The sequence below is a fragment of the Leifsonella bigeumensis genome (genome assembly GCF_039537265.1).
Classification (GTDB): Bacteria; Actinomycetota; Actinomycetes; order Actinomycetales; family Microbacteriaceae; genus Terrimesophilobacter; species Terrimesophilobacter bigeumensis.
In genome coordinates this window covers 114,498-170,741 of the sequence record NZ_BAABAE010000001.1, presented here as the reverse complement: position 1 = coordinate 170,741, position 56,244 = coordinate 114,498, and the positions used below count along the sequence as shown (strand labels likewise).

Below are 56,244 nucleotides of genomic sequence, written 5' to 3'. Positions count from 1 at the left end.
TGAGCCCGGACGACCTGATCGTCGCCTGCACGGTGCAGAAGCTGGGAGAACTCGCGGGCGGGCCGCTGCTGCTGGATGCGCCGACCGTGGCGCTGAACCGCAAGTTCGCCGGCATCCGCCGTGTGGTGACCGGATACCGCCAGGAAGCCGCCGTTCGCGTGTCCTAGTCCTGTCGCACCCGCTCGGCGGCGCGCAGGTCCTTGCGGAGGATCTTGCCCGCGCTCGACTTGGGGATGGCATCCGTGAACTGCACGCGCCGCACCTTCTTGTACGGCGCGACATGCTCGGACACGAAGTCCATGACCCCTGCTTCGTCGAGTTCGGCGCCGGCCTGCAGCACGACGAAGGCCTTGGGGACCTCCTGGCCCTCGTCGCCCGGGATGCCGATGACGGCGGCATCCGCGATCGCCGGGTGGGTGAGCAGCAGCGCCTCGAGCTCGGCGGGGGCGATCTGGTATCCCTTGTACTTGATGAGCTCCTTGAGGCGGTCGACGATCGTGACGACACCTTCCGAGCTCACCGTCGCGATGTCGCCCGTGCGCAGGAAGCCGTCCTCGGTCATGATCGCTCGGGTCGCCTCGTCATTGCCGAGGTAACCGAGCATGACGTTCGGGCCGCGGCACAGGAGTTCTCCCGGCGCGCTCACCCCCTCGGTCGGCAGGTCGATCTCTTCGCCCGTCTCCGGGTCGATGAGCCTGCACTCCATGTTCGGGATCGTGAACCCGACCGAGTCGAGGGGAAGGTCGTCGTTCGTCTGCGGGACGGCGTGGCTCACCGGGCTGAGCTCCGTCATGCCGTAGCCCTGCTTCAGCTGGCAGCCGAGGCGATCGATCACGGCCTGAGCGAGCGCGCCGTCGAGCGGGGCGGCGCCGCTGAAGATCATCCGGACTCTCGAGATGTCGTACTGCTCGACGAGCGGATGCTTGGCGAGCCCGACCGCGACCGGCGGCGCGATGAAGACGTAGGTGCAGCGATGGTCCTGCATGATGCGCAGGAACTCGACGAAGTCGAACTTCGGCATGGTCACGAGGGTCGCGTGCTCCTTGATCGCGAGGTTGAGGAGCACCGTCATCCCGTAGATGTGGAAGAACGGAAGGAAGGCGAGCACCCGGTCTGCCGACTCGATGGTGATCAGCTGGCGCGACTGCTCGACGTTCGCGACGAGGTTGCGGTGGCTGAGCATGACGCCCTTGGGCACGCCGGTCGTCCCGGAGGAGTAGGGGAGCACGGCGAGGTGGGTCGCCGGATCGAAGGTCACGGAGGGCGGCGGTGCGGCCTCGGCGAGCAGGTCGCGCAGCGAGGGGTGCCCATCCGCGCCGTCGAGCACGATGAGGTGGTCGTCGGCCAGCCCGATCGCCGCGGCCGCAGCCTTCGCGCCGGTCAGGAGCGGCGAGACGGTCATGAACCAGGTGGCCTTCGAGTCCTTCAGCTGCTTCTCGATGTCCTCGGCGGTCGCGAGGGAGTTGATCGTCGTGACCGTGGCGCCGGCTCGCAGGATGCCGTGGAACACGGCCGCGAAGGCGGGCGAATTGGGGCACAGCAGGGCGACGACCGTGTCGGTATCGACGTCCCGTGCGGCCAGGGCACCGGCTACTCCCTCGACCTGCGAGATGAGCGCGCGATACGTCGTCTCGGCTCCGGACGTGCCATCGATGAGGGCGATGCCATCCAGCTCATGGTCGCTGAGGCCGGCGAAGAGGTAGTCGTAAATGCTGACGTTCGGGATGTCGACGTCGGGGTAGGGACTCGTGAACACGCTCTATCTCCTTCGATAGTGAGTGTTTCGGACTTTACCCCTGCGCGGGCGTTCAGGCGAGGGCGAGCGTTCGCAGCACGCTGGTGAAGAAGGTGAGGCCGTCGGTGCCGTTGCGCATGGCGGCGGCGGTGTCCGGACCGAAGCCCTCCTCCGTGGCGTGCTCCGGATGCGGCATGAGCCCGACGACGTTGCCCCGCTCGTTCGCGATCCCGGCGATGTCGTTGAGTGAGCCGTTCGGATTCACCTCGAGGTAGCGGAAGGCGACCCGGCCCTCGCCCTCGAGGCGCGCGATCGTCTCCGCATCCGCGAGGTAGCCGCCCTCGCCGTTCTTGAGCGGGATGGTGATCTCGGCGCCGGTCTCGAAGCCGTTGGTCCAGGCCGTCGCGGTGTTCTCGACGCGCAGGCGCTGGTCGCGGCAGACGAAGGAGCCGTGGTCGTTGCGCACGAGGCCGCCCGGCAGCAGGTGCGCCTCGACGAGCATCTGGAAGCCGTTGCAGATGCCGAGCACCGGCATCCCCTTGTTCGCCGCGTCGACGACCTCGCTCATGATGGGCGACAGGCTCGCGATCGCACCGCACCGCAGGTAGTCGCCGTAGCTGAAACCGCCCGGGAGCACGAGCGCGTCGACGCCGCCGAGGTCGTGGTCGCCGTGCCAGAGCGCGACCGGCTCGGCGCCGGCCGTGCGGATGGCGCGCTGCGCGTCGCGGTCGTCGAGCGAGCCGGGGAAGGTGATGACGCCGATGCGCATCAATGCGTCTCCCCTGCGACGCCGGCCGAACTGCTCGCGACCTCGACGTCGAGGAATCTCACGCCGACGACATCCTCGATCACCGAGTTGGAGAGGAGGGATTCCGCGAGCGCGCGTGCGGCCTGGAGCGCCGCATCATCCGCCGGCCCGTCGACGGTGAGCTCGAAACGCTTGCCGATGCGCACGGCCGAGAACGGCGAGTCTCCGAGCCGCGCGAGCGCTCCGGCGACGGCCTTGCCCGCCGGGTCCAGAAGCTCGGCCTTCGGCATGACCTCGACGACGATGACCGGCACGGGCGACTCCTGCGGATGCGAAGCGGATGGATGCACCCAGTCTATCCGGCGCCCAGCCGACACTGGTTTGGCGAAGTCGTCCGGTGCGCGTAGATTCACGAGGCGATGAACAAAACCTACCGGCCGTGGCCCGCCCTCTGGGCTCTCGTCGTCGGCTTCTTCATGATCCTCATCGACACGACGATCGTGTCGGTCGCGAACCCCAGGATCATGGAGGGGCTGCAGACCGACATCAACGCGGTCATCTGGGTCACGAGCGCGTACCTGCTCGCCTACGCGGTGCCGCTGCTCATCACCGGACGGCTCGGGGACCGCTTCGGTCCGAAGAACCTGTACCTCATGGGACTCGTCGTGTTCACCGTCGCCTCCGCCTGGTGCGGGTTCTCCGGAGACATCGGACAGCTCATCCTCGCGCGCGTGTTCCAGGGTCTCGGTGCGGCGATGATGACGCCCCAGACGATGGCCGTCATCACCCGGATCTTCCCTCCGGATCGCCGCGGCCAGGCGATGGGCCTGTGGGGTGCGACGGCCGGTGTCGCGACACTCGTCGGTCCGGTGCTCGGCGGGGTGCTCGTCGACACCCTCGGCTGGGAGTGGATCTTCTTCGTCAACGTTCCGGTCGGAATCGTGGCCTTCGTTCTGGCCTGGCGGCTCGTGCCGCGACTCGAGACGCACCCGCACCGTTTCGACATCCCCGGCGTCGTGCTGAGCACCCTCGGCATGTTCCTTCTCGTCTTCGGACTGCAGGAAGGGGAGAGCTACGACTGGGGGACGATCGCCGGCCCGATCTCGGTGTGGGGACTCATCATCGCGGGCATCGTCGTGCTCGGGGTCTTCGTGGTGTGGCAGGCGGTCAATAGGTCCGGCGAGCCGCTCCTGCCCCTCGGCCTCTTCCGTGACCGCAACTTCTCGCTCGCCAACGGCGCGATCTCGACCGTCGGGTTCACCGTGACGAGCATGTCCCTTCCCCTCGTGTTCTATTTCCAGCTCGTGCTCGGCCTCACTCCGACAGAATCGGCGCTCATGCTCGTTCCGATGGCCGTCATCAGTGCCGGCCTCGCTCAGCCGGTCGGCCGCCTCGTCGACCGGGTGAACCCGCGCTACATCGCGATCGTCGGCGCCCTCTGCCTCGCCGGCTCGCTCACCTGGTACTCGGCTCTCCTGACCCCGGATGCCCAGATCGTCTGGCTCCTCCTGCCGAGCGCCCTCATGGGCGTGGCGAACGCCTGCGTCTGGTCGCCGATCTCCACGACCGCGACCCGCAATCTCCCGCAGGCCAAGGCCGGTGCGGGCTCCGGCGTCTACAACACGACGCGGCAGGTCGGCTCTGTGCTCGGCAGTGCTTCGGTGGCGGCGCTCATCCAGGTGCGGCTCACGGTGGAACTGCCCGGTGCGGCATCCGGCGACCAGGGGTTCTCCGGGGTGCTTCCCGGGTTCCTGCAAGCGGGTTTCAGCAACGCGATGGCGCAGTCGCTGCTGCTGCCGGCCGCGGTCGCACTGTTGTGCGCCGTCGTGGTGGCGTTCTTCGCCAAGCCGAAGCAGACGGTCGCCTGGGCGCAGCAGGGCGGGTCGGCGCCAGGCCGGGAGCCTGCTGAAGCACCGATCGCCTGACGGAGTCGGAGCCGATTGCGAGGCCGGCTAAGCGAGGAACCGAGCCAGTAGGTCGTCCGGGACCTCCCGTAACGCGAAGTCGACCCACTGCCGGTAGCCTTCCGCGCTCGGGTGGAAGTCGTCGCCCGCCCAGAACTCGGGCGTATAGGGGTCGGGCTTCGGGATGGCGAACACCCCCGGCCTGCCGTCGACCGCTCGCCGGGCGCCCTCGTCGAGACTCGCCGCATGCAGGGCGAGGTTCCACCTAACCGGGTTGCGCAGGCTCGCGAACCGGTCGAACCGCGGCATGAGCGAGACGAGGATGAGCGCGCTCGGACTCGCCTCCCGCATCCGCTCGACGATCTCGGCGACATCGTGGGAGAACGCACGGCGGGACCGCAGCCCGAGAGCGTCGTTGGCGCCGATCGTCACGAACACGAGGTCGTAGTCGTTTCGCGTGGCCTCCTCGAGGTAGTCGGTGAGCAGGTCGCGGGCTGTCGCACCGTTGCGCCCCGCCGCCTCCCACACGCTTCCCCGGTCGAACCGGCTCCGGATGGCCTGGGCCAGGTTGCCGGGGAGAGCCTCGGCCTGGGTGCTGGCGCCGACCCCGGCAGCCGTCGAGTCGCCGAGCACGAGCAGCCGCACCGGCCGTGGGCCGGCGAGCTCACCCGACCAGGGGAGGGCGGCATCCGGGAGGCGGGGAATCGTGCGGCGCAGGTCGCGTGCCTGGGCGATCAGGACGGGGGCGAGCGGGATCGCGACCACCCGGCTGAGACGCTTCACTCCAGAAGGCTAGTGCGAAGTCGCGAGGCCCGCGGTCGATACGGCTCGGGCTCCGCGCGGCTCAGGCTCCGCGCAGCTCGGGCTCTGCGCGGCTCAGGCCCCGTGCGGTTCCGGTCGCCGCGGTGTGAGATGGATGCCGGCGATCATGCAGCGCACCGACCCGCCGGAGAGCTCGATCGTCGGCACGTCGACGGCGACGATGCGGCAGCTGCGCTCGATGACGGCCCGCTGCTCGGGGCGGAGGCTGTCGGCTGCCCGGCGGGACATCGCGAGGATGCGACCATCGGAGCCGGTCAACTCCATGGCGTTGCCGGCGAAGTCGGTGAGCTGCCCGAAGTCGAGGTCGATGACCTCCCGGCCGCCCGCGCTCAGCCGCTCGACGATCTCGGCGCGACGCGCATCCGGCTGCATCATCGAGACGCCGGCGAGCACGAAGTCGGTGGCGACGCACATGAGCACATTGGTGTGGTAGATCGGGGTGCCGCTCGGGTCGGCCGCGTCGAAGACCATGGGCTCATAGCCGAAGTTGGTGCAGAAGCGCTCGAGCGCGATCGGGTCGGCGCGGTTCGATCGCGCGACATAGGCGACGCGCTCGTCGTTGTCGAGCACCATCGCGCCGGTGCCCTCGAGATAGAGACCGTCGACCTCGAGACCCGAGTAGTCGATCACATCCTGCACGCGGTACTCGGTCTTGAGCAGGTCGAGGATGTCCTGGCGGCGCTCGAGCCGGCGATTGGGCGCGAACATCGGGTAGACGGCGACGTGGCCGCCGATGTGCGTCGAGAGCCAGTTGTTCGGAAAGACACTGTCGGGGCGGTCGGTGCGCTCGTCCTCGAACAGGTGCACGCGAACGCCCGCCGCCTCGAGCGCCTCGGCGAGGGCGGTCGTCTCCCGGTAGGCGGATGCCGCGCGCTCGGCCGAGTGGTTCGGCTCAGCGGACTGGAACAGGTTGTCGGCCGCGGTGACCGGGTTCACGTCGAAGTGATGCGGGCGCACCAGCACGACCGCGGACGGGGCCTGCGCGCTCACGCTCAGCCGCCGACGGGGGCGAACGCGCCCACGAAGCCGAAGAGGTCCTTGGGGTCGTCCGGGTTCGCGACGAGGTCGATGTCCTCGTAGAAGTCGGTCGCGTCCACCGAGTCCCGCACGTACCGCAGCGCCGAGAAGTCCTCGATCGCGAAGCCCACCGAGTCGAAGACGGTGACCTGGTCGTCCGAGGTGCGACCCGGTGCCTCGCCGGTCAACACCTTCCAGAACTCGGTGACCGGGAAGTCTTCCGGCCGGTTCTGGATCTCGCCCTCGATGCGCGTCTGCGGCGGGTACTCGACGAAGACCGTCGAGGCGTCGAGGATGGCGGGGTCGAGCTCGGTCTTGCCGGGGCAGTCGCCGCCGATCGCGTTGAGGTGCATGCCGGGCGAGACCATGTCACGGGTGAGCACGGTCGCGTTCGTCTTGTCCGCCGTGCAGGTCGTGACGATGTCGGCGCCGGCCACGGCATCCTTGCCCGACATCGCGACGGTGATGTCGAAGCCGAGCGGTTCGAGGTTGCGTACGAGCTTGGCCGTGGCATCCGGGTCGGTGTCCCAGACGCGCAGACGATCGACTCCGAGCACCTCACGCATCGCGCAGGACTGGAACTCGGCCTGGCTGCCGGCGCCGATGAGGGCCATCGTGCGGCTGTCGGGGCGGGCCAGCGCCTTCGCGACCATGGCGGAGGTCGCTGCGGTGCGCAGCGCGGTGAGCACGGTCATCTCGGAGAGGAAGGTGGGGTAGCCGTTGTGCACATCGGCGAGCACGCCGAACGCGGTCACCGTCTGGAAGCCCCGCGCCGGGTTGGACGGGTGCCCGTTGACATACTTGAAGCCGTAGGTCTCCATGTCGCTCGTGGGCATGAGCTCGATGACGCCGTAAGGCGTGTGGCTCGCAACGCGCGGCGACTTCTCGAAGCTCGACCAGCGGCGGAAGTCGTCCTCGAGGTAGCCGACGAGGCCGGCCATGATCGCGGTCGGGCCATGGTGGCCGACCCATCGCACCATGTTGTGGACGTCGACGAACCGGGTCATTCTGTGCTCCTCACACCGTGCTGCTTACTCTGCCTTCACGGTACGACTTGCCGATATGCAACGACAAGGCTGAGACTGTACACAATCTGCCTATGAGTTGCGCTGACTGATCAGTATCATTGCGCAATATGGCTAACATTTCCCTCGACGAGATCGACCGACGGCTGCTCTCCGCCCTCCGCGAGGACGGCCGGATGCCGGTGGCCGAGCTCGCGCGTCGGCTCGGCGTGGCGCGCGCGACCGTCACGGCCAGGATCGAGCGGCTCACCGCATCCGGGACAATCATCGGGTTCACCGTGCGGGTGCGCGACGAGCTCGACCCGCTCGCGGTGCGCGCCATGACGCTCATCGAGGTGGAGGGCCGCACGACCGACAACGTCATCCGGGAGCTGCGCGGGTTCCCGGAGATCCGGTCGCTGCACACCACTAATGGCGGATGGGATCTCGTCGCCGAGCTGGGTGCCGAGACGCTCGCGCACTTCGACGGCGTGCTCGGGCGCATCCGGGCCATCGAGGGCGTCGTCAACAGCGAGACGAGCCTGCTGCTCAGCTCGGTGCTGCGCTGAGCCCGGTCGTGCCGGCGCGGGCTGCGGTCAGGCGGAGGCGCGAACCCTGACGAGGTTGGCCCAGGGGTCGTCGAACACGACCTCGGCGCCGTCATCGGCGACCTGGATGCCTGCGGCGGCGAGCCGTTCGCGGAGGCTGCCGAGGTCGTCCTTCGACGGGACCTCGATCGAGACCTGGCCGAGGCCGAGCGCCGGGGTGCGGGTGCCGGCGCCGGAGCTGTGCCAGGTGTTCATGCCGACGTGGTGGTGGTAGCCGCCCGCGCTCACGAAGAGCGCCTGGCTGCCGTACTCGAACGTCGTCTCGAAGCCGAGGGTGTCGACGTAGAACTTCCTGGCGGTCGGTATGTCGCCGACCTTGAGGTGCACGTGGCCGATGCCGGCGTCACCTTCGCCCGGCTTCACCGCACCGGCCTCGGTGAGGTTCTCCTGCAGGAAGAGGTTCGGGTCGAGGTACACGGTGCCCATGCGTACCGAGCCGCCGTCCCACTCCCAGAACTTTCGCTCGGTGTCCCAGTAGAGCTCGACGCCGTTGCCCTCCGGGTCGTCGAAGTAGAAGGCGTTGCTCACGAAGTGGTCGGAGCTGCCGGTGAAGCTCGACGGATGCTTCTGAGCCACAGAGTAGACGGCCGCGGCCAGGTCGGCCTTCTCCGCGAACAGGAAGGCGGTGTGATAGAGACCGGCCTCGTGCTCGCCGGCGTGCCGGAGTTCGGGTGCGACCTGGAGGACGAGCGACGGGCGGCCGGGACGGCCGAGGATCGCACTGGCGGCATCCTGGGCGAGGAGGTCGAGGCCGACCCCGTCACGGTAGAACGCGATCATGCGGTCGAGGTCGGCGACTTTGAGCGTCACCGTGCCCATGGCGGTGCCTGCGGCGAGGATGTCCTGCGTGTTCTGCGTCATGATGCCTCCTAGTCCATCACAACTTACTTGAACATTCAAGTATTCCCTTGCAGACGTAATCCGCAACGATGCGCAGTTTTGTCAACGATGCTGCTTCTACAGCAGGCGCATCGTTGACAAAACTGCGCATCGTTGGGCCAGGCGGCCCCAGTCCCAGCGGACTTGGAGAGTGATGGACCGGCTGTGCGGGGGCTCAGGCGGTGAGGCGCTCGATGAGTTCGCGATACCGGGCCGCAGTGAGGGCGACCACGTCGTCGGGGAGCCGGGGCGGCGCATCCGAATCGCCGGGGGCGTCGCTCGACTCCGACCCCGAACTCGCCGAAGGGTCCCAGTTCGCCGAGAGCCAGTCGCGCACGACCTGCTTGTCGAAGCTGTCCCTGCGCTCGCCGCGCGCCCAGGCCGCTGCGTCCCAATACCGGCTGCTGTCGCTCGTGAGCACTTCGTCGGCGAGCGTGATCGCGCCGTCGGCGTCGGCACCGAACTCGAACTTGGTGTCGGCGAGGATGAGCCCGCGCTGCTCGGCGATCGCCGCTGCGCGCGAATAGATGTCGAGGCTCAGCGCGCGCAGGGCCTCTGCGGCATCCGCCCCGACGAGCTCGACCGTGCGCTCGAAGGTGATGTTCTCGTCGTGCTCGCCCATCGGAGCCTTGAACGCGGGGGTGAACACCGGATGCGGCAGCCGGTCGCCGAACGAGAGCCCGGCCGGCAGCGCAATGCCGCACACGCTTCCGCTCGCCTGGTACTCGGCCCAGGCGCTCCCGGCCAGATAGCCGCGCACGACGCACTCGATCGGGAACATCTCGAGCGTGCGCACGAGCATCGCCCGCCCGGCCACCGCATCCGGGATCAGGCTTGCAGCGCCGCCTGCGACATCATGGTCGCTCACGAGGTGGTTCGGCACGCCGTCGAGTCGATCGAACCACCAGAGGCTGAGCCGAGTGAGCAGCTCGCCCTTGCCCGGGATGCCCGGCTCGAGCACATGGTCGAAGGCGCTCACCCGGTCGCTCGCGACCATGAGCACCTCGCCCGGCCGGGCGGCCGACCGGTACAGGTCGCGCACCTTGCCCGAGTAGAAGAGCTCCCAGCCGGCTGTCTTCACATCGCCGGCGCGCCTCTCGCCGGCTGCCGTCAGTTCGCCGTCGCGGCTCTCGTCGGCGCTCACTCCGCCACCCGCAGCGCGATGTCGGTGCGGTAATGGGAGCCCTCGAGTCCGATCGCGCCGATCGCGCGGTAGGCGCGCTCGCGGGCCTCGGCGAAATCGCCTGCGCGTGCCACGACACTGAGCACGCGGCCGCCGGTGGCGAGAAGCAGGTCCCCGTCGCGGGCGGTCGCCGCGTGCAGCACGTTGACGCCCGGCACGGCCGCGGCAGTCTCGAGACCGGTGATCGGGCGACCGGTCTGGGAGGCATCCGGGTAGCCTTCGCTCGCGAGCACGACCGTGACGCAGGCGTCATCCGAGAACTCCGGATGCGGCAGCCCGCCGAGCGCGCCGGTCGCCGCCGCGAGCAGCAGGCCGCTGAGCGGCGTTGTGAGCCGCGGCAGCACGACCTGGGTCTCCGGGTCGCCAAAGCGCGCGTTGAACTCGATGACCCGCAGTCCCTTCGAAGTGACGATGAGGCCGCAGTAGAGCAGGCCGCTGAACGGCGTGCCCTCCGAGGCGAGCTGGCGGATGACCGGGAGCGCGACCGTGTCGACCACCTCCTGCACGAACCCGGCAGGCAACCACGGAAGGGGCGAGTAGGCGCCCATCCCCCCGGTGTTGGGACCGGTGTCGCCGTCGTCCACGCGCTTGAAGTCCTGTGCGGGCGAGAGCGGCAGCACGGTCGATCCGTCGGCGAGCAGGAAGAGCGAGACCTCCTGGCCGTCGAGGAACTCCTCGACGAGCACCGGCCCGAGCTGCAGGAAGTGCTCGGCGTGTCCGAGCGCGGCGTCGCGGTCGGGGGTGACGAGAACGCCCTTGCCGGCGGCGAGCCCGTCGGCCTTGACGACGTGGGGCGCGCCGAAGTCGTCGAGGGCCGCGGCCACCTCCTCGAGCGTGCCCGCGCGCACGGCGCGGCCGGTCGGGACGCCGGCGGCATCCATGACCCGCTTGGCGAAGGCCTTGCTGCTCTCGAGCTGCGCTGCGGCCCTGCCGGGTCCGAAGACCGGGATGCGGCGTGCCCGGACCGCGTCGGCGACACCCGCGACGAGCGGCGCCTCCGGTCCGATGATGACGAGCTCGATGCCGTTGTCGGCGGCGAAGTCGGCGACGAGCCCGGGGTTCTCCGGGTCGAGGGCGATCGTCTCGGCGTCGTCGGCGATCCCGGCGTTGCCGGGCGCGACGGTGACCTCGTGGCCGGCGTTCTCCGCGAGGAGGGCGGTCAGGATGGCGTGCTCGCGCGCACCGGAGCCGAGAAGGAGGATTCGCACCACCACAGGCTACCGGCCCCGCCTCCGCTGTTGCTTCGAACGAATTCGAAGGGGAACCGTTCGAAACGACGTGCACGGTGCCGGACTGTGCGAGAACTCTCGGTTCCCCTTCGCATTCGTTCAGCTAGCGTGGAGTGATGGGCAAGACGAGGATCGTCGCGATCGTGGGTGAGGCCGCCGTGCGCACCGCGGTGGAATCCGGGCCGTCGGCCGACCGGGACGCCACCGCGCTGGCCGTGCGCTATCTCCTGCAGGTGCTCGCCGACCACGCACCCGGCAACAGCGTCGAGGTGCGCGTACCGCCCTTCGGTGCGGTGCAGTGCATCGAGGGCCCGAATCACACCCGCGGCACCCCGCCGAATGTCGTCGAGATGGATGCCGCGACCTGGCTCGACCTGGCGACGGGCGCCGGGACCTGGGCCGGGGCCGTCGCGGCGGACCGGGTGTCGGCATCCGGATCGCGCGCGGATCTCACCGAGGTGCTCCCGCTCGCCTGGGAGAACCCGGCCGTCTGAATGCCGGGCTGCAGCAGCGCCGAGCGTCGCAGAATCCGCTCGACGTCGCATCCGGATGTCGGCGAGCCGGCATTCGCGAGACAATGGGAACCATGACTGAGACGCCGCACGACGCCGACGAAGAAGAGCGCACGACCGTGAGCATCCGGCGGGCGCCGAAGCTGTCGGCGTTCATCGTCGTCGGAGCGCTCCTCGGGCTCATCGCGACGCTCGTCGTCACCTCGCTCTTCCCGGCCGACCCCGAGATCGGGTTCGCCGCGACCTTCGGCTACTTCACCCTGTTCGGGGTGCCGATCGGCGCGGTCCTCGGCGCCCTCATCGCCCTCTGGCTGGATCGCCGGTCGACCCGTCGGTCGGCACAGGTCGTCGCGGGTAAACTGGACGTGCGCGTCGACGAGGAGCCGAGCCCGGTTCCGGATGGCGCGGCTCTCGAAGACCGCAATCAGGACGGCCCGGTGCCTGGCTCGGGGCCGGATGACCACAAGCAGGACGAGGGTTAGGGGCACACTTTTGGCCGGTGGCGATGGTCGGCTCAGTCATGAACTTCTCCCTGGCGAGAAGGGCCCACAGGATGCCTGCGGCGTCTTCGGCGTGTGGGCGCCGGGCGAGGAGGTGGCCAAGCTCAGCTACTTCGGCCTCTACGCCCTGCAGCATCGCGGCCAGGAGTCGGCGGGCATCGCCACGAGCGACGGCACGAAGATCCTCGTCTACAAGGACATGGGCCTCGTCTCGCAGGTCTTCAACGAATCCTCCCTCAACACTCTCGTCGGCCACCTCGCGGTCGGCCACACCCGCTACTCGACCACCGGATCCTCGAGCTGGCAGAACGCCCAGCCGACGCTCGGCCGCACCGCAGGCGGCACTGTCGCGCTCGGCCACAACGGCAACCTGACCAACACCGCAGAGCTGCTGCAGCTCGTGCACTCCCGGCATCCCGAGCTCGACGGTGAGCTCGCCCGCGGGAACACGACCGACACGGCGGTCATCACCGCCCTCTTCGCCGGCGACCTCGACCACACGCTCGAGGCGACAGCGCTCGAGGTGCTCCCGAGACTGCGCGGCGCGTTCTGCCTCGTCTTCATGGACGAGACCACCCTCTACGCGGCGCGCGACCCCCAGGGTGTGCGCCCCCTCGTACTCGGGCGGCTGGAGCGCGGCTGGGTGGTCGCGAGCGAGACGGCGGCGCTCGACATCGTCGGCGCATCCTTCGTTCGCGAGGTCGAACCGGGCGAGCTCATCGCGATCGACGAGAACGGACTGCGCTCGAAGCGTTTCGCCGAGGAGCGGCGCGCCGGATGCGTGTTCGAGTACGTCTACCTCGCCCGGCCCGATACGACGATCGCCGGACGCGGCGTGTACGAGGCGCGGGTCGAGATGGGTCGCCGGCTCGCCCACGAGCATCCGGTCGAGGCGGATCTCGTGATCCCCACGCCGGAGTCCGGCACGCCGGCCGCGATCGGCTACGCGGAGGCCTCCGGCATCCCGTACGGCCAGGGGCTCGTGAAGAACGCCTACGTCGGGCGCACGTTCATCCAGCCGTCGCAGACCATCCGGCAGCGCGGCATCAAGCTCAAGCTCAACCCGTTGCGCGAGGTCATCAAGGGCAAGAGGCTCATCGTCGTCGACGACTCGATCGTGCGCGGCAACACGCAGCGGGCGCTCGTGGCGATGCTGCGGGAGGCCGGCGCGGCGGAGGTGCACGTGCGGATCTCGAGCCCGCCCATCACCTGGCCGTGCTTCTACGGCATCGACTTCGCCTCGCGCGCAGAGCTGCTCGCGACGGGCCTGAGCGTCGAGGAGGTACGGCAGACGATCGGGGCCGACAGCCTCGGATACCTGTCGGAGGACGGCATGATCGAGGCGACCGAGCAGCCGCGCTCGAGCCTGTGCACGGCGTGCTTCACCGGGGTGTATCCCATTCCGCTGCCGGATGCGCAGCTCATGGGCAAGAACCTGCTCGAGCGGGCGGCGCCCGAACCCGAGCTGGCCCCCGTCTTCGGCGACCCGGGGCGGCAGGAGTGAGCGTGACCTCGCCGGCCGCGCATCCGCTACCCGATCGGAGCCGCGAGGGGTCAGTAACTGTCCTTCACGGTGGGCCGGACGAGCAGTCACTGACCCCTCGCGAGTGTCGGCATGGCTGACGCCTACGCCGCGGCCGGCGTCGACACCCGCGCGGGCGACGTCGCCGTCGAGCTCATGAAGGCGGCGGTCGCCAGGACCCACGGACCCGAGGTGCTCGGCGGCGTCGGCGGATTCGCCGGTCTGTTCGACGCTTCAGCGCTCACGGCCTACCGGCATCCGCTGCTCGCCTCGTCGACGGATGGCGTGGGCACCAAGGTCGCGATCGCCCAGGCCCTCGACAAGCACGACACGATCGGCCAGGACCTCGTCGGCATGGTCGTCGACGACATCGTCGTGGTGGGTGCGAAGCCGCTCTTCATGACCGACTACATCGCCTGCGGCCGGGTCGTGCCGGAGCGCATCGCCGCGATCGTCGCCGGCATCGCGCGGGCCTGCGCCGAGACCGGCACCGCGCTCGTCGGCGGCGAGACCGCCGAGCATCCGGGGCTCCTCGGCCCCGACGACTACGACGTCGCGGGCGCTGCCGTCGGCGTGGTCGAAGCGGATGCGGTGCTCGGTCCCGACCGTGTACGCGACGGCGATCTCGTGGTCGCGCTGGCCTCCTCCGGCCTCCACAGCAACGGGTTCTCGCTCGTGCGGCACATCCTCGCCGAGCGCGGAGTCGGGTTCGGCGACCGCACCGACGAGCTCGGCGTCGTCGGCGAGACGCTGCTCGAGCCGACCCGGTTGTACACCGGGCCGCTTCTTGCGGCGCTCGCGCAGCATCCGGATGCCGTTCACGCGCTCAGCCACGTGACCGGCGGCGGGATCGCGGCGAACCTCGCACGGGTGCTCCCGATCGGCTCGTGGGTCGAGCTCGACCGGGCGGGCTGGTCACCGCCGGAGGTTTTCCGCGTGCTGGCGGAGTGGGGCGAACTTGCGCTCGCCGAGACCGAGGGCACCTGGAATCTCGGCGTCGGCATGATCGCGATCGTGGCGGCGGAGGAGGCGGCCGACGTCATCCGCACGATCGAAGCATCCGGCATCCGGGCCTGGGTCGCCGGCGAGGTCTCGACGGCCATACGCGATCTCGACGGATTCGAGCAGGGCGCGAAGGGCGTCACCGGCGGCGCTGTGCGCCTCGTCGGCACCTACCGCGACTGACGCCGGCCCGCAAAAGGGTCCCGAATGGCCCTTCCGAGCGCCCGGCAAGGGCCATTCGAGGCCCTTTTCGCGTGGACCTCAGGCGAGCTACTTGCTGCCCTGCTCGGTGTCGTCACCGGCGTGGCTGTACTCCGGCCACTTCTCCATGGCCTCGTTCTGCTCGGCATGGGTGAGCTCGCGCTCGAGCGCGTCATAGTTGGTGTTCGGGCTGAAGTACTTCAGCTCCCTGGCAACCTTGGTGTGCTTAGCCTTCTGGCGACCACGTCCCACGGGTTACCCCCTCACGATTCCAGCCTGAGTACACACGACGATGCTCAGAATTCACCTACAAGGACTCCAAAACTAACTTCCAACTTTAGCATGCAGGCGCAGTCTCGCCGCCCTCACCGGATGGCCGGGTAACGTAATCGTGTGAGCCCAGCTTCGTCGCATCCGCAGGTCGTCGTCATCGGCGGCGGCCAGGCCGGACTCTCCGTGTCGTTCTACCTCAAACGGCTCGGCCTCGAACCCGGAACCGACTTCGTCGTGCTCGACCGCGGGCCGGGGACCGGCGGCGCGTGGCAGTTGCGCTGGGAGGCGCTGCGGGTCGGGTCCGCCCACCGCATCAACGATCTGCCGGGCATGGATGCACTCGGCCTGACCTTCGACGAGGCCGACCGCACCCTCCCGGCCAAGGAGGTCGTCGCCGACTACTACCGGCAGTACGAGGAGTTCTACGACCTGCGGATCGTGCGGCCGGCTGACGTGCACAGGGTGTCGAATCGTGACCTCGACCTCGTCGTCGAATACACGGATGCCCAGGGCGCGACCCACGAACTCACGACCGATGTCGTCGTGAACGCGACCGGCACCTGGGGTTCGCCGTTCATCCCCTGGTACCCGGGGCTGGACTCCTTCGCCGGACGCCATCTGCACACGAGCGACTACGAGTCGGCCGACGAGTTCAGGGACAGGAGCGTCGTGGTCGTCGGCGGGGGGACATCCGCGATCGGGTTCCTTATGGAGCTCGAGGGGGTCGTCTCGGAGCTCACCTGGGTGAGCCGCCGCCCGATCGAGTTCCTCGACGAGAGCGAGCTCAACCTCGAGGCCGGGGCCGCGGCCGTCGCCATGCAGGACGAGGCCGCCCGTGCGGGTCGCGCGCTGCCCAGTATCGTGAGCGGCACGGGCGTGCCGCGTACCCGGCGCATCCAGGCGGCGATCGACCGAGGCCTGCTCGTCGCGAAGCCGATGTTCTCCTCCGTCGAACCGGATGGCGTGCGCTGGGAGGATGGCACCTTCCAGAAGGCGGATGCGATCCTCTGGTCGACCGGTTTCCGCCCGGAGTTGCGGCACCTCGCCCCGCTCAAGCTGCGCGAGAAGGAGGGCGGGGTGACCGTCGGCAACGGTTCGTCCTGGAAGGACGGGCGGGTGTTCTTCGCCGGTTACGGCCCCCAGGCGAGCACGATCGGCGCGAACCGGGCCGGCCGCCAGATCGCCCGTCAGGTCATCGCGACCCTCAGCAACCTGTAGCGCGAGACTCTTCGGTCAGGCGGCGAGGAAGGCCGCGAGTCCGGCGAGCAGGCGGTCGACGTCGTCGTCGTTCGTGTAGGGGGCGAGGCCGACGCGCAGGCCCCCCGCATCGCCGAGGCCGAGTCGTCGGCTGGTCTCGAGCGCGTAGAAGTTCGAGGACGGCGCGTCGACGCCGCGTGCGGCCAGGAACTCGTACGCGTCGACGGTGTCGCGCCCCTCGAACGTGAGCAGTAGCGTCGGCGTGCGGTGCGCGGCGCGCGAGTGCACGGTGACGCCGGGCAGGTTCCGGATGCCGTCCTCCAGCCGGGCGAGCAGCGCATCTTCGTATTCCTCGAGGCCTGCGAACGAGGAGACGAGGTTCTCGCGGCGTGAGCCCTTCGCAACCCCGGAGGCGGCACCGGTCCCGCCGAGAGTGGACAGGTAGTCGACGGCGGCCGCGACGCCGGCGAGCAGCTCGTACGGGAGCGTCCCGAACTCGAAGCGCTCCGGCACCTCGTTCGTCGAGGGCAGGAGCTTGTCGGGCTGCAGCGTCTCGAGCAGTGCCGGCGAGGCGGTGAGCGCACCCAGGTGAGGCCCGAGGAACTTGTACGGCGAGCAGGCGTAGAAGTCCGCTCCGAGCGCGGCCAGGTCCACCGAGCAGTGCGCGGTGAAGTGAACGCCGTCGACGTAGACGAGGGCGCCCGCGTCGTGCGCCGCAGCAGCGACCCGGGCGAGGGGAGGCTTCGTGCCGATGAGGTTGGAGGCGGCGGTCACGGCGACGAGTCTCGTGCGGTCGGAGAGCACTGTGGCGACGTCGTCGAGCTCCGAGGTCTCGGGGTCGAAGTCGAGCCAGTGCACGGTCGCACCGGTGCGCTCGGCGGCCTGCACCCACGGTCGGACGTTCGAGTCGTGGTCGAGCCGCGTGACGACGACCTCGTCGCCCGGCCCCCACGAGCGCGAGATCCAGCGCGAGAAGTCGTAACACAGTTGGGTGGCGCTCCGACCGAAGACGACGCCGCCCGCCTCGCCGCCGACGAGGTCCGCGATCGCCGCGCGGGCATCCAGCACCGTCTTCTCGGCGTTGGACTCGCCCTTCGTCAGGGTGCCCCGGTTCGACAGCGGCCCGCTCAGCGCTCCGGCGATCGCGTCGATGACCTGTCGCGGCGTCTGGGTTCCCCCTGGGCCGTCGAAGTGGGCGGATCCGCCGGCGAGGGCGGGGAAGTCGGCGCGAACCGAGTCGATGTCGTAGCTCATGACTCGAATCTAGCTGGCGGAGCGCCGAAGGCCCGACGAGGTCAACGGGTGACGGGCTCGTCGGCGGTCAGCAGCGTGAGTTCGTGGCGGCGCGGCATGGCTTCCCAGTCTCCCGCCGTCAGGCAGGCGAAGGCGCCCGTCGTGACCGCTGTGCGAAGTCGCGTGGGGGCATCCTCGCCGGCTACCAGTTCGGCAAGGTATCCGGCCACGAAAGCGTCCCCTGCGCCGACGGTGTCGACCACCTTCACCGGCACGGCCTCCTGGGTGTACTGCAGGCCGTCGATGATCGCGACGCAGCCCAGGGCGCCCCGCTTGATCACGACCTGCGTCGGCCCGAGTTCGCCGATCGCCGACGCGAGCGCAAGGGGTTCGTCGATGTCGGGAATGAGCAGTCGCGCCTCGTCGTCACCGGCGAACAGGATGGTGGCGTTCCGGGCGAGGTCGCGGTACAGCGTGCCTGGCTCGCCCGGGTCGCGGTCGCGCCAGAGCGCTGCCCGGTGGTTGACGTCGAAGGAGACGGGAACGCCGGCGTCGCGGGCGATCCCGATCGCCTCCCACACGGCATCCGCGGCGCTCGCCGAGAGCGCGGGGGTGATGCCCGTGACGTGCAGCACCGCGGCCCCGGCGATGAGTCCCTCGGGAATGTCCTCCGGGCTGAGCCGGCTTCCCGCGCTTCCCGCACGGTAGTACCAGACGTGCGAGGAGCCGGCGGTACGGCGCTCCTTGACCATGAGGCCGGTGGGAGCATCCGGATCGGCGTTCGCGTGAAGGCCGACCCCCTCCGCTCTCAATTCGCGTTGCACCCGCTCGCCCAGGCTGTCCGCCCCGACGCGCCCGATCCAGTGCGCGGGCGTGCCGAGTCGCGTCAGGGCGATGGCGACGTTCGACTCCGCGCCGCCGATTCCGAGCTTCAGTTCCGTCGCGTGGGCCAGGTGCCCGATGGTCTCGTTGTGCAGGAGAGCCATCGTCTCCCCGAGGGTCACGACGTACGGCGAGTCCGGCGCCCGCGGTGCCGCGGCAGCCGCGACCGTCGTCACCGCTGGGGTCCTCGCGCCAGCGCCGAGACGGTCTCCTCGGTGAGAGCCCGGATGGCGTCGAAGTCTCCGGCGGCGATCCGGGCGCGGGGCACCATCCAGCTGCCGCCGACGGCGAGAACGGCCGGATGCCGGAGGTAGTCCCCGGCGGTCGCGAGTGTCACGCCGCCGCTCGGCATGAACCGCATTCCGGGAAACGGTCCGGACAGCGCGTCGATCAGATCCGTCCCGCCGAGCACGCGTGCGGGAAAGAGCTTGACCGCCTCGAGCCCGAGGTTCACGGCGGCCTGGACCTCGGATGCCGTGGCCGTCCCCGGCAACGCGATCACCCCTCGCTCCTGCGCGCGCCGCACGACCTCGGCGCTCAGCCCGGGGCTCACGATGAAGGCGGCCCCGGCGTCCACCGCGCGGTCCACCTGCGCGGCGGTCAGCACCGTTCCCGCGCCGACGAGCAGGTCGCCCCGCCCGGCGAGGGCCTCGAGGGCGGCTTCACCTGCGGCGGTGCGGAAGGTGACCTCAGCGCAGGGCAGGCCGCCGGCGACGAGCGCATCGCCGAGTGGCGTGGCCTGGGCGACATCATCGAGCACGACGACCGGGACGACGCCCATCGTGCCGATGCGCTCGAGGACCGTCGTCATGCCGTCACCGGGTCGCAGGGATGGCGAAGGAGCCGGCGCGCGAGCCGGTACGGATGTTGACGGATTTCAACTCCGTGAACTCCTCGAACCCGGCCTCGCCCATCTCGCGGCCGATGCCGCTCGCCTTATAGCCGCCGAACGGCATCTGCGGTGGCGCGTCGATCGTGGTGTTCGCGTAGACGGTGCCGCTGCGCAGGGCCTTGGCCGTGTCGAGCACGGTGTCGAGGTTCTTGCTCCACACACTGTTGGAGAGCCCGTATTCGACGCTGTTGGCCAGCCGGATGGCCTCCGCGGCATCCGCGAACCGGGTCACGGTGAGCACGGGGCCGAAGATCTCGTCGGTGAAGGCGGAGGAGGTGCTGGGCACCTTGTCGATGATGGTCGGGGAGAGGAACTGGCCCTTCCCGTACTCGCCGCCGGTCAGCCGGGTGCCTCCCAGGACGACGGTCGCGCCGTGCGATGGCGCACTCTCGGCGTAGGAGTTCACCTTCTCGAGGTGCCCGGCGTGGATGAGCGCGCCGATCTCGGTGGAGCGGTCGAGCGGCTGGCCGACCTTGAGCCGGGCGACCCGCCGGGCGACCTCTGCCACGAACTCGTCGGCGACGGTGTCCTGAACGAGCAGTCGCGGCTGTGACACGCAGCACTCCCCGTTGTTGAAGTTCATCCCGAAGAGCACGCCGCCGGCGGCATCCTCGAGGTCAGCGTCGGCGAACACGACGTTCGCGGCCTTGCCTCCGAGTTCGAGGGAGATCTTCTTCATGTTGCCTGCCGCAGCGGCCAGCACCCTGCGTCCGGTGACGGTCGACCCGGTGAAGGAGACGAGGTCCACCTTCGGCGACTCGGTGAGCGCCTGCCCGGTCGCCCCCGCGCCCGCGACCATGTTCACGACGCCATCCGGTACCCCGGCCTCGGCGACGAGCTTCATGATGGCCCAGGCGCTCGAGCTCGTGAACTCGGAGGGCTTGACGACGACAGTGCAGCCGGCGGCGAGCGCGAAGGGCAGCTTCTGGCACAGGATGAGGGCGGGGAAGTTCCAGGGGATGATGAGGCCGACGACGCCGACCGGCTCGCGCAGCACGAGTCCGGTGAAGTCCGGCCCGTTGTTCGTGAAGGTCTTTCCCTGCATGTTGAGGGCGAGGGCCGCCGCGTAGCGGCACAGCCCGGCCGCCCCGGCGATGTCGCCTTCGGCCAGGATGATCGGCTTCCCGCCTTCCTCGCTGTCGAGGCGGGCGAGTTCGGCGGCATCCCGGTCGATGAGGTCGGCGAGGCGATTCAGGATGATCGCGCGCTCCATCCCGGTGGTGCGGGGCCACGGTCCGCTGTCGAAAGCGACCCTGGCCGCGCTGATGGCGGCGTCGACCGCCTCGGGACTCGAGGCGACGACCTTGCTGACCACCTCATCCGTGCCGGGTGCGTGCCGGTCGATCAACTCCGCGGAGTCGGGAGTGGTGTAGTCCCCGTCGACGAAATTGCCGATGATGCGGGCTGATGCTGACATTGTTCCCTCCTGGAACTGGTGTTGTCTACTGTGCCTTGCGGTAGAGCTCGGTGATGTCGTCGATGGTCACCGGCCGCGGGTTGCCCGGCAGGTCGGCCTGGACGAGGGCAGCCGCGGCGAGCTCGTCGATCGCGTCGGCCGGAACGCCGACCTCGGCGAGGGTGCGCGGCACGCCGGTGTCCCTGGCGAGGCGGTGAACGGCGGATGCCGCGCGCTGGGCGGCCTCCTCATCGGTCAGCCCTGTGGTGTCCTCGCCGAGTGCGCGCGCGATGCGGGCGAACCTGGCCGGAGCGGCCGAAAGGTTGAAGTCCATGACATAGGGGAGGAAGAGGGCGTTGGCGGTCCCATGGTGCACCCCGAACTGCGCCCCGATCGTGTTGGCGAGGGCGTGCACGGCGCCGAGCCCCGCGTCGTGGAAACCGATGCCCGCCATCGAGGAGGCCACGAGCATGGCGTAGAGCGCATCCGGGTCGCCCTTCGAGGCGGCGACGAGGTTGCCGCCGATGAGTTCGATGGCCCCGATGTTGATGGCGTCGGTCACCGGGTTCGCGCCCTTGGAGACGTAGGCCTCGATGGCGTGGGTGAGGGCGTCCATGCCGGTCGTCGCTGCAATGCGACCGGGCAGGCCGGCGACGACGCGCCGGTCGAGAACGGCGATGGTCGCGAACATGAGGTCGGAGACGATGACCATCTTGACGTGCGTTGTCGGGTTCAGGATGACCGCGCCCTTGGTGACCTCGCTTCCGCTGCCGACCGTCGTCGGGACGGCGATGACGGGGAGTGGGCGGTTGTCGAACCGGTCGACACCCTCGTAGTCGGTGATCGATCCGCCGTTGGTCGCGAGCACGGCGACCGACTTGGCGACATCCATCGCGGACCCGCCGCCGATGGCGATGAGGATGTCAGCCTTGGCGGCCGCCCTGGCCTTGTCGGCGGCGTCGACGGTCGCGATGTCCGGGTTCCCGATGACGTCGGTGAAGGTCTCGAGCGGCAGCCCGGATGCGGTGAGGACGTCGCGGACCGTGTCGAGGATGCCGGCGGCGACGATGCCGGGGTCGGTCACGATGAGGGCTCTCGTTCCGAGGCGCGGCAACTCCTCGGCGACCTGCTCGAGGGCGCCGTCGCCGAGCACGAGACGCGGTGGGGAGGAGAATCTTTGGCTCATGTCGGTTCCTTGTTCGTTGTGGTGGACTTCTTGCGGTCGAAGAATGCTTGGACTGCCGCGCGTTGCTCTGGGCTCACGGCGCACTCGCCGACGAGGGCGGCCTCGATTTCGAGGCCGGCACGGATGCCGTCGCGCATCCCGGCGTATACCGCCTTCTTCGCCCTGGCCACGGCGAACGCGCTGTGCGCGGTGATGCGTTGGGCCAGTGCGATGGCGGCGGAGACGGGGTCGTCGGCGACCTGGTTGACGAGGCCGAGCCGGTGGGCCTCCGACGCCCCAATGGGTTCTCCGGTGAGGATGAGTTCGAGGGCGCGCCCCTCGCCGATGAGCCGCGGGAGCCGCTGGGTTCCGCCCCAGCCGGGGAGGTTGCCGAGGGTGATCTCCGGCTGCCCGAGCCGCGCGTGGGGTGCGGCGATCCGGATGTCGCAGGCCATGGCGAGCTCGAGCCCGCCGCCGAGCGCGACGCCGTTGACGGCCGCGATGACGACCTGTGGCGCATCCTCCAACATGCCGAAGACCGCCTGCCCTCTGAGCATCTGGTCGGTCGCCGACTTCTCGTCAAGGCCCACGAGATTGTGGATGTCCGCACCGGCACTGAAGGCGCGATCGCCGGCGCCCATGAGCACGACGGCATGCGGCGGATCATCCACGGAGGCCTGAAGCCGAGCCGCGAACTCTTCGAGTGCCGAGATCAGTTCATGGTCGAGGGCGTTGCCCTTGGTCGGTCGGTTGAGGGTGATGATCGCGGTGTCGCCCTCGCGGCGTTCGAGCAGCACGGGAGCCGTGCCGGTTCCGCCCGCGCTCATCGATCGCCGCCCTTCGCGGTCGGGGCCGCGCCTGCGGTGGCGAGCGCCTGTTCCGCACGGTGGAAGAGTGCAGCATCCATCGTCCTGAGGGCGTCGGCGATCCGGGGCCGGAAGCCCATGTGGGCGAGAATGTCGCGTTCGAGGTCGAGCCCCGGCGCGATCTCGACGAGCACGGGTCCGTCTGCCTGGAGTTCGAAGACCGCCCGTTCGCTCACGTAGACGACCGGTTGGCCCACGGTCGTGGCGCGCTCGCCGGAGAAGCTGACCTGTTCGACCTGTTGCACGAACTTCTGCTTACCGTCGAGGGGAACGGCGATGCCCCCAGCACCGTCGAGTTCGTAGTCGCCTCCCGCGACGAAGGTCCCCACGAAGACGACTTTCTTCGAACCCTGGGAGATGTTGATGAAGCCGCCGACGCCGGGGACGCGACGGCCGAATCGTCCGACGTTGACGTTGCCGCGCGCATCCACCTCGGCGAAGCTGAGGACGGCCGTGTCGACGCCGCCGCCGTCATACCAATCGAACTGCTGGTCGGCCGTCACGCTCGCGTCGGCGTTGCGTGCCATGCCGAAGTCGCTGCCTCCTGCAGGGACTCCGCCGATGTGGCCCTGTTCGACCGTGAAGGTGACCGAGGACTCCTGTCCGCGCTCGGCGAGCACGGCGGCGACACCGTCGGGCATTCCGAACCCCAGGTTGACGACGTCGCCGGGGGCGAGTTCGCGGGCGGCGCGTCGGGCGATGACCTTGCGCACGCCGAATTCCATCGGGTCGATCGTGAGCTCGCCGAGGCGCTCGCGTCCTTCGAGGTACGGGTCGCGGTCCGTCGCGGTGGACAGACGCTGCGTCGGATCGACGACGATGGCGTCGACGAGCACCCCCGGCACCCGGACCTGGTCGGCCACGAGTCTGCCGGCGGCGACCCGGTTGCGCACCTGGGCGAGCACGAGCCCACCGTTGTTGCGCACCGCCTGTGCGGTGGCGAGGGTCTCGGCCAGAAGCCCCTCGCCCTCCATGGTGATGTTCCCGTTCTCGTCGGCCGTCGTTCCGCGGATGATCGCGACGTCGAGCGGGAAGACGGGTGTGAAGATCCAGTCCTTGCCCGACAGGTTCACGAGCTGGACGATGTCGTCCTTCGCTGCATCGTTGAGCCGACCCCCGTCGAGGCGCGGGTCGACGAAGGTGTTGAGTCCGATGTGGCTGATGACGCCGGGGCCGTGCGCCGCCGCGACGCGCAGGAGGTGGGAGATGGTGCCCTGGGGGAGGCAGTAGGCCTCGATGAGGTTGTCGGAGGCGAGTTCCTGCATACCCTGCGCCCAGCCCCAGTGCCCTCCGATGACCCGTTTGACCATGCCTTCGTGGGCGAATCGGTCGATTCCGTCGCCGTGGCCTGAGCCCATTCCGGAGACGTGCACGACGCAGAGGCCGGTGGGGGAGCCCGTCGCGAGAAAGCGGGTCTCGAGGGCCTCGAGGATCGCCATCGGCTCGTTCACTCCGCCGCCCGACCCGTCGACGACGACGGTGGATCCGCTCGTGACGAGCGCTGCGGCCTCGTCCGCACTGCAGAATCGCATCCTGTCCTCTTTCGGGCTGTGGTCGGCGTACAGTGGGCGTCGTCCGGGGTGCGGGCAACACTCGACCTGCTTCCCAACCTAGGAGAGCGTCAAAACGATCGCAATAGCAGGAACAAAATACTGTTAGCTATGAGCAACCGAGGGTTTAGACTGAAGCGATCTGCCGTAGCGTAGCCCGTGCAGATTCGAACCAAGGAGAGTCGTGACGAGCGTAGAGGCCTCTGAGCCATCAGCGGATGACGTCGAGACCGGGCCGCGCATCGTGCGTTCGGTGGCTCGCGCCGCCGCCCTGCTCAAAGCGCTCGCCGCCCGGGGCAAGCCGATGGGCCTCGGGGAACTCGCCAAGAGCATCGGGATCAGCAAGCCTGCGACCTTCCATCTGCTGCGCACCCTCGAGCTCGAGGGGTTCATCGCCAAGAGCGCCGATGCGACCTACCAACTCGACTGGGGCCTCTATGAGCTGGGCAGCTCCGTCATCCGCTCCGTGGACCTCAATCGCATCGCCCGGATCCACCTCGATCGTCTTGCCGAGGAGACCGGCGAGGCCGTGCTCCTGGGTATCCTCGACGGCGACTCAGTGCTGTACCTCGATCGCGGGCAGGCCACGGAGTCTTTTTCCATGATCGCCAACGTCGGCCGTCGTTCGCCCCTTCACACCAATGCCTCCGGCAAGGTGCTGCTGGCCCACCAGGACGAGGAGTTCATCGCCGAGCTGCTCGCCAGCGAGCTCGCCTCGAACACTCCGGCGACCATCTGCGATCCTGCGGTACTCGACAAGCAACTGCACGAGGTGCGGCGCGAGGGATTCGCCACCTGCTGGCAGGAGCAGGAACTGGGTCTGTGCAGTATCGCGGTCCCGATCTTCGACTACACCGGAAGGGTCTGCGCCTCCATCGCCGTGGCAGGCCCGGCCGAGCGGGTCACCAGACGCTCGGTCTCCCGGATCGTGGCCCGGCTCAACGAGGAGGCTCACGAGATCTCGGTGCAGCTCGGGGTCATGGCCACGACGCCCAGCCCGGCGGCCGCCGGCTAGACCGCACGGCACTCCAGAAGCACGATGGGCTAAGAGCGCGACCGTGCGGCGACCAGGGTCCGGAGCGCTGCGGCCACACCGTCTTCGGCATTCGATCCGGTGATCAGCGAGGCTTCGGCCCGGAGTTCGGCGACGGCATTGCCCATGGCGACTGCGGTTCCGGCGAACCGGAGCATTCCGGCGTCGTTGTGGCCGTCGCCGATCGCCGCGACCTCCCCCGCTGCGATGCCGTGACGGTGGCAGAGCCGCTCGAGCGCGGCACCCTTGTCCACGCCCTCTGCGGTGATCTCCACGAAGTTCGGGTGCGAGAGCGTCGCCGTGACTCCCGGAGGCAGCATCCGCAGAAGCGGGTCGACCATGTCGACCCGGCTTTTGTGCACGATGGCGAGGAGCTTGTGCGGGGGTTGCGTCGCGGTCCTCAGGTCGCGGATCACAGGTTGCCTGCCCAGCACCTCGGTCTGCTCGTCGACCTGCGCATCCATCCACGGGACGGACCACTCCATGCCGGCGATCCAACTCACGCTGGCGGCGAGGCGAAGAGCGGCCGTCACCACCTTCTGGGCCAGAGGCAACGGAATCGGCGTCTCGTCGATGACTGTGAGCGTTCCATCGGGCGCGAAGCGGCCGGTGATGGCACCCTGTGCGGCGATGAACTCGCCGGTGAGGCCCAACCTTCCCATGATGGGCTGGATCGACGCGGGGCCGCGGGAAGAGGCGATCACGACGTCGAGGCCGGCATCGACGGCATCCGTGACCGCGCGGATCGTCGTGGCTCTGAGCGCGTGGTCCGGGTCGAGCAGCGTTCCGTCGAGGTCGATGGCGACGAGCCGCATGGTCATCGTCGTGACGGGCCCGCGGACGATTCCGGCTCCGGGGTGCCTGCGAGCCGATCCAGTGCCTCGACGAAGTAGTAGTCGCCCCACATGACGCTCTCGTTCACGCCGAGGCCTTCGTTCTCGTGATACGTGGAGTGCTTGATGATGCCTTCCCACCCCGTGGTGGCGGCGCCGAAGAACTCCGGTTCGCTGAGTCTCGCGACGATCGATCGCGCATACCGGCGGTAGTCGTCGCCAGCGTCTCCGAGCAGGTCGGCGAGCTGGAGCAGTCCCGACGCGGTGATGCTGGCGCCGGATGCCTCGTAGCCGTCGTTCGGCGCCGGCTGCTCCCAATCGTTGGGGCCTACGAATCGGTCTCCGACCTCGGTGATGTAGGTGTCTGCGCAGCGCCGGGCCGTGTCCAGGAACCGCGCGTCCCCGGTCCACTGGTATGCCGTCCCGAATCCGTAGATCGCCCAGGCGTGGCCGCGCACCCAGGACGAGTCCGAGCGGTAGCCCTGGTGGGTTGCGGCGCGCAGGAACTCCCCGGAGTCGGGGTCGAACCAGCCCTCGTGCACGGTCGTGGCGTCGCCGCGCACGAGAAATCGCCGTGAGGTCAGCGCATGCTTCGTCGCGATCTCGGCGAGGGCGGCATTGCCCGAGAGGTCGGCGGCCTGATAGATGATCCCGATGTTCATCATGACGTCGATGAAGGTGCTGCCGGCGTCGACCCAGGTGCGCAGATAGCGCCCGGCCGGGTTGAACCGCCCCGCCATGGTCGTGCCCGCCTCGATGAGAACGTCGCGGGTCTCCTGGCTCGGGGCGACCTCGTGCCAGCGACCCCAGCTCGGGCTGAACAGGAACCCGATGTCGTGGGTTCCCGTGTCATGCTTGCGCTCCTCGAGCAGCCGACTGTATCTCTCCGCGTTCTCCCGCCAGAAGGGATCGCGGAAGCGCTGGGAGAAGATCCACATCATGCCGGCGAGGAATCCGCCGGTCCACACCGGAGCCCACGCGTCGCCGTCGAACTGCCAGCGACCTCCCTGGGTGAAGACCGGCACCTTGCCGGGATGCTCCGTGACGAGCCGGCGTACCTGCTCCTCCGCCTGGTGCAGCAATTCCTCGACGCGGATGGGCCCGAGGCTGGTCTCAATGGTCATGGTGGTGCGACTCTCTTCTTGGGGAGCGACCCATGGCCGTGGCCAGCCGACTCCGCCTCCGAAACATAGCCCGCCGCCATCCGAGCATCAATAGCTAGTCGAAAATTGTATTCGCCCACTGCTAATGTGGTGAATGCGACAGGAAGCTCGCGGCCAGCGTTGTTCAGGAGTTCCGTCATGTCAGTTGCCTCATCGGTCCGCGCGCCGATACCCGAGACCACCCGAGCGCCCAGGGTGGTCCAATCCGTCCTGCACGCTGCAGGGCTGCTCAAGCTGCTTCACTCCGCTGGACGCCCGCTCACACTCAGCGATCTCGCCCGGCGGGTCGAGCTGAGCAAGCCTGCGACTCACGCGCTCATGCAGACGCTTCAGCTCGACGGGCTCGTCGAGCGGGACGACGCAGGCCGTTACCGGCTCAGTTGGGGGCTGTACGAGCTCGGCAGCGCGGTCATCCGCTCGACCGATCTCGCGCGAATGGCCCGATTCCACATCGACCGCCTGGCCGAGAAGACCGGCGAGGCCGTACTACTGGGGATACTCCACCGGAACACCGTCCTGTACCTGGATCGCGATCAGGTCACGCAGTCCTTCGCCATGGTCGCGAGCACGGGTCGTCGCTCCCCCCTGCACACCAACGCGACAGGGAAGGTGCTCCTCGCGTTCCAGAAGCGCTGCTACATCGAGGCGCTCCTGCACGACCCCCTCGCGCCGACGACGACGACGACCATCACCGACCCCGCTCGCCTCAGCGCAGAGCTGGCCCATGTGCGCAAGGCCGGATACGCGCTCTGCCTGCAGGAGCAGGAGGTCGGCCTCTCGAGCATCGCCGTGCCGGTCTTCGGCCCCTCAGAGGTGCAGGCCGGGCTCACGATCGCGGGTCCGTCGTCGCGGCTCAACCGGCAGACCCTCCCCGACCTCCTGGTCGCGCTGCGTGCCGCCGCCCGCGGAATCTCTCGCCGGTTGTCGACACGGGAGTCCGACGGTGAGCCCCGTTAGCCATAGCCGAATACTATTTTCGTCTTGCTATTGTCGACCGTTCTGTCCTCCAGCTATGTTTCGAGGCAGTTGGAGAGGTATGAGAGCAACCCCCCGTTCCCGATGGAACCAGACGGGCCTCGCCGGGTTACGCATCCTCTCCACGTCGAACGCTGAACTAACGGAGGTTTTGCCATGAAAGTCCTAGCCAAGAGAACGATCGGCATCGCAGCCGGCGTCCTGATGGCGGCCGGTGCGCTCACAGCGTGTTCTCCGGCCGCAACCAACGACGCGGGATCCGACGATCCGAGTCACGCGAAGATCGGCCTGCTCCTGCCGGAGGTCACGACCCTCCGCTACGAGGAGAAGGACAAGCCGTACTTCACGGAGGAGCTCGAGAAGCTCTGCCCCGACTGTGAACTGCTCTACGCGAACGCGAGTTCGGATGCCGCCAAGCAGCTGCAGCAGGCGCAGTCGATGCTCACCCAGGGCGTGCAGGTGCTCGTCGTCGACCCCTATGACGGAGTCGCCGCCGCGAGCATCGTCGAGGCGGCCAAGGCACAGAACGTGCCCGTCGTCTCGTACGACCGCCTGATCCAGAGCCCGGATGTCACGTTCTCCATCTCGAACGACTACGAGATGGTCGGCGAGATGCAGGGCACCGCGCTCGTCGAGAAGCTGAAGGCCGACGGCGTGGAGCCGGGTGACGGCGGCATCCTCATGATCGACGGTGCCGAGACCGACCCGAACGCTGCGAACATCAAGAAGGGCGCTCACAAGATCATCGACGCGAGCGGCTACACGATCCTCGCCGAGTTCGCCACCTGGGACCCGGCCGAGGCGCAGGAGTGGGTCTCGAGCCAGCTCACCAAGTTCCAGAACGACATCGTGGGCCTGTACTCGGCCAACGACAACAACGGTGGCGCCGCACTTGCGGCCATGATGGCCGTCGGGATGGACCCGGTGCCGATCACCGGTCTCGACGCATCCCTCCCCGGGCTGCAGCGGATCATCCAGGGAACCCAGTACATGACGGTGTACAACCCGTTCCGGTCCGAGGCGCAGCACGCGGCACAGGCGGCGTGGGACCTCGTGAACAACCGGACGCCGGAGTCGACGACCGAGGTCAACGGCATCCCGAGCTACCTCAACCAGCCCGTCTCGGTGAACGTGACCAACATCATGGACACGATCATCAAGGACGAGTTCTACACGGTCGCTGAGATCTGCACCGCGGACTACGCGGCGGCATGCGAGGCAGCCGGCATCAAGTAATCGACCAGGATCGCGACCGGGGGTTCTCCATTCGGGAGGAGGACCCCCGGTCGAACCGGGTCCCAGCGAGAGGGAGTCAACGATGACCATGACAGCCACCACGAGCGGCACAGCCGTGCAACAGGCGGAGCCGATTCTCAGTCTGCGCGGAGTGTCCAAGGCCTTCGGCGCCGTGCAGGCGCTCGCCGACATCGAACTGGACGTCTACCCAGGGGAGGTCCTCGCCATCGTCGGGGACAATGGCGCCGGCAAGTCCACGCTCGTCAAGATCCTCGCCGGCGTCCATCCTCACGACTCCGGAACCATCACGTTTCGCGGTCAGGCGGTGTCCATCCCGTCGCCGAGCGCCGCGCGCGACCTCGGCATCGCCACGGTCTTCCAGGATCTCGCCCTGTGCGACAACCTCGACGTCGTCTCCAATCTGTTCCTCGGCCACGAGATCGGCACGTACGCTCTCAACGAGGTCGAGATGGAGGAGCGCTCGTGGGGCCTGCTCAAGCAGCTCTCCGCGAAGATCCCCTCTGTACGCCTTGCCGTCGCCGCCCTCTCCGGCGGCCAGCGGCAGACGGTGGCCATCGCCCGCTCACTGCTCGGCGACCCGAGCATCGTCATCCTCGATGAGCCGACGGCTGCGCTCGGCGTCGCTCAGACCGCCGAGGTGCTGAACCTCGTCGAGCACCTGCGGGAACGCGGCCTCGGGGTCGTCCTGATCAGCCACAACATGGCGGACGTCCGTGCCGTCGCCAACCGGGTCGCCGTGTTCCGCCTGGGTCGCAACAACGGCGACTTCCTCATGCCCGGAACGAGCCAGGAGACGATCGTGGCGGCCATCACGGGGGCATCCGACAACGCGGTGACCCGCCGCGCCGCCGCACACAGCGATGAAGGAGAAGACCGATGAACCCGTCGACGGAGGTCGCCGCCGAAACCGACCCCGAACCATCGGAAGGCGGCACAGCCGCACCGCGGGGGCTCCTCGGAGCCGTGAGGAACGCCGTCGCCGGTGTACGAAAAGGAGACCTCGGCTCGCTCCCGGTCATCGTGGGTCTCGCCATCATCTGGGTGATCTTCCAGCTGCTCAACCCGTTCTTCCTCTCGAGTGCGAACCTCGTCAACCTGGCCCTCGAGTGCGCCGCGATCGGCACGATCGCCATCGGTGTCGTCCTCGTGCTGCTGGTTGCCCAGATCGATCTCTCTGTGGGGTCGATCAGCGGCGTCGCGAGCGCCATCCTGGCCGTCGCCTTCACTCAACATGGCTGGCCGCTGTGGCTCGGTGTGGCCGCGGGCATCGCCGCAGGCGCCGTCGTCGGCTACCTGTACGGGCTCATCTACGCGCGCTTCGGTGTTCCCACCTTCGTCATCACCCTCGCCGGGCTCATGGGAGTCCTGGGTCTCCAGCTGTGGATCCTCGGGACCAATGGCTCGATCAACATCCCCTTCGACAGCTGGCTGGTGAGGTTCGCGCAGCAGATGTTCATTCCGCCGGCCGTCTCCTATGCCCTCGTCGTGATCGCGGTGGCGGTCTACGGCGGGTCGGCGCTCCTGACGGCGAGGAAGCGCTCGGCCGCTGGGCTGCAGAGCCAGTCGACCACGACGATTCTCATCAAGTCGGCGACGCTCCTCGTCGGGCTGGGCTTCGCCGCCTGGTACCTCAACCTCACCCGCGGGGTCGGTGTGATGTTCATGGTGTTCGTGCTCTTCGTGGTCATCGTGAACTACGCCCTCGTGCACACCCGCTGGGGCCGGGCGGTCTACGCCGTGGGCGGAAGTGTCGAGGCGGCCAGGCGAGCGGGGATCAACATCAACCGCATCTTCATCTCCTGCCTCGTCCTCGGCGGCACCTTCGCCGCGATCGGCGGAGTGTTCGCCGCCGGACGCCTGGCCTCCGCCGGTGTCAGCAGCGGTGGCGCCGACACGAACCTCATGGCCATCGCTGCCGCCGTCATCGGTGGAACGAGCCTCTTCGGGGGTCGCGGAAGCGCCTGGTCGGCGCTGCTCGGGATCGTGGTCATCCAGTCGATCGCGAATGGACTGACCCTGCTCAGCCTCGACACCTCGGTGCGGTACATGGTGACCGGCGTCGTACTCCTGATCGCCGTCGTCATCGACTCGCTGTCCCGCCGCTCTCGCACCCTGCACGGCCAGGCCTGAGCACTCGCCGCCCGGCTCGGCGAGGGAGTCAACCGACCTCGATGGTGGCACCGGATGCGGCGGCCACCTCACCCTCGGCCGTGACCCGCACCGAGACCTCCGCGCCCCCGAACCGGATGCCCGACACGGTGAGAAGCCCGACCGCGCCGGAGGGCGACATCCGCAGGACGCCGGCCTGGGCATCCGGGTCGAGTCCGAGCACGCTGCCGAGCACGGACACGGCCGCGGCCGCTGACCAGGCCTGCGGGCGGCAGGCCGCGGGGTAGGGCACGGGGACCGCGAGCCGGGAGGCGGGGTCTCCAGAGTGCAGCTCCGGCATCCGGTAGTCGAATCCGCTCGCGGCGGCGAGGAGCCCCGAGACGAGCCGGCCCGCCTCCTGGACGAAGCCCTCACGGGCGAGCCCGGCTATCGCGATCGCGGTGTCGTGGGTCCAGACGCTTCCGCCGTGATAGCTGAGAGGCCAGTAGCCGCCGGAGTCGGTCGACATTGTGCGAAGGCCGAACCCCGAGTCGAGTTCCGGCGAGACCAGACGACGGGCGACCAGAGCGGCCTGACGCTCGTCGAGCAGTCCCGTGCCGAGGAGGTGGCCGAGGTTGCTCGTCACCGTGTCGACGGGCCGCTTCGCGGCGTCGAGCGCGATGGCGGGGTAGGCGCCGTCCGGTGCGTCGATCCAGAAGGATTCGTGGAATCGCGCCTTGAGCGCCGCCGCCCAGGCACGCCATTCCTCCGCGCCGCCCACGCCGAAGTGCTCGAGCAGGTCCGCGCCATGGGTCGCCGCCTCGTAGGCGTAGGCCTGTACCTCGCAGAGCGCGATCGGGCCCTCGGCGAGCGTGCCGTCGCGCCACTGCACGGAGTCCCCGGAGTCCTTCCAGCCCTGGTTGGCGAGGCCGTGCCCGGTGCGGTCGATGTACTCGAGCAGGCCGTCGCCGTCCGCGTCGCCGTAGTCGCGCATCCAGCCGAGAGCTGCGACCAGATGCGGGAGAAGCTCGCGCACGGCGTCGTCGGTGAGCCCCCAGCGCCAAGCGTCGTGCAGGAGGCAGATCCACAGGGCGGTCGCGTCGACGGTCCCGTAGTAGAGCGGCGGGAGTGCGATGGCCTCGTCGGGGATGCGCAGCGTCTCGCGGCGCAGCTCGTGCATGATCTTGCCCGGCTGCTCGGCGCTCGCGGCGACATCCTTCGTCCCCTGCAGGCCGGCGAGCACCCGAAGGGTGTCGTGCGCGAGCTCGGTGCCGAGCGGGAGCATGAACCGGGCGGCCCAGATCGAGTCGCGTCCGAAGAGGGTGAAGAACCAGGGCGCGCCCGCGGCGAGGAACACGAGGCCGGGCTGGTCCACCGTGGCCATGCGCAGGGCGTCGAGGTCGCCGAGGGCGGTGTCGAGCCAGCGGGGCAGACGCTCATCGTCGGCCGTGACATCCGGGGTCGACCAGCGCGGCGGGAAGTCGACGCCGGTCACGACCGCCTGCTCGTCCCGGGCGGCGATGGTCCAGGAGACGCTCGTCTCGCCGTGAGGCGGGACGACGACGGGCCAGCGCAGTTCGATCCGGCCATCGGATGCCAGCACCGTCGCGCCGGGCGCCTCCAGTCGTACGCGCACCGAGTCGTTCGACCAGCTCGCCTGCTCGCCCTGCACCGTGACCTCCGGTTCGGCCGGTGTGCCGACACCGGCCTTGACCCGGTCCATGTCGCAGAGATCGGCAGTGAGGGTGACGACGGCCTCGGTCGTGATGTCCGTGTCGAGGTGGGAGGAGACGGTGAGGGTCTCGCCGATGGTCGTCGCGGTGGCGGTCCGCGTGTGGTTCGACCGTACCTTGGGGTCGGCGGCCCGGTCGTCGAGGTGACGCAGCAGGGTCACGAAGCTCATCGAGTCTGCGCCGAGGGGTTCGGTCGCGATGTGCTCGCCGGCCTCGCCGCCGACGGTCGCCGAGAGTTGCGAGACGACCCGGACATCCGAGAAGTAGAGGCCGTGGATGGGCGCCGTGCCGATCGATCCGTCCCGCGCGGACCAGGCCTGGGTCGGCGCTCGCAGGACGACGAGCTCGTTGTGCAGCAGGGGCTGCAGTGGTGCGGACATGTGTTTCGCGCCGCTCCTCACTGGTGTCGCCCGATCGTCGGCAGGGTTCTGCTCAAGGGGGCATTGACTTTCGATTCGCTTGAGGTAATGTAACACCAAGCATTTGAACGATCAAACTGTGCAGGAGAATCCCCAGTAGCTGCGGCTGCAGGCGTCGAACGCACTTGAACGATCAAATCTCATGGCGAGGCTCAGTGACGAGGAGGCAGGATGCGGCAGCTCCCGACGGTCGAAGACGTCGCCCGCATCGCCGGCGTCTCCCGGCAGACCGTCTCCAATGTGCTCAACTCGCCGGCGATCGTCAAACCGGAGACCATGACGCGCGTCAAGGCGGCGATCGAGCAGCTCGGCTACCGCCCGCACGCCTCGGCCCGTCGACTGCGCACACGGAAGTCCTCCACCATCGGCGTACGGCTCGACCCGATGTCGAACGGGATCTCCGGCTCGCTCCTCGACCGCTTCCTCCACGCACTCACCGAAAGGGCCGCCGAACGGGGCCTGCGCATCCTGCTCTTCACGGCGCGCACCCCCGAGCACGAGATCGAGGAGTTCCGCAGGCTGCGCGACGGCTCCGATGTCGACGCCTTCGTGCTCACCTCGACCTTCCGGCAGGATCCGCGCACCGCCTGGCTGCTCGAGAACGATGTGCCCTTCGTGACGTTCGGGCGCCCATCCGGCGACGACGACCTGGGCGAGCCCATCCATCCCTGGGTGGACGTCGACGGCTTCAGCGGCTCGAACCAGGCGACGAATCATGCGATCGACGGCGGGGCGACCAGGGTCGGCTACCTCGGATTCGACGACGGGACGACGACCGCCCTCGAACGACGCGCCGGATGGGCGTCGGCATCCGCCGAACGGCTCGGCCTCGCCGGTCGCGACCTCGCCATCCTCGCCCTCGCGACCGAGGATGGCGTGCCTCAGGGCAACGCTGCCGCCACTACCCTTCTCGCCTCCCCTGCGCCACCGGATGCGATCGTCTGCGCGAGCGACTCCCTCGCCCTCGGAGCCATGATGGCGGCGGCCGGCCTCGGCAGGAACGCACTACCGGTCATCGGTTACGACAACACCCCGGTCGCCGCCGCGGTCGGCCTCTCGAGCATCGACCAGCCACTGGATCTCGTCGCGCAGAGCGCGCTCGAACTGCTCTTCGGCGAGACCGGGAGCACGGTCGCCGCCCACGTCCACTCGGCAGCGGACCCGATCCACCGGCTGCTCACACCGACCCTCGTCGCCCGCCGCTCCACCGAGCTCGCGTCCGTCGAGAACTCCGGCTTCCCCTTGGCCGGCAATCACCACGAAAGGTAGGGAACCATGAACACGAAGAAACTGGGTGCCGGCCTCGCCGCCGTCGCCCTCGTCGCGGGCCTCGCGGCCTGTTCGCAGAGTGGAGGCGGCAGCGAAGGAGACGGAGACATCTCCGGCGCCAAGCTCACCATGCTCATCGGATCGAGCGGTGACGCCGAGACGAACGCCGTCCAGGCGGCGGCAACCGCCTGGGCCGACCAGAACGATGCCTCGGTGGAGGTGGTCGCCGCGAGCGACCTCACCCAGCAGCTGAGCCAGGGCTTCGCGGGAGGCACGCCGCCCGACGTCTTCTACATGAGCTGGGACCAGTTCGCGAACTACGCGAGCAACGGGTACCTCGAGCCGTACGCGAAGGACGCCGCCAACGCGGGCGACTTCTACCAGTCGCTCGTCGACACCTTCACCTACCAGGGGACCTTCACCTGTGAGCCGAAGGACTTCTCGACGCTCGGCCTCATCATCAACACCGACATGTGGGCTGCGGCGGGTTTGACGGATGCCGACATCCCGACCGACTGGGCGAGCCTCGAGTCGGCCGCGAAGAAGCTCACGACCGACAAGGTCGCCGGGCTCTCCTTCGGGCTCGAGTACGCGCGCGTCGGGGTCTTCATGAACCAGGCGGGCGGCTCCCTCGTGAGCGACGACGGGAAGACGGTCACGGCCGACACCCCGGAGAACCTCGCGGGACTCAAGGAGATCCAGAAGCTCCACGATGACGGGGTGCTGAAGTTCCCCGCCGAGATCGACTCCGGCTGGTCCGGCGAGGCGCTCGGCAAGGGCGCTGCAGCCATGGTGATCGAGGGTCCGTGGATCAAGGGCATCCAGGGCGACTTCCCCGACACGAAGTACCAGGCCTACGAACTGCCGGCCGGCCCTGGCGGCCAGTCGACGTTCACGTTCACGAACTGCTGGGGCATCCCGGCCGGTTCGAAGACGACGGCGGCCGCTGAGTCCCTCGTGCAGTTCCTGACGAGCGACGAGCAGCAGCTCAAGTTCGCCGACGCCTTCGGGGTCATCCCGTCGACGGAGTCCGCCGCTGCGGAGTACGCGACAAAGTATCCGGAGAACGCCTCCTTCGTCAAGGGCAACGACTACGCCGTGAGCCCGGTGAACTTCGCCGGATCCGCGACCGTCATCTCCGACTTCAACGCCCAGCTCGCCGGCTTGATCGGCGGTGATGCGAAGGCGATCCTCGCGTCGCTGCAGACCACGCTGCAGGCTGCGCTCGACGAGGCGAACGCGAAGTAGCCGGCACGAATCTCTCGGGTCGAGCTTGCCGAGACCCCCGGCGCACAGTCGCCGGGACGGTCGCGGCAAGCTCGACCGGAAGATATCGGGCACGACCCGGTAGTGAAGGGAGCGGATGATGGCAAAGGGAATCCGTGGCGGCGAGGCCAGCAGAGGCTGGCTGTTCGTGTCGCCCGCACTCATCATCATCGGGCTGTTCCTCGTGCTCCCGATCCTGCTCGCCCTATGGGTGAGCTTCAGCGACTGGAATGGGCTCGGCTCCCCGCTGAGCGGCCGCGCGAGCTTCGTCGGGACGAAGAACTACGAGAAGCTGATCGTGGATCCCGGGCTCTCCCAGCGCGACTTCGGCACCTCGATCCGTAACAACTTCTATTACGTCATCTTCGTCGTCCCGCTGCAGACGGCGCTCGCTCTCTTCCTCGCGGTGCAGGTCAACCGGCGCCTCCTCAAGGCGCGCGGCTTCTTCAGGACCGCGTTCTACTTTCCCTCGGTGACGAGTTCGATCGCCATCACCGGGATCTTCATCTTCCTGTTCGCCTCGTCGGGGGCGATCAACGCCCTCCTGGGTGCGATCGGGATCAACGGCCCTAACTGGCTTGCCGACCCGAGCGGCGTCATCCACAACATCCTCGACTCGTTCGGGGTGCACGCACCGCCGCCGGCGCTCGCGGCCGCCGGGCCGCTCGGCATCAGCTGGTGGGAGTGGCTCGCCGGACCCTCCGTCGCGATGTGCATGCTCATCGTGCTCGCGATCTTCACGACCTCGGGGACCTTCATGCTCATCTTCCTCGCCGGCCTGCAGAACATCGGTGCCGAGATCGACGAGGCCGCGCTCATGGACGGAACAGGACCGTTCCGCAAGTTCTTCTCGATCACGCTGCCGATGCTGAAGCCCACCCTGTTCACCGTCATCACCCTGGGACTCATCGGCACCTGGCAGGTGTTCGACCAGATCTACCTGACCGGGGGCGGCGCACCGGGGAAAACGCTTCTGACGCCCGCCTACCTCTCCTACCAGACCTCGTTCAAGGGGCTCAACTGGGGCGAGGGCGCTGCGATGGCGTTTCTGCTGTTCGTGCTCATCGTCGTGCTCACGCTCCTCCAGCGCTGGATCCTGCGAGACAGGAACCCCGGCGGCAAACTCGACAAGGAGATGCGGCGTCAGATCGCGATACAGAACTCGCTCAAGCAAGGGCGGATGCAATGACCAGGCTTCGCGCGGGCGTCCTCGCGAGCTATCTCATGCTCGTGATCCTCGCGCTCATCTACATCTACCCGTTCCTGCTCTCGGTCGCCGGAAGCTTCAAGACGGATGCCGACGCGACCAGCAATCCTCTCTCGCTCCTCCCGCAGACCTGGTCGTTCACCGCGTATGAGCGGCTCTTCACGCAGGTGCCGCTTCCACTGTGGGCGGCGAACTCGATGATCGTGACCATCTGCGTCACGCTCGGGCGCGTCTTCCTCGACTCGCTCGCGGGATATGCGCTCTCGCGCCTGCAGTTCCGCGGACGCACCTGGATCTTCGCCGGTCTCATCGCCGTCATGTCGGTGCCGAACGTCGTTCTGCTCATCCCGCGCTTCCTCATCATCAAGGAGCTCGGCATCTACAACACCTACGCGGGCATGATCATCCCGCTGCTCGTGGACGCGGCGGGCATCTTCATCATGAAGCAGTTCTTCGAGTCGATCCCGGTCAGCATCGAGGAGGCGGCGCGTATCGACGGTGCCGGCATCTTCCGCACGTTCTGGACGATCGTGCTTCCCATGGCCAGACCCGCACTCGTGACCTTGTTCATCCTGAGCTTCCAGGGCTCTTGGAACGAGTTCGCGCACTTCATCATCTCGCGGCAGAGCACCGACCTGAACACGCTGACGACGGGCGTCGCGTCGCTGTTCTCCGGGCAGCTCGGGAGCGGCAACCAGTTCCCCCTCAAGCTCGCCGCCGCCGTGCTCATGACGATCCCGGTCGCGGTGCTGTTCTTCATCTTCCAGCGCAAGATCATGAGCACGACGGAAGGCGCAGAGAAGGGCTGAAGCACCTTTCGCCGATGCGTGGGCGTGACCCGGTGTCCCAAATGAAGGCAATCGGTGCGCACCGGTACGAGTTGGCGGGCTTCGCGAGGCTCAGCACCGGAATTGCCTTCATTTGGGACACGCACGGACACGGGTGGGTGGGCCTGCGCGAGAGCGCGGGGTCAGGAGGCGAGCAGGTAGCCGAGCGCGCAGGCGCCGAGCCCGAGGACCAGGTTCGCAGCGACACTGAGCGCGGCGGCGCGCCAGCGGTCGGCGGCGACGAGCTGGATCGTCTCGACGCTGAAGGTGCTGAAGGTCGTGATGCCGCCACACAGTCCGGTCAGCAGGATGAGCTGCAGGTCGGCGGACACAGCGTCGTGCTGCGCCATCCCGAGCACTATTCCGCCGATGGCAGAGCCGACCACGTTGACGACGAGCACGGCCCAGGGGAAGTGTTCGGCATCCGACACCCGGGCGAACCCCAGTGACAGGAGGTACCGGATGACTGCGCCGAGTCCGCCCGCGCCGATCGTCACGAGGGCGAGTGCGACGGTCATTCGTCGACCCAGTCGATCGGCGAGACGCCCGAACCGCGCTCACGGAAGGCGCGCCTCGGTCGTCCCAGCCGCAACCCCAGCGCGGCGGCGCCGAATCCGAGAACCAGGGAGAGCACGAGGTACCCGGCAGCGAGCCACCAGGCACCGGCGTGCGCCTGCGCGACGAGTGAGACCGCGATCGCGGAGAACGTGGTGAAAGACCCGAGAAGTCCGGCCCCGAGTCCGGCCCTCAGCCATGCGGCGGCATGCGGCCACACTTGCGCAACGAGCAGGCCGAGTACGAACGCGCCGACCACGTTGACGAGGAGCGTGCCGAGCGGCAAGCCATCGGCCGCGTTCGGCAGCGCGAGGTCGACGAGCAGCCTGAGCCCCGTCCCGACGAATCCGCCCACGAGTACGGCGAGCAATTCCCTCACATTAATTCCGGTTCCGGCCGCTGACCTTCGCCGGTGGCAGCGGCTTGCGGATGACCGCCCGCCGTACCGGCTCACCACGGCGCTCCTGCCCGGGCAGGGGCCGACCGGCGCGCGCGTAGAGCACCTTCGAGGAGTCGAGCAGCCAGGGCACGAGCGCAATCGTAACCCCATGGCACAGCATGAGCTTGTGTCGGATGCGGCGGGCCTTGTGGTTGTGCAGCAGGTTCTCCCACCAGTGCCCGACGATGAACTGCGGCATGTAGACGGTGACGACTTCTGACCCGTGGGTCTCGCGCCGCTTCTTGATGTACTTGATGAGCGGGAAGCTGATGTCCCGATACGGCGACTGGATGACGCGCAGCGGCACCTGGATCTTCATCTGCTTCCACTGCGCCTTCAGATGGGCGGTCTGGTCGTCGTCGATCGAGCAGTGCACGGCTTCGAGGCTCTCGTGCCGGGCGGCGATGGCGTAGTCGAGGGCTTTGAGCGTCGGCTTCTGCAACCTGCCGACGAGCACGATCGCGTGGTCACCATTCGAGCCGAACATCGTCGTGTCGTCGACGGTGAGGTCGTGCTCGACGTTCCGGTAGTAGCGGTTCACGCCGAGCATGAGCAGGAACAGCACCGGCATGATCGCGAACACGAGCCAGGCGCCGTGGGTGAACTTGGTGACGGTCACGACGATGAGCACGGTGCCGGTGAGCAGCGCGCCGAACGAGTTGATCGACAGGCTCCGGATGATCTGGCCGCGATTCTTCGCCCCCTCCCGCAGGGTTCGCAGCCAGTGCCGCACCATGCCCGACTGCCCGAGGGTGAACGAGACGAACACCCCGATGATGTAGAGCTGGATGAGGGCGCTGAGGTTCGCCTGGTAGACGACGAGCAGGATGGCGGCGGCGAGCGCGAGCACGAGCACGCCGTTCGAGTACACCAGCCGGTCACCGCGCGTCGAGAGAGATTTCGGGGCGTAGCCGTCACGGGCGAGCACAGAGCCGAGCAGCGGGAATCCGTTGAACGCCGTATTGGCGGCGAGCAGCAGCACAGCCGCGGTCGCTCCCTGCAGCACGAAGAACAGGATCTGGTTGTCCCCACCGAACACGGCGGCGGCGATCTGCGCCATGACGCTGCGTTGCGGCTGGGTGTCGCAGTCGTCGAAGCCGACGAGGTTGCAGGGGTTCTCCGCGTAGTGCACCCCGCTTGCCAGCGCGAGGGTCGTCACGCCCGCGAACAGCACGATGGCGATGCCGCCCATGAGCACGAGGGTGCGCTGGGCGTTCCTGATCTTCGGGATGCGGAAGGCGGGCACCCCGTTCGCGACGGCCTCGACGCCGGTGAGGGCGCTGCATCCGCTCGCGAACGCCCGCAGGAGCAGCAGCACGATGCCGACCTGGGTGAACTCCTCCGCCTTAACCGCGTACTGGGCGGATGCCGCGATCGGGGTGTCCCCGAGCGCCATGCGCACGACACCGACGATGATCATGAGCAGGACGCTTCCGATGAACAGGTAGGTGGGCAGGGCGAACGCCTTGCTCGACTCCCGGACTCCGCGCAGGTTGACCGCGGCGAGCAGGATGATGAATCCGACGGCCATCTCGACGCGCCAGGTGTTCAGAACGGGGAACGCGGAGATGATGTTGTCGACACCGCTCGCCACCGACACCGCCACGGTGAGGATGTAGTCGACGAGCAGGGCGCTCGCCACGACGAGACCGGCCCTCTCGCCGAGGTTCTTGTGGGCCACCTCGAAGTCGCCCCCTCCGGAGGGGTAGGCCTTGATGAGTTGTCGGTAGGAGGCGACGACGGTCACGAGGACGACGATGACGGCGGCGGCGACCCACGGCGCGAGGGTGAGGAAGCTCAGGCCGCCGAGCGTGAGGATGAGCAGAAGCTCCTGGGGGCCGTATGCCACGGAGGAGAGCGCGTCGCTGGCGAAGATCGGGAGCGCCAGATGCTTCGGAAGGAGTTGTCCCTCGAGCTTGTCGGAGGGCAACGGCTCACCGATCAGCCACCGCTTGGGCGAGCGGACTTCGTCAGTCACGAGGAGCGAGACTACACCCGTTGCGGGCGGATGTACTCAGTCCAGGTGGAACAGCGCCGAACGCACCTCGTCGAGCCGGGACTTGAGCCCGGACACCGTCTCCGGCGTGAGCTCACCCCGCGCCGCCATGCTCCGCAGATCTGAGCGCACCTCGTGCCGGAAGTCGTTGAGCACGATCTCCGCCTCGCGCAGGTGGGTGCTCACCGTCTCCCGTACGTCGTTGCGCACGGTGCGCCCGGCCGACCTCGCCTCGGTGCGCGCCTCGCGCGCCGCCGCGGCGAGGTCGGCCCGCAGGCTCTTCATCGCCTGGTTGACGCTCGAGCGCACCTCGTCGGCGAGCCGGCGCACCGAGTCGGTGAGGTCGCTCTCGATCTCGTCGAGCTCGTGCTGCCGGGCGGCGAGCTCGGCGCGACCGGCATCCGTGATCGCGTACACGGTCTTCCGCCCATCCGGAACCTTGCTCACGAGGCCCTCCTCCTCGAGCTTGGCGAGGCGGGGGTAGATGGTGCCGGCGCTCGGGGTGTAGGTGCCGCCGAAGCGCTCCTCGAGCGCGAGGATGAGCTCGTAGCCGTGCATGGGTTCGTCGGCGAGCAGGCTCAGCAGGTAGAGCCTCAGGTGCCCGTGCGCGAAGACCGGCGGGGTCATCGGCCGCCGCCTCCCGCGGAGCCGGAGTGCAGCACGGCGACGTCGCCGGAGACCGTCGTGGCCGAGAACTCGAGCCAGCGGCCATGGAGCTCACCGTACTTGCCGGTGTACTGGCCCCGGATGCCGGTGATCTCCGAGTCGTCGAGCTGCAGCTTTCCCGACACCGTGTTGATCCGGTACTGGGCGGGGACTCCGGCTTCGAGCCGGACGGTGACGTCGCCGGAGACCGTCTTGACGCTCGCCTCATCGGGCGTGCCCGTGACATCCAGGAACACGTCGCCCGAGACGCTGTTGGAGCTGAACTTCATGATCTCGCCGCTGGCCGTCACGTCGCCGGAGACCGACTTCGAGGTGATGTTGCCGTAGTGGTTGCGCACCGAGATCTCACCGCTCACCGAGCCGAGGTCGAGGTCGCCGTACACGTTGTCGACGACGATGTCGCCGCTCACCGTGCTGATCCTCGCGTCTTCGGTGAGGCCGCTCACGAGGCCGTTGGCCGAGACGACACCGAACTTGAGGGCGACGTCCCGCGGAACCATGATGCTGACATCCGCCTTCGCGTTGCCCTTGAAGGAGGAGAACACGTCGAGGAAGTTGTCCCAGCTGAGCTGCGGATGGTCGATTTCGAGCGTGTCGCCGTCGATCGAGACCTTGAGGGGTTTGCGGCTGACCGAGTGCACCTCGACGCGGGCGCCGGGTTCGTCGTGGCCGACGATGTCGACCTGCCCTCCGATGAGCGCGACCTTGAGGTTGCGCACCATATCGATGTCGATGATCTTCTCGCCGTCGATGAGCCACTTCTCGGTTGCCATCCGACTCTCCTCCCGTGAAACTCGCGCTATATCGCGTTTACTGGGATCAAGATATATCGTGTTTGCGGCGAGCGCAAGTCCTGTCGCCGAATCCGGCTAGATTCGGAGGATGAGCGAGCATCCGGCCGACCTGGATCCCATCGAACTCGCGCGCGACCTCATCCGCATCGACTCGGTGAACTCCGACCTCGTGGCGGGCGCGGCCGGCGAAACGGCGATCGCCGGATGGTGTGCGGACTGGCTGGGCGCGCGCGGCTTCGAGGTGCACTGGCTCGGCACCGCGCAGCACCCGACCGTCGTGGGGATCGCGCGGGGCACCGGTGGTGGCCGCTCGCTCATGCTCAACGGCCACCTCGACACGGTCGGCGTTGCAAGCTACGACGGCGACCCCTTTGCGGCGGAGGTGCGCGACGGCAGACTCTTCGGTCGCGGCGCCTTCGACATGAAGACCGGGGTCGCGGCGATCCTGGTCGCCGCAGCCAGAGCGAGCGGGGCCGGCAGCGGGGCCGGCGCAGCCCTTGCCGGCGACGTCATCGTCACCCTCGTCGCCGACGAGGAGTTCGGCAGTCGCGGCACCGAGGACGCGCTCGCCGCCTTCGCCGCCGATGCCGCGATCGTCACCGAACCGAGCGAACTGAACCTCGTGCTTGCCCACCGCGGGTTCGCCTGGTTCGAGGTCGAGCTCAGCGGGCTTGCTGCACACGGGTCCATGCCGCACCAGGGGGTGGATGCGATCGCCCACGCCGGCCTCGTGCTGCGGGCGATCGACGAGCTGCGGGCGCGCCTCGAGTCTCGGCCACCGCATCCGCTTCTCGGCCACGGCGCCGTGCGCGTCTCGATGATCTCGGGCGGCACGGATGCGGCGACCGTCGCCGACTCCTGCACGCTCACGCTCGAGCGGCGAACCCTGCCCGGCGAGACCCCGGATGCCGTCGAGGCCGAGCTGCGCGCCATCCTCGACGGGCTCGCGGCCGGCACCCCCGACTTTCGGTACGAGCTGCGTCGCCTCGTCGCCCGGGGCGCATTCGAGGCGGACCCGGACTGGCCGATCGTGCGCGCGGTGATCGCGAGCGCGAAGCAGGTGTTCGGCGCTCCGCCCGCGACCCGCGGCGAACCGTTCTGGACCGACGCGGGCCTCATCCTCGAAGCAGGCATCCCGTGCCTGCTGGTCGGCGTCGACGGGGGCGGCGCGCACGCCGACACGGAGTGGGCGACCACGGCATCGGTCGAGCAGCTCACCGACCTGCTTGAGGGGACCATCCGCACCTTCTGCGCCTGAGAACCAGCCGTCGATGCCTACTTGACATTGACGCAGCGTCAACCTCTACCGTGGTATTTCAGCACGGAAGGAGGCAGATCATGGACTGGTCGATCCAGGACATCGCGCGACTGTCGGGAACGACGAGCCGCACACTGCGGCACTACGACGACATCGGGTTGCTGAAGCCCAGTCGCGTCGGCGGCAACGGTTACCGCTACTACGACGACGGGGCCCTGGCGCGACTGCAGCGCATCCTGCTGCTGCGCGAGCTCGGCCTCGGCCTGCCCGCGATTTCCGACGTGCTCGAGGGCCAGACGCGCAATGCGGATGCCCTGCTCACCCACCTGCACTGGCTGCAGAAGGAGAAGGAACGGCTCGACCGTCAGATCGGCGCCGTCGAGACCACGATCAGAAAACTGGAAGGAGGTGAACAACTCATGGCAGAGGAGATGTTCGACGGCTTCGACCACACCCAATACAAGGATGAGGTCGAGGAGCGTTGGGGCAAGGATGCCTACGCTAAGAGCGACGCCTGGTGGCGCTCGCAGACCGCGGAGCAGAAGGCCGGCTGGAAGGCCGTCATGCAGAAGCTCGGCGAGGACTGGATCGCGGCGGCGAAGGCCGGAATCGACCCGGACAGTGACGAGGCGCAGGCGCTCGCGCAACGGCAGTTCGACTGGTTGCGCGGCATCCCGGGCACACCGGGCGGCGGCACGACGGGCCCCACGAAGGACTACTTCACGGGCCTCGGCGACATGTACGTCACCGACCCGCGGTTCGCCGCGAACTATGGCGGCCAGGCCGGCGCCGAGTTCGTGCGGGATGCGATGGCGGTCTACGCCGAGCGCAACCTGTAGCTACTCCGTCCCAAATGAAGGCATCCGCTCGGATGTGGGGTCTGCATCGCCGGAACCTCGTGGCCCGCGGCCCGGATTGCCTTCATTTGGGACGGGGCCGGGCGGCACCAGGGCGTGGCGGAGCGGGGCTGGGAATATGCGACGATGAGCAGGTGCGCCACGTGCTCTTCGCCCTCATCGCGGCGATCCTGTTCGGCACGACCGGCACGGCGCAGGCTCTGGGCCCGGATGGCGCGGCCTCGCTCTCGGTCGGCTCCGCCCGCATCGTCATCGGCGGTGCGGCGCTCGCCCTCGTGGCCTGGGTGCTCTCGCGCAGGTCGTCAACGGCGCTGCGCGACCCCATGCCGGGCAGCCCGACCTCCGACATGCTCAGCCTGCACATCCCGAACCTCCCCGAACCCGACCCGCAGTCGTCGCCTGTGGAGAAGCGCCGGCGCGCCTGGCCCGTGGTCGCCATCGGTGCGGCGGCGATCGTCGCCTATCAGCCGGCGTTCTTCCTCGGCACGAGCATCAACGGGGTCGCGATCGGCACGGTCGTCGCGATCGGCTCCGGCCCCATCATCACGGGAGCGCTCGAGTGGGCGCTCTTCCGCCGGTTCCCCGGCTTCGCCTGGCTTGCGGCGACCGTCATCGCGGTCGTCGGCATCGTGTTGCTCTCCGGGGCCGGCGAGGCGGGCTCGGCGGATGCGACGGGCCTTCTGCTCTCGCTGGCCGCCGGCGCCTGCTACGCGATCTACGCACTGTCGGCCAAGCAGCTCTTGATCGACGGGTGGACGCCGACGGGCTCCGTCGCTCTCATCTTCGGCTGGTCGGCGGTCGGCGCGCTGCCGTTCCTGCTCCTGACCGATCTGAGCTGGCTGGCGACCCTCGACGGCGTGGTCATGGCGCTCTGGCTGGGGCTCGTGACGATCACGGTCGCGTCACTGTTCCTCGCGAACGGGCTCAAAGCGCTCAGCGCTTCGACGGTCGCGACGCTCGGCCTCGGCGAGCCGTTCACAGCGACGTTGCTCGGGGTCCTCGTGCTGCACGAGGTTCTGAGTGGTCGAGCTCTCGTGGGCCTCGCACTCGTCGTGTTCGGCCTCGTGCTCATCGGCTCTCTGCGGGCGAGGCGGCCGGTTCCGGCGTAGTCGGGGCGTCCGGCACCCGCAGGATCGGCATGGTGATGTGCACGAGCGGGCCGACGAGGAGTGCGAAGGCGAGCGTTCCGAAGCCGACGTTGCCGCCGAGGATCCAGCCGATCACGAGTACGACGATCTCGATCGAGGTGCGGACGATCCAGATGCGCACGCCGTACTTCTTGTTGATACCGGTCATGAGCCCGTCTCTCGGGCCAGGCCCGAACCGCGCGCCGATGTAGAGGCCGGTCGCGATGGCGAGCAGCAGAAGGCCGCCCACGAAGAGGAGAATGCGCATCCAGATGTTGTCCTGCAGCGGGATGAGCCAGAGCCCGACTTCGGCGCTCGGCCCGATGAGGAGGGCGTTCAGAACGGTGCCGATCCCGAGTCGTTGGCGCAGGGGGATCCACAGCAGCAGCACGACGACGCCGACGATGTTGGTGACGAGGCCGAACGGGATGCCGGTGCGCAGTGAGATGCCCTGGGCGAGCACGTCCCACGGCGAGATGCCGATAGCGGCACGGATCATCATGGCGATCGCGATGCCGTAGAGGAAGAGGCCCAGCAGCAGCTGAACCCATCGTCTGGTCATCACGAATACCGGGGTCATGAAAGTATCCAATATCTAAAGTGGCCTTATATCAAGAGGCCAATTTCACTACAGTGGCCTTATGGCCTCCGTCTCGGCACGCGCCCTCGCCGCGCTTCTCGCGGACTGGCGCGCGGCATCCGCCGGACCCGCCTACACGGTGCTGGCCGACCGCATCCGGTTGCTCATCCTCGACGGGCGCATCGCCTACGGTACCCGGATGCCGGCCGAACGCGAACTCGCCGCCCAGCTCGGGATGAGCCGCACGACGATCACCGCGGCCTACGCCGAGTTGCGCGACGGAGGCTACCTCGACAGCCAGCGCGGTTCGGGCAGTTCTGCGAGGATCCCGCAGAGCAGCACGATCCCCGCTGAAACCGCCATCGCCGGTTACCTGGACTTCACCAAGGCGACCTCGCCCGCGAGCAGTGGGCTCGCCGCTGCGGCCGTCCTCGCCGCGGAAGACTACCCCGCCTATCTCGGCGGCAGCGGTTTCGACCTGGTCGGGCTGCCTGTACTGCGCACCGCGCTCGCCGCGCGCTTCACATCGCGCGGGCTGCCGACCGAACCGGAACAGCTCATGGTCACGGTCGGCGCCCAGCATGCGATCGCCCTTCTCGCCCGCACCTTCCTCGGGCGCGGTTCGAACGCGATCGTCGAATCACCGAGCTACCCGCATGCGTTCGAGGCACTGCGGCTCACCGGGGCACGCCTCGCGACCGTCAACGTCACGACGGATGACGGCTGGGACGTCGCCGCCCTCGGCGACCAGTTCCGGCGCTCGCACCCGGCCTTCGCCTACCTCATGCCCGACTTCCACAACCCGACGGGACGAACGATGGATGCCGAGCTGCGCGAGCGCGTCGTGGCGCTCGCCGAGGTGGCCGGCTGCGCACTCGTCGCGGACGAGACGACGGCCGAGCTCGACATCGATGGACCGGCGCCCGGTGCCAAGCGGCCGCTCCCGATCGCCGCTTTCGGGCCGGCCATCACGGTCGGCTCCCTCGCCAAGACCGTGTGGGGCGGCCTGCGGATCGGCTGGATCCGTGCCGAGCGGGACACCATCCAGCGCCTCGTGCGGGCGCGCCCGGCGGGAGATCTCGGCACACCCATCCTCGACCAGCTCGTGGCCGCCCATATCCTCGCGGATTTCGATGCGGTTCTCGCCCAGCGACGGGACCAGTTGCGCGCCGGTCGGGATCATCTCGTCACCGCCCTGCGCGAACGATTCCCCGAGTGGCGGGTTCCGGATGTCGCGGGCGGCCTGGCCGTGTGGGCGGGCCTGGGTGCACCGGTCAGCTCGCAGCTCGCACTCGCCGCGCGCGCGAATGGACTGCTCATCGCGGCGGGGCCGCGGTTCGGCGTGGATGGGGCATTCGAGCGCTTCCTGCGCATCCCGTTCAGCTACTCGGCGGAGGAGACCGATCGTGCGCTCGACGCGCTCGCGGTCGCCTGGGCCTCCCTGGGGCAGGGGCTCCCCTCGGAGTCGGGGTATCTCGCGGAGGTCGTCTGAGGGCCCTCCTCAGGGAAGGGATCTGGGGCCGGCGAGCTACTCCGCGCGAAGCGCAGCGGCGACGGCGGTCTCGACGATGTCCCGGACCGGCGCCTGCGGGTCGACCGTGATCCGGTGCAGCAGCAGCCCGTCGCAGGTCGCCATGAGCATGGCCGTGTGCGCCGCGGCCGCCTCGCCGCCGATGCGGCGCAGGATGCCGCCCAGCCAGGCCGCGAGGCGCTCCCGGCCCGCGCGCAGCGGAAGGGCGGCATCCTCGTCGGCCTCCAGGAACAGGGCGTAGCGGGCTCTCGTTCGCGCCGCGAGCGGCCCGGATTGCACCTCGATCATACGGATCAGGGCATCGCGGAGCTGCTCGGCATTCGCGATCTCGGGAAGCCCGGAGTCGGATCGGTCCTGGTCGGTGAGCCAGTCGATGACGCCGGCGAGGAGCGCGGCGCGGGTGCGGTAGTGGTTCGATGTCGACCCGGGGGGGAGGCCGGCTGCAGCATCCACTCGACCATGGGTCAGAGAGCGCACGCCCTCGGTGCCGACGAGGCTCACCGCGGCCTCGAGTGCCCGAAGACGGGTGCTGGTCATGCTGGAAGCCTACGCAACTATATTTCTAGTGACAATCTACTATGAACGTAGTAGCGTATGGTCCATGACAGAGGCCGTCGACATCCGATCCCGGACGATCACCGCCAATGGGCTGCGCGTGAACGTGACCGAAACGGGCGAAGGCGCCCCCGTGCTCTTCCTGCACGGGTTTCCGCAGAGCTCGCGCGCCTGGGCGCCGGTGATGGCCTCCCTCGCGGAGCGGCATCACGCGATCGCCCCGGACCTGCGCGGCGCTGGGGAGACGGATGCCCCTCCCGGCGGATACGACTCCTCGACCGTTCAGGCCGACGTGCTCGCGCTGCTCGACGAGCTGGGGCTGAACCAGGTCGACCTCGTCGCCCACGACTGGGGCGCCCTCGTCGGGTTCGACCTGTGCCTGAACCATCCGGAGCGCATCCGCCGTTACGTCGCGATCGCGGTCCCCGCCCCGTACATCCGGATGTCGCGGGCCCTCATGGCGGGAATGCTCAAGGCGATGCCGCACCTCTGGTTCCAGTATGTGGTCGCGACACCGGGGCTCGGGCCCGCACTGCTCTCGCGGGGGCGACAACGACTGGCCCACTGGCTTCTGCGCGCCTTCGAGGCGCGGCCGATGAACGATGACGATGTCGCGGCGTACGTGTCGGCGCTCCGCGATCCCGCGCGCGCGAAGGCGGCGTCCAGGTTGTACCGGAAGCTCATCCTTCCCGGCTTCATGAAGATCATGGGAGGGGCGTACCGCGGGCGGGTCCTGCACACCCCGACGCTCGTGCTCTTCGGCGCGGATGACGCCCTGCTGCCGAAGGATGCTCTCGCCATCAGCCCGGACGACGCGCCGCACACGCGCGTGGAGTTCGTGCCCGGCGGCGCGCACTTCATCGTGGACGACAATCCGGACGAGGTCGCCCGTCGCATCCGGGCGTTCCTCGAGTAGACGGTCCCGCCCGCCGCCCCGACCACCACCACACTGACAACGAGGAATGCCATGAGTCCTGTCGACGCCGACGGCGCCGGATGCGCCACGGACGACCTGCTCATCGTCCACCGTCTGCTGCGCACGCTTTTCGGGAAGGCTCCCGGCCTCGTCGAGTCCTGCGGCAGCGATCGCCGCCAGACGCGGATCGACGAGCACCTGGACGAGATCACCGGTGCCCTTCACCGCCACCATCACGGCGAGGACATCACGCTGTGGGACCGCTTGACCGAGCGCCGCCCGGCGTGCGCTCTGCACGTGGAGCTCATGCGCTCCCAGCACGCCGACATCTCCGACCTCCTGGACGAGGTCGACGCGGCCAGGGCGGCGTGGCGCGCCGATCGCCTCGGAGGCGGAGCGGCTCTGTTGGTCGCCCTCGACCGGCTGAACCTGGCGTTGAACGCCCACCTCGCTGACGAGGAGCGATTCGTCCCCGAGGCCGCCGGCGCGCTGCTCACGCAGGCGGAGTGGGACGAGATGCGTGACCACGGCATCGCGACCATGCCGCGCGATCGCCTGCTCATCCAGCTCGGCTACCTGATGCGGGAGATGGATTCGGATGAGGAACGCGAGCGATTCTGGCGCGGGGTGCCGGTGATGGCGCGAGCGCTGTACCGGTTGTTCGGGGCCCGTCAGCTCAGCAGGGAGCTGGCCGAGCTTTACGGATCCGCCGACCCGGCCAGGTGATGCAGCGGATGCGCGGCGGGCCGACGTCGCGCACCAGGAGTGGTTACTCCCTCCGGAGTACATCCGCCCGTACCACGGGTGGAATACTTCTTCTAGGCACGAGGTAGTGCGCCGCTTTCGTGCGCCGCCGCCGGCGGTTCAATCACCAGGAGATCCTTCGTGCATCTGCTTTCCGTCTTCAGCCTGCGCAACCGCGCGCTCATCGCCCTCGTGACGATCGTGGTCGGCGTGTTCGGCGCCCTCGCGCTGACTTCGCTCAAGCAGGAGCTCATCCCCTCCGTCTCCTTTCCGCAGATGGTCATCGTCACGAACTACCCCGGCGCTGCCCCCGAGGTCGTCAACGACGACCTGAGCACGCCGATCGAGACCGCCATCCAGGGCGTTCCGGGCCTCGAGAGCACGACCGCGACATCCACCTCCAACCTCTCCTCGGTGACCGCGGCCTTCACCTACGGCACCAACCTGGCGACCGCCGAGCAGAAGGTCCAGCAGGCGATCAACCGCATCAAGAACACGCTCCCCGAGAACTCGGACCCGCGCATCCTCACCGGAAGCATCGACGACTTCCCGGTCGTCCAGATCGCGGTCACGAGCGACCTCGACGCGAACGACCTGGCCGCCCTTCTCCAGTCGTCGACCCTCGTCGAGCTGCAGAAGCTCGACGACGTTCGCGAGGCGAGCCTGCAGGGCGCGGTCGGTCAGCGGGTGACGATCACCCCGGATGCCGCTGAGCTGCTCGCCGCCGGCCTCAGTGTGCAGGCCATCCGCGACGCCCTGAACTCGAACGGCGTGCTGCTGCCGGGCGGGTCGATCACCGAGGACGATTCGACGCTCACGGTGCAGTCCGGCTCCCGCATCCACTCCGTCGACGCCATCGCGGCGCTGCCCCTGCTCGGTTCGATGGCCGGCCCGCTCACGATCGCGGATGTCGCCGACGTCGAACTCGTCGACAACCCGGTGACGAGCATCTCCCGGGTGAACGGCGAGCCGGCGCTCACGATCGCCGTGACCAAGGCTCCGGATGGCAATACCGTCGCGGTCTCCCGCGCGATCAACGAGGCCATGCCCGGGCTCGAGGCGGCGCTCGGCCACAACACGACGTTCACCGTCGTCTTCGATCAGGCGCCGTTCATCGAGCAGTCGATCGACGCGCTCACGACCGAGGGGCTGCTCGGTCTCCTGTTCGCGGTCATCGTCATCCTGATCTTCCTGCTGTCGATCCGCTCGACCCTGGTGACGGCCATCTCGATCCCGGTGTCGGTGCTCATCACCTTCATCGGGATGCAGGTGACCGGGTACTCGCTCAACATCCTCACGCTCGGAGCGCTGACGATCGCGATCGGCCGTGTCGTCGACGACTCGATCGTGGTCATCGAGAACATCAAGCGACATCTGGGGCTCGGCGAGGAGAAGGCGAAGGCGATCCTCCTCGCGGTGAAGGAGGTCGCGGCGGCGATCACGGCATCCACCCTGACGACGGTCGCGGTGTTCCTGCCGATCGCGCTCGTCGGCGACATCACCGGTGAGCTGTTCCGCCCCTTCGCGCTCACCATCACGATCGCGCTCGGCGCATCGCTGTTCGTGGCGCTCACGATCGTGCCGGTTCTCGCCTACTGGTTCCTCGGTAACGTCAAGGCGCATAGACACGAGGGCCTCCAGAGTGCCGAAGACGAGCTCGCCAAGCCCACCCGACTGCAACGCGCTTATTTGCCGGTCATCCACTGGACCCTCAAGCGCCCCGCCATCACGATCGTCGTCGCCCTCCTCGTTCTCGGCGGCACGGGGGCGCTCATCCCGGGCATGACGACCAACTTCATCGGCGACAGCGGACAGAACACCCTCAACGTGACGCAGTCGCTGCCGCGGGGGTCGAGCCTCGACGCCCAGGATCGTGCGGCGACCAGGGTCGAGGATGCCCTGCGTGACATCGACGGGATCGAGACCGTGCAGCTCTCCATCGGCGGCGGAAGCGCGCTCGCGGCGGCATTCGGCGGTGGTGGGGGCATCACCTACTCGATCACGACCGACCCGGATGCGGACCAGGATGCGCTCAAGAACGACGTGCGCGACCGCCTCGACGAACTGAGCGGCGTGGGGACGGTCTCGCTCGCGAGGGCCGGGTCATCGTTCTCCTCCTCGGACATCGAGGTCAACATCACAGCGACCACGCAGGACGACCTGCGCACGGCGGCCCAGAATGTGCTCGACGCGGTGCAGGGTCTCTCGGTCACCGCCGAGGCCACGAGCAACCTGGCCGAGACGCAGCCCTACATCGCGGTGGTCGTCGACCGGGACAAGGCTGCGGAGGCCGGCTACAGCGAGATCGCGATCGGCGCCATGGTGTCGCAGGCCATGCAGCCCGCCCTCGCCGGCACCGCGGTCATCGATGACAAGACCGTGTCGATCTACCTGCAGACGGCGGATGCCCCAACCACCCTCGAGGAACTCCGCGACCTCCAGGTGCCCACCCGCACCGGCCCGGTCGCCCTCTCCGAACTGGCGAGCGTCGACCGGTCGGATGGCCCGGCGAGCATCACCACGATCAAGGGCCTTCGCGCGGCGACCGTGAGCGTCACCCCGAACCTGGCCGACGTCGGCACGGCATCCATCGCGGTACAGGAGGCGATCGACGGCATCGAGCTGCCGGCCGGAGCGACCACCGAGCTCGGCGGCGTCACCTCCCAGCAGGCGGATGCGTTCAGCCAGCTCGGCCTCGCTCTCCTGGCTGCCATCCTCATCGTCTACGTGGTCATGGTGGCGACGTTCAAGAGCCTGCGGCAGCCCTTGCTGCTGCTCATCTCCGTGCCGTTCGCAGCGACCGGGGGCATCATCCTGCAGGTGCTGTCGGGCGTTCCGCTCGGCGTCGCCTCGCTCGTCGGTGCGCTCATGCTCATCGGCATCGTGGTGACGAACGCGATCGTGCTCATCGACCTCGTGAACCAGTATCGGGAGAGGGGGATGAAGGTGGGCGATGCGATCGTGCACGGTGCGAGCCGACGCCTGCGTCCGATCCTGATGACCGCGCTCGCGACGATCTTCGCGCTGCTGCCGATGGCGATCGGGCTGACCGGGCATGGTGGGTTCATCTCGCAGCCGCTCGCGATCGTTGTGATCGGCGGGCTCGTGTCGTCGACGCTGCTCACGCTCGTGGTGCTGCCGGTGCTCTACTACCTCGTGGAGGGGGCGAAGGAGCGCCGCCAGGATCGTCGCGCCGCGAAGGTCGCAGTCGCCTGAATCTCCACGTCTGACGGTTCATTTCCCTGCGGATTCTTGTTGACATCGCCACCCATCACTGCGTAGGCTCATGCAAACGTCATACATCAGACGTCTTACGACCAAGGGAGGCATCATGTTCAACCAACGCAGCCTGAACGGTTCTGCTGGCCGGAGGAAGTGGCGGTATGCGATCGCAGCCGGCGCGGTCACCGCAGCTCTGGCGCTGACGTCCTGCAGCGCGGGTGGCGCACCTGAGGAGTCGGACACCGGGGAACTCTCCGGCGATCTCGTGTTCTGGTCCAGCTTCACCCAGGGCCCGCGCGCGGAGTACATGGAGAAGATGGCCGACAAGTTCACCGCTGAGCACCCGAAGGTGAACATCTCGATCGAGACCTTCAGCTGGGGCGAGTTCGAGACCAAGTGGACAACGGGGCTCGCTTCCGGCCAGGTTCCGGACATCAGCACGGCACTTCCGAACCAGGTGGTCGAGATGATCAACGTCGATGCGCTCGAGCCGGTCGATGACATCATCGACGACATCGGGCGCGACCGCTTCTCCGCGGCAGCCCTCAAGGAGGGGCAGAAAGATGGCAAGAGCTATTCGGTGCCGGTCTACTCCCACGCCCAGGTCATGTGGTACCGCAAGGACCTCCTTGCGGCGAAGGGCCTGGACGTCCCGACGACCTGGGACGAGTTCAAGGATGCGGCGATCGCCCTCAACGATCCGCCGACGACCTACGGTGCCTCGGTCCCGTTCGGCACGAACGACCTGATGGGCACCCGCTATCTGAACTTCTACGTTCAGTCGGCCGGCGGTTCGCTCATCGACGACAAGGGGCGGGCCGACCTGACCTCGAAGGCGGCGATCGACGGGATCAACTATTGGGTCGACCTCTACAAGGCCACGTCCCCCGAGGGCAGCATCAATTACAACGTCCTCGACCAGGCGACGCTGTTCTACCAGGGCAAGACGGCGTTCGACTTCAACTCCGGCTTCCACATCAGTGGCGTCGCTTCGGCATCGCCGGACCTGCTCGATGACATTGCCGCCGCTCCGCTCCCGCGCCTGAAGTCCGGGGACCCGGTCTACGGCGGAGAGACGTCGAACATCCCGCTCGTGGTGTGGGGCAACAGCGACAACAAGCGCGCAGCCAAGGTGTTCGTGGAGAGCCTGTACAACGACGCCGACTACATCGAGTTCATCCACTCGGTTCCCGGAGGCATGCTCCCGGCGCTGAGCGATATCGCCGACGACCCCGCCTACCAGGACAACGACATCCTCAAGCAGTTTGCGGATAGTGTCTCGGTCATCGAAGACGTCATCCCACTCGGGTCGGCGATCGGCATGGAGTCCGGCCCGACGGTCCAGTCCGGCATCATCACGAGCCAGGCCGTCATCGAGCACATGTTCCAGGACATCATCCTCAATGGCACGCCCGTCAAGGATGCCGCGAAGTCGGCGCAGGACAAGCTCAACCAGCTGTTCGTCGCTTCCGGGGTCTCGTTCAAGTAGCTGTTCAGGGACCGGCGGTCATCGGCCGCCGGTCCCGCCCTGCCAGGGGGATCATATGAAGGTACGCATGCAGCGGTCGGCCAGGATCTGGTTCGTTCTCCCCGCGATGCTCATCGTGCTCGCTCTGCTCGTCTACCCGGTCCTGTCGAGCATTTACTTCAGCTTCACGAACCGGAACCTGTTACGTACGGCCTATGAGTTCGTGAGCTTCCAGAACTTCTCCTTCGTGCTCTCCAATCCGGAATTCTGGAACGCGTTCACCAATTCCATCAAATGGACCGTCGGCTCTGTCCTCGGCCAGCTGCTCATCGGATTCTTCGCCGCACTGGCCCTGGAGAAGGTTCCGCGGCTCTCCGGGCTCTACAGGACACTCCTCATCATCCCGTGGGCGTTTCCGGCGATCGTGATCGGGTTCTCCTGGCGGTGGATTCTCAACGACGTCTACGGCTTCCTCCCGAACCTCCTCACGCAGCTTGGCTTCTCCGAGAGCAACGTGAGCTTTCTCTCCTCACCTGACGTGGTGTTCTGGATCGTCATCGGGATCAACATCTGGTTCGGCGCGCCGCTGTTCATGGTCAACATCCTCGCGGCGCTCAAGACCGTCCCGCGAGATCAACAGGAGGCGGCGCTCGTCGACGGGGCCAACATGGCCCAGCGGTTCTGGTTCATCACCCTCCCGCACATCAAGAAGGTCATCGGGCTGCTCCTCATCCTGCGCACCATCTGGGTGTTCAACAACTTCGAGCTGCTCTTCCTCATCACCGGCGGCGGCCCGGCGGGCCTGACGACGACGCTCCCGATCTACGCGTACCGCACCGGGTGGGGACTGCACCAGCTCGGCATGGCGTCCGCGGTGACGGTCCTCTTGCTGGTCTTCCTGCTCGCGGTGGCCGCAGTGGCGTTCCGTGTCATCAATCGCTGGGAAAGGATTCAGGCCCGATGACGAAAGCCAGAGTCTCCATCCGGCGGTTCACACTGCCCTACACCTTTCTGACCGCGCTGGCGATCACGGCCGCATTCCCGCTCCTGTGGATCGTTATCTCGTCGCTCAAGAGCGCCCCCGAGCTCGCACACGACCCGCTCTCGTTCTGGCCGTCCGCGCCGACGCTCGAGCACTACCGGCAC

General features: G+C 68.3%; 54 protein-coding genes (2 of these 54 running past the window's edge). 27 read left to right on the top strand and 27 right to left on the bottom strand.

What is annotated here, in order from left to right; translation table 11 throughout:
• Positions 1-167, top strand: the 3' portion of a protein-coding gene (locus ABD678_RS00880; RefSeq protein WP_344752769.1) for an ATP-NAD kinase family protein. It extends 946 nt beyond the left edge of the window; only the last 167 of its 1,113 coding nucleotides appear in the window; the start codon falls outside the window, past its left edge; its stop codon occupies positions 165-167.
• Here ABD678_RS00880 and ABD678_RS00875 read toward each other — a convergent pair.
• The 3 genes from ABD678_RS00875 to purS are packed head-to-tail and all read right to left on the bottom strand — an operon-like array spanning position 164 to position 2,797.
• Positions 164-1,756, bottom strand: coding sequence for an AMP-binding protein (locus ABD678_RS00875; RefSeq protein WP_344752768.1), 1,593 nt, complete (start codon positions 1,754-1,756; stop codon positions 164-166). The genes ABD678_RS00880 and ABD678_RS00875 overlap by 4 nt on opposite strands.
• 52 nt (positions 1,757-1,808) lie before the next feature.
• On the bottom strand, positions 1,809-2,504 hold the full coding sequence (gene purQ / locus ABD678_RS00870) for a phosphoribosylformylglycinamidine synthase subunit PurQ (protein WP_344752767.1): 696 nt from the start codon (positions 2,502-2,504) through the stop codon (positions 1,809-1,811).
• The gene (gene purS, locus ABD678_RS00865; protein WP_344752766.1) at positions 2,504-2,797 is read right to left on the bottom strand and encodes a phosphoribosylformylglycinamidine synthase subunit PurS; all 294 of its coding nucleotides are present in this window, start codon (positions 2,795-2,797) and stop codon (positions 2,504-2,506) included. The genes purQ and purS overlap by 1 nt, the downstream gene beginning before the upstream one ends.
• 105 nt (positions 2,798-2,902) lie before the next feature.
• On the opposite strand from purS, the gene ABD678_RS00860 reads away from it, so the two are divergent.
• Entirely contained in the window at positions 2,903-4,408 is a 1,506-nt protein-coding gene (locus ABD678_RS00860; protein ID WP_344752764.1) for a DHA2 family efflux MFS transporter permease subunit, read from the top strand.
• A 27-nt stretch (positions 4,409-4,435) separates the two neighbouring features.
• On the opposite strand, the gene ABD678_RS00855 is transcribed toward ABD678_RS00860, so the two are convergent.
• The 3 genes from ABD678_RS00855 to ABD678_RS00845 all read right to left on the bottom strand — a co-directional run bounded on the left by ABD678_RS00855 (position 4,436) and on the right by ABD678_RS00845 (position 7,233).
• Positions 4,436-5,170 (bottom strand): SGNH/GDSL hydrolase family protein, encoded by a 735-nt coding sequence (locus tag ABD678_RS00855; RefSeq protein WP_344752762.1) that lies wholly within the window; start codon positions 5,168-5,170, stop codon positions 4,436-4,438.
• Positions 5,171-5,263: 93 nt separating this feature from the next.
• Positions 5,264-6,199 (bottom strand): citrulline utilization hydrolase CtlX, encoded by a 936-nt coding sequence (gene ctlX / locus ABD678_RS00850; protein WP_344752760.1) that lies wholly within the window; start codon positions 6,197-6,199, stop codon positions 5,264-5,266.
• A 2-nt stretch (positions 6,200-6,201) separates the two neighbouring features.
• On the bottom strand, positions 6,202-7,233 hold the full coding sequence (locus ABD678_RS00845; protein ID WP_344752758.1) for an ornithine cyclodeaminase: 1,032 nt from the start codon (positions 7,231-7,233) through the stop codon (positions 6,202-6,204).
• A gap of 128 nt (positions 7,234-7,361) precedes the next feature.
• Between ABD678_RS00845 and ABD678_RS00840 the strand changes: the two genes are divergently transcribed.
• A complete protein-coding gene (locus ABD678_RS00840) occupies positions 7,362-7,799 on the top strand; it encodes an Lrp/AsnC family transcriptional regulator (protein ID WP_344752756.1) in 438 nt (145 codons plus the stop codon).
• Between the two features lie 27 nt (positions 7,800-7,826).
• On the opposite strand, the gene ABD678_RS00835 is transcribed toward ABD678_RS00840, so the two are convergent.
• From ABD678_RS00835 to purD, 3 genes are all read right to left on the bottom strand, one after another.
• Positions 7,827-8,699 carry a VOC family protein gene (locus ABD678_RS00835; protein WP_344752754.1) on the bottom strand — a complete coding sequence of 291 codons (873 nt, stop codon included), beginning with the start codon at positions 8,697-8,699 and terminating at the stop codon, positions 7,827-7,829.
• Between the two features lie 193 nt (positions 8,700-8,892).
• A complete protein-coding gene (locus tag ABD678_RS00830; RefSeq protein WP_425561936.1) occupies positions 8,893-9,831 on the bottom strand; it encodes a phosphoribosylaminoimidazolesuccinocarboxamide synthase in 939 nt (312 codons plus the stop codon).
• A 26-nt stretch (positions 9,832-9,857) separates the two neighbouring features.
• Entirely contained in the window at positions 9,858-11,108 is a 1,251-nt protein-coding gene (gene purD / locus ABD678_RS00825; RefSeq protein ID WP_344752752.1) for a phosphoribosylamine--glycine ligase, read from the bottom strand.
• Between the two features lie 137 nt (positions 11,109-11,245).
• Between purD and ABD678_RS00820 the strand changes: the two genes are divergently transcribed.
• The 4 genes from ABD678_RS00820 to purM all read left to right on the top strand — a co-directional run bounded on the left by ABD678_RS00820 (position 11,246) and on the right by purM (position 14,848).
• A complete protein-coding gene (locus tag ABD678_RS00820; RefSeq protein ID WP_344752750.1) occupies positions 11,246-11,623 on the top strand; it encodes a sterol carrier family protein in 378 nt (125 codons plus the stop codon).
• A gap of 92 nt (positions 11,624-11,715) precedes the next feature.
• Positions 11,716-12,123, top strand: coding sequence for a hypothetical protein (locus tag ABD678_RS00815; RefSeq protein ID WP_344752748.1), 408 nt, complete (start codon positions 11,716-11,718; stop codon positions 12,121-12,123).
• The gene (purF, locus tag ABD678_RS00810) at positions 12,098-13,645 is read left to right on the top strand and encodes an amidophosphoribosyltransferase (RefSeq protein WP_344752746.1); all 1,548 of its coding nucleotides are present in this window, start codon (positions 12,098-12,100) and stop codon (positions 13,643-13,645) included. Before ABD678_RS00815 ends, purF begins: the two co-directional genes overlap by 26 nt.
• Positions 13,646-13,756: 111 nt before the next feature.
• Positions 13,757-14,848, top strand: a complete 1,092-nt coding sequence (purM, locus tag ABD678_RS00805; protein WP_344752744.1) for a phosphoribosylformylglycinamidine cyclo-ligase — start codon at positions 13,757-13,759, stop codon at positions 14,846-14,848.
• Between the two features lie 87 nt (positions 14,849-14,935).
• Here the strand turns inward: purM and ABD678_RS00800 are convergent, their stop codons facing one another.
• Positions 14,936-15,118, bottom strand: a complete 183-nt coding sequence (locus ABD678_RS00800) for a DUF3073 domain-containing protein (RefSeq protein WP_344752742.1) — start codon at positions 15,116-15,118, stop codon at positions 14,936-14,938.
• A 141-nt stretch (positions 15,119-15,259) separates the two neighbouring features.
• On the opposite strand from ABD678_RS00800, the gene ABD678_RS00795 reads away from it, so the two are divergent.
• Entirely contained in the window at positions 15,260-16,357 is a 1,098-nt protein-coding gene (locus ABD678_RS00795; protein ID WP_344752740.1) for an NAD(P)-binding domain-containing protein, read from the top strand.
• Between the two features lie 15 nt (positions 16,358-16,372).
• Here the strand turns inward: ABD678_RS00795 and ABD678_RS00790 are convergent, their stop codons facing one another.
• Genes ABD678_RS00790 through ABD678_RS00760 form a run of 7 tightly spaced genes read right to left on the bottom strand, consistent with a single transcriptional unit; the run spans position 16,373 to position 24,302 of the window.
• Entirely contained in the window at positions 16,373-17,590 is a 1,218-nt protein-coding gene (locus tag ABD678_RS00790) for a cysteine desulfurase-like protein (RefSeq protein ID WP_344752738.1), read from the bottom strand.
• A 41-nt stretch (positions 17,591-17,631) separates the two neighbouring features.
• Entirely contained in the window at positions 17,632-18,627 is a 996-nt protein-coding gene (locus ABD678_RS00785; protein WP_344752736.1) for a sugar kinase, read from the bottom strand.
• Positions 18,624-19,262, bottom strand: coding sequence for a bifunctional 4-hydroxy-2-oxoglutarate aldolase/2-dehydro-3-deoxy-phosphogluconate aldolase (locus tag ABD678_RS00780; protein WP_344752734.1), 639 nt, complete (start codon positions 19,260-19,262; stop codon positions 18,624-18,626). Before ABD678_RS00780 ends, ABD678_RS00785 begins: the two co-directional genes overlap by 4 nt.
• A gap of 4 nt (positions 19,263-19,266) precedes the next feature.
• The gene (locus ABD678_RS00775; RefSeq protein WP_344752732.1) at positions 19,267-20,760 is read right to left on the bottom strand and encodes an aldehyde dehydrogenase family protein; all 1,494 of its coding nucleotides are present in this window, start codon (positions 20,758-20,760) and stop codon (positions 19,267-19,269) included.
• A 25-nt stretch (positions 20,761-20,785) separates the two neighbouring features.
• On the bottom strand, positions 20,786-21,925 hold the full coding sequence (locus tag ABD678_RS00770) for an iron-containing alcohol dehydrogenase (protein ID WP_344752730.1): 1,140 nt from the start codon (positions 21,923-21,925) through the stop codon (positions 20,786-20,788).
• Positions 21,922-22,731 carry an enoyl-CoA hydratase/isomerase family protein gene (locus tag ABD678_RS00765; RefSeq protein WP_344752728.1) on the bottom strand — a complete coding sequence of 270 codons (810 nt, stop codon included), beginning with the start codon at positions 22,729-22,731 and terminating at the stop codon, positions 21,922-21,924. Before ABD678_RS00765 ends, ABD678_RS00770 begins: the two co-directional genes overlap by 4 nt.
• Entirely contained in the window at positions 22,728-24,302 is a 1,575-nt protein-coding gene (locus tag ABD678_RS00760; protein WP_344752726.1) for an acyl CoA:acetate/3-ketoacid CoA transferase, read from the bottom strand. The genes ABD678_RS00765 and ABD678_RS00760 overlap by 4 nt, the downstream gene beginning before the upstream one ends.
• Before the next feature lie 202 nt (positions 24,303-24,504).
• On the opposite strand from ABD678_RS00760, the gene ABD678_RS00755 reads away from it, so the two are divergent.
• Positions 24,505-25,335 (top strand): IclR family transcriptional regulator, encoded by an 831-nt coding sequence (locus tag ABD678_RS00755; RefSeq protein WP_344752724.1) that lies wholly within the window; start codon positions 24,505-24,507, stop codon positions 25,333-25,335.
• Positions 25,336-25,364: 29 nt separating this feature from the next.
• Here ABD678_RS00755 and ABD678_RS00750 read toward each other — a convergent pair whose 3' ends face one another.
• Positions 25,365-26,174: a Cof-type HAD-IIB family hydrolase gene (locus tag ABD678_RS00750; RefSeq protein ID WP_344752722.1), complete on the bottom strand. Its 810-nt coding sequence runs from the start codon at positions 26,172-26,174 to the stop codon at positions 25,365-25,367.
• Positions 26,171-27,310: a glycoside hydrolase family protein gene (locus tag ABD678_RS00745; RefSeq protein WP_344752721.1), complete on the bottom strand. Its 1,140-nt coding sequence runs from the start codon at positions 27,308-27,310 to the stop codon at positions 26,171-26,173. Before ABD678_RS00745 ends, ABD678_RS00750 begins: the two co-directional genes overlap by 4 nt.
• 177 nt (positions 27,311-27,487) lie before the next feature.
• Here ABD678_RS00745 and ABD678_RS00740 point away from each other — a divergent pair, with 177 nt between their 5' ends.
• The 4 genes from ABD678_RS00740 to ABD678_RS00725 all read left to right on the top strand — a co-directional run bounded on the left by ABD678_RS00740 (position 27,488) and on the right by ABD678_RS00725 (position 31,711).
• Positions 27,488-28,306 carry an IclR family transcriptional regulator gene (locus ABD678_RS00740; RefSeq protein WP_344752719.1) on the top strand — a complete coding sequence of 273 codons (819 nt, stop codon included), beginning with the start codon at positions 27,488-27,490 and terminating at the stop codon, positions 28,304-28,306.
• Between the two features lie 174 nt (positions 28,307-28,480).
• Positions 28,481-29,560: a substrate-binding domain-containing protein gene (locus tag ABD678_RS00735; protein WP_344752717.1), complete on the top strand. Its 1,080-nt coding sequence runs from the start codon at positions 28,481-28,483 to the stop codon at positions 29,558-29,560.
• Positions 29,561-29,648: 88 nt separating this feature from the next.
• A complete protein-coding gene (locus ABD678_RS00730) occupies positions 29,649-30,461 on the top strand; it encodes an ATP-binding cassette domain-containing protein (protein WP_425561935.1) in 813 nt (270 codons plus the stop codon).
• On the top strand, positions 30,458-31,711 hold the full coding sequence (locus ABD678_RS00725; protein WP_344752714.1) for a sugar ABC transporter permease: 1,254 nt from the start codon (positions 30,458-30,460) through the stop codon (positions 31,709-31,711). Before ABD678_RS00730 ends, ABD678_RS00725 begins: the two co-directional genes overlap by 4 nt.
• Before the next feature lie 28 nt (positions 31,712-31,739).
• On the opposite strand, the gene ABD678_RS00720 is transcribed toward ABD678_RS00725, so the two are convergent.
• The gene (locus ABD678_RS00720) at positions 31,740-33,782 is read right to left on the bottom strand and encodes a glycogen debranching N-terminal domain-containing protein (protein WP_344752713.1); all 2,043 of its coding nucleotides are present in this window, start codon (positions 33,780-33,782) and stop codon (positions 31,740-31,742) included.
• Between the two features lie 210 nt (positions 33,783-33,992).
• Here ABD678_RS00720 and ABD678_RS00715 point away from each other — a divergent pair, with 210 nt between their 5' ends.
• The 4 genes from ABD678_RS00715 to ABD678_RS00700 all read left to right on the top strand — a co-directional run bounded on the left by ABD678_RS00715 (position 33,993) and on the right by ABD678_RS00700 (position 38,372).
• Positions 33,993-35,090 carry a LacI family DNA-binding transcriptional regulator gene (locus ABD678_RS00715; protein WP_344752711.1) on the top strand — a complete coding sequence of 366 codons (1,098 nt, stop codon included), beginning with the start codon at positions 33,993-33,995 and terminating at the stop codon, positions 35,088-35,090.
• Positions 35,091-35,096: 6 nt separating this feature from the next.
• The gene (locus ABD678_RS00710; protein WP_344752709.1) at positions 35,097-36,338 is read left to right on the top strand and encodes an extracellular solute-binding protein; all 1,242 of its coding nucleotides are present in this window, start codon (positions 35,097-35,099) and stop codon (positions 36,336-36,338) included.
• A 118-nt stretch (positions 36,339-36,456) separates the two neighbouring features.
• Positions 36,457-37,545: a carbohydrate ABC transporter permease gene (locus tag ABD678_RS00705; RefSeq protein ID WP_344752707.1), complete on the top strand. Its 1,089-nt coding sequence runs from the start codon at positions 36,457-36,459 to the stop codon at positions 37,543-37,545.
• Positions 37,542-38,372 (top strand): carbohydrate ABC transporter permease, encoded by an 831-nt coding sequence (locus ABD678_RS00700; protein ID WP_344752705.1) that lies wholly within the window; start codon positions 37,542-37,544, stop codon positions 38,370-38,372. Before ABD678_RS00705 ends, ABD678_RS00700 begins: the two co-directional genes overlap by 4 nt.
• Before the next feature lie 161 nt (positions 38,373-38,533).
• On the opposite strand, the gene crcB is transcribed toward ABD678_RS00700, so the two are convergent.
• From crcB to ABD678_RS00675, 5 genes are read right to left on the bottom strand one after another with little or no spacing between them, the layout of a single operon-like run.
• Positions 38,534-38,908 (bottom strand): fluoride efflux transporter CrcB, encoded by a 375-nt coding sequence (crcB, locus tag ABD678_RS00695; RefSeq protein ID WP_344752703.1) that lies wholly within the window; start codon positions 38,906-38,908, stop codon positions 38,534-38,536.
• Positions 38,905-39,324, bottom strand: a complete 420-nt coding sequence (locus ABD678_RS00690) for a fluoride efflux transporter FluC (RefSeq protein WP_344752701.1) — start codon at positions 39,322-39,324, stop codon at positions 38,905-38,907. Before ABD678_RS00690 ends, crcB begins: the two co-directional genes overlap by 4 nt.
• Before the next feature lies 1 nt (position 39,325).
• Positions 39,326-41,362: an APC family permease gene (locus tag ABD678_RS00685; RefSeq protein ID WP_344752699.1), complete on the bottom strand. Its 2,037-nt coding sequence runs from the start codon at positions 41,360-41,362 to the stop codon at positions 39,326-39,328.
• A 36-nt stretch (positions 41,363-41,398) separates the two neighbouring features.
• Positions 41,399-42,007 carry a PadR family transcriptional regulator gene (locus tag ABD678_RS00680; RefSeq protein WP_344752697.1) on the bottom strand — a complete coding sequence of 203 codons (609 nt, stop codon included), beginning with the start codon at positions 42,005-42,007 and terminating at the stop codon, positions 41,399-41,401.
• A complete protein-coding gene (locus tag ABD678_RS00675) occupies positions 42,004-42,819 on the bottom strand; it encodes a DUF4097 family beta strand repeat-containing protein (protein ID WP_344752695.1) in 816 nt (271 codons plus the stop codon). The genes ABD678_RS00680 and ABD678_RS00675 overlap by 4 nt, the downstream gene beginning before the upstream one ends.
• 109 nt (positions 42,820-42,928) lie before the next feature.
• Between ABD678_RS00675 and ABD678_RS00670 the strand changes: the two genes are divergently transcribed.
• From ABD678_RS00670 to ABD678_RS00660, 3 genes are all read left to right on the top strand, one after another.
• A complete protein-coding gene (locus ABD678_RS00670; protein WP_344752693.1) occupies positions 42,929-44,098 on the top strand; it encodes a M20/M25/M40 family metallo-hydrolase in 1,170 nt (389 codons plus the stop codon).
• Positions 44,099-44,178: 80 nt separating this feature from the next.
• A complete protein-coding gene (locus tag ABD678_RS00665; protein ID WP_344752691.1) occupies positions 44,179-44,937 on the top strand; it encodes a MerR family transcriptional regulator in 759 nt (252 codons plus the stop codon).
• 152 nt (positions 44,938-45,089) lie between these two features.
• Positions 45,090-46,064 (top strand): DMT family transporter, encoded by a 975-nt coding sequence (locus tag ABD678_RS00660; protein WP_344752689.1) that lies wholly within the window; start codon positions 45,090-45,092, stop codon positions 46,062-46,064.
• Here ABD678_RS00660 and yczE read toward each other — a convergent pair.
• On the bottom strand, positions 46,024-46,644 hold the full coding sequence (gene yczE / locus ABD678_RS00655) for a membrane protein YczE (protein WP_425561934.1): 621 nt from the start codon (positions 46,642-46,644) through the stop codon (positions 46,024-46,026). The two genes, ABD678_RS00660 and yczE, sit on opposite strands and share 41 nt — an antisense overlap.
• 79 nt (positions 46,645-46,723) lie before the next feature.
• Between yczE and yczR the strand changes: the two genes are divergently transcribed.
• A complete protein-coding gene (gene yczR / locus ABD678_RS00650; protein ID WP_344752685.1) occupies positions 46,724-48,154 on the top strand; it encodes a MocR-like transcription factor YczR in 1,431 nt (476 codons plus the stop codon).
• 36 nt (positions 48,155-48,190) lie between these two features.
• On the opposite strand, the gene ABD678_RS00645 is transcribed toward yczR, so the two are convergent.
• A complete protein-coding gene (locus ABD678_RS00645) occupies positions 48,191-48,730 on the bottom strand; it encodes a TetR/AcrR family transcriptional regulator (RefSeq protein WP_344752683.1) in 540 nt (179 codons plus the stop codon).
• A 64-nt stretch (positions 48,731-48,794) separates the two neighbouring features.
• Between ABD678_RS00645 and ABD678_RS00640 the strand changes: the two genes are divergently transcribed.
• From ABD678_RS00640 to ABD678_RS00615, 6 genes are all read left to right on the top strand, one after another.
• A complete protein-coding gene (locus tag ABD678_RS00640) occupies positions 48,795-49,664 on the top strand; it encodes an alpha/beta fold hydrolase (RefSeq protein WP_344752681.1) in 870 nt (289 codons plus the stop codon).
• 51 nt (positions 49,665-49,715) lie between these two features.
• A complete protein-coding gene (locus tag ABD678_RS00635; protein ID WP_344752679.1) occupies positions 49,716-50,390 on the top strand; it encodes a hemerythrin domain-containing protein in 675 nt (224 codons plus the stop codon).
• A gap of 159 nt (positions 50,391-50,549) precedes the next feature.
• On the top strand, positions 50,550-53,624 hold the full coding sequence (locus tag ABD678_RS00630; RefSeq protein ID WP_344752677.1) for an efflux RND transporter permease subunit: 3,075 nt from the start codon (positions 50,550-50,552) through the stop codon (positions 53,622-53,624).
• A 115-nt stretch (positions 53,625-53,739) separates the two neighbouring features.
• On the top strand, positions 53,740-55,119 hold the full coding sequence (locus ABD678_RS00625; protein WP_344752675.1) for an ABC transporter substrate-binding protein: 1,380 nt from the start codon (positions 53,740-53,742) through the stop codon (positions 55,117-55,119).
• A gap of 55 nt (positions 55,120-55,174) precedes the next feature.
• Complete coding sequence (locus ABD678_RS00620; protein WP_344752673.1) at positions 55,175-56,062, top strand: carbohydrate ABC transporter permease; 888 nt, start codon at positions 55,175-55,177, stop codon at positions 56,060-56,062.
• Positions 56,059-56,244, top strand: partial view of a carbohydrate ABC transporter permease gene (locus tag ABD678_RS00615; protein ID WP_344752671.1) — the 5' portion only. 651 nt of this gene lie beyond the right edge of the window; only the first 186 of its 837 coding nucleotides appear in the window; it begins with the start codon at positions 56,059-56,061; its stop codon lies beyond the right edge, outside the window. Before ABD678_RS00620 ends, ABD678_RS00615 begins: the two co-directional genes overlap by 4 nt.

Coding starts and splice junctions, on each gene's coding strand:
- crcB (WP_344752703.1), bottom strand. CDS start 38,908: ATGACCGTCGCACTCGCCCTCGTGACGATCGGCGCGGGCGGACTCGGC.
- ABD678_RS00770 (WP_344752730.1), bottom strand. CDS start 21,925: ATGAGCCAAAGATTCTCCTCCCCACCGCGTCTCGTGCTCGGCGACGGC.
- ABD678_RS00730 (WP_425561935.1), top strand. CDS start 29,649: ATGACAGCCACCACGAGCGGCACAGCCGTGCAACAGGCGGAGCCGATT.
- ABD678_RS00775 (WP_344752732.1), bottom strand. CDS start 20,760: ATGTCAGCATCAGCCCGCATCATCGGCAATTTCGTCGACGGGGACTAC.
- purQ (WP_344752767.1), bottom strand. CDS start 2,504: ATGCGCATCGGCGTCATCACCTTCCCCGGCTCGCTCGACGACCGCGAC.
- ABD678_RS00725 (WP_344752714.1), top strand. CDS start 30,458: ATGAACCCGTCGACGGAGGTCGCCGCCGAAACCGACCCCGAACCATCG.
- ABD678_RS00735 (WP_344752717.1), top strand. CDS start 28,481: ATGAAAGTCCTAGCCAAGAGAACGATCGGCATCGCAGCCGGCGTCCTG.
- ABD678_RS00715 (WP_344752711.1), top strand. CDS start 33,993: ATGCGGCAGCTCCCGACGGTCGAAGACGTCGCCCGCATCGCCGGCGTC.
- purM (WP_344752744.1), top strand. CDS start 13,757: ATGGCTGACGCCTACGCCGCGGCCGGCGTCGACACCCGCGCGGGCGAC.
- ABD678_RS00635 (WP_344752679.1), top strand. CDS start 49,716: ATGAGTCCTGTCGACGCCGACGGCGCCGGATGCGCCACGGACGACCTG.
- ABD678_RS00845 (WP_344752758.1), bottom strand. CDS start 7,233: ATGACCCGGTTCGTCGACGTCCACAACATGGTGCGATGGGTCGGCCAC.
- ABD678_RS00740 (WP_344752719.1), top strand. CDS start 27,488: ATGTCAGTTGCCTCATCGGTCCGCGCGCCGATACCCGAGACCACCCGA.
- yczR (WP_344752685.1), top strand. CDS start 46,724: ATGGCCTCCGTCTCGGCACGCGCCCTCGCCGCGCTTCTCGCGGACTGG.
- ABD678_RS00700 (WP_344752705.1), top strand. CDS start 37,542: ATGACCAGGCTTCGCGCGGGCGTCCTCGCGAGCTATCTCATGCTCGTG.
- ABD678_RS00760 (WP_344752726.1), bottom strand. CDS start 24,302: ATGCGATTCTGCAGTGCGGACGAGGCCGCAGCGCTCGTCACGAGCGGA.
- yczE (WP_425561934.1), bottom strand. CDS start 46,644: ATGACCAGACGATGGGTTCAGCTGCTGCTGGGCCTCTTCCTCTACGGC.
- ABD678_RS00840 (WP_344752756.1), top strand. CDS start 7,362: ATGGCTAACATTTCCCTCGACGAGATCGACCGACGGCTGCTCTCCGCC.
- ABD678_RS00670 (WP_344752693.1), top strand. CDS start 42,929: ATGAGCGAGCATCCGGCCGACCTGGATCCCATCGAACTCGCGCGCGAC.
- ABD678_RS00765 (WP_344752728.1), bottom strand. CDS start 22,731: ATGAGCGCGGGCGGAACCGGCACGGCTCCCGTGCTGCTCGAACGCCGC.
- ABD678_RS00790 (WP_344752738.1), bottom strand. CDS start 17,590: ATGAGCTACGACATCGACTCGGTTCGCGCCGACTTCCCCGCCCTCGCC.
- ABD678_RS00860 (WP_344752764.1), top strand. CDS start 2,903: ATGAACAAAACCTACCGGCCGTGGCCCGCCCTCTGGGCTCTCGTCGTC.
- ABD678_RS00780 (WP_344752734.1), bottom strand. CDS start 19,262: ATGACGACGGTCCTCGAGCGCATCGGCACGATGGGCGTCGTCCCGGTC.
- ABD678_RS00620 (WP_344752673.1), top strand. CDS start 55,175: ATGAAGGTACGCATGCAGCGGTCGGCCAGGATCTGGTTCGTTCTCCCC.
- ABD678_RS00625 (WP_344752675.1), top strand. CDS start 53,740: ATGTTCAACCAACGCAGCCTGAACGGTTCTGCTGGCCGGAGGAAGTGG.
- ABD678_RS00665 (WP_344752691.1), top strand. CDS start 44,179: ATGGACTGGTCGATCCAGGACATCGCGCGACTGTCGGGAACGACGAGC.
- ABD678_RS00750 (WP_344752722.1), bottom strand. CDS start 26,174: ATGACCATGCGGCTCGTCGCCATCGACCTCGACGGAACGCTGCTCGAC.
- ABD678_RS00745 (WP_344752721.1), bottom strand. CDS start 27,310: ATGACCATTGAGACCAGCCTCGGGCCCATCCGCGTCGAGGAATTGCTG.
- ABD678_RS00680 (WP_344752697.1), bottom strand. CDS start 42,007: ATGACCCCGCCGGTCTTCGCGCACGGGCACCTGAGGCTCTACCTGCTG.
- ABD678_RS00815 (WP_344752748.1), top strand. CDS start 11,716: ATGACTGAGACGCCGCACGACGCCGACGAAGAAGAGCGCACGACCGTG.
- ABD678_RS00705 (WP_344752707.1), top strand. CDS start 36,457: ATGGCAAAGGGAATCCGTGGCGGCGAGGCCAGCAGAGGCTGGCTGTTC.
- ABD678_RS00835 (WP_344752754.1), bottom strand. CDS start 8,699: ATGACGCAGAACACGCAGGACATCCTCGCCGCAGGCACCGCCATGGGC.
- ABD678_RS00675 (WP_344752695.1), bottom strand. CDS start 42,819: ATGGCAACCGAGAAGTGGCTCATCGACGGCGAGAAGATCATCGACATC.
- ABD678_RS00640 (WP_344752681.1), top strand. CDS start 48,795: ATGACAGAGGCCGTCGACATCCGATCCCGGACGATCACCGCCAATGGG.
- ABD678_RS00710 (WP_344752709.1), top strand. CDS start 35,097: ATGAACACGAAGAAACTGGGTGCCGGCCTCGCCGCCGTCGCCCTCGTC.
- purF (WP_344752746.1), top strand. CDS start 12,098: ATGACCACAAGCAGGACGAGGGTTAGGGGCACACTTTTGGCCGGTGGC.
- ABD678_RS00820 (WP_344752750.1), top strand. CDS start 11,246: ATGGGCAAGACGAGGATCGTCGCGATCGTGGGTGAGGCCGCCGTGCGC.
- ABD678_RS00645 (WP_344752683.1), bottom strand. CDS start 48,730: ATGACCAGCACCCGTCTTCGGGCACTCGAGGCCGCGGTGAGCCTCGTC.
- ABD678_RS00720 (WP_344752713.1), bottom strand. CDS start 33,782: ATGTCCGCACCACTGCAGCCCCTGCTGCACAACGAGCTCGTCGTCCTG.